This is a genomic window from Maricaulis sp. W15 (genome assembly GCF_001924955.1).
GTDB classification, from domain to species: domain Bacteria; phylum Pseudomonadota; class Alphaproteobacteria; order Caulobacterales; family Maricaulaceae; genus Maricaulis; species Maricaulis maris.
This window is the reverse complement of the sequence record NZ_LQXG01000016.1, coordinates 224,002-279,511: the sequence shown is the minus strand read 5'-3', so window position 1 is coordinate 279,511 and position 55,510 is coordinate 224,002. Positions and strand designations below refer to the sequence as shown.

58 protein-coding genes (2 of these 58 running past the window's edge) are annotated in these 55,510 nt (G+C 62.2%); 28 read left to right on the top strand and 30 right to left on the bottom strand.

The window, feature by feature from the left end; translation table 11 throughout:
• From AWH62_RS09405 to dapB, 4 genes are all read left to right on the top strand, one after another.
• A protein-coding gene (locus AWH62_RS09405) for an FkbM family methyltransferase (RefSeq protein ID WP_083635106.1) crosses the window boundary here: on the top strand, positions 1-725 show its 3' portion. It extends 145 nt beyond the left edge of the window; the window shows 725 of its 870 coding nt (coding positions 146-870); its start codon lies beyond the left edge, outside the window; it ends in the stop codon at positions 723-725.
• A complete protein-coding gene (gene dnaJ / locus AWH62_RS09400; protein ID WP_075190215.1) occupies positions 722-1,909 on the top strand; it encodes a molecular chaperone DnaJ in 1,188 nt (395 codons plus the stop codon). Before AWH62_RS09405 ends, dnaJ begins: the two co-directional genes overlap by 4 nt.
• Before the next feature lie 93 nt (positions 1,910-2,002).
• Positions 2,003-3,079, top strand: a complete 1,077-nt coding sequence (locus tag AWH62_RS09395) for a hypothetical protein (RefSeq protein ID WP_075190214.1) — start codon at positions 2,003-2,005, stop codon at positions 3,077-3,079.
• Positions 3,076-3,900 (top strand): 4-hydroxy-tetrahydrodipicolinate reductase, encoded by an 825-nt coding sequence (dapB, locus tag AWH62_RS09390; RefSeq protein WP_075190213.1) that lies wholly within the window; start codon positions 3,076-3,078, stop codon positions 3,898-3,900. Before AWH62_RS09395 ends, dapB begins: the two co-directional genes overlap by 4 nt.
• Here dapB and AWH62_RS09385 read toward each other — a convergent pair.
• Entirely contained in the window at positions 3,897-4,724 is an 828-nt protein-coding gene (locus AWH62_RS09385) for a LytTR family DNA-binding domain-containing protein (protein WP_075190212.1), read from the bottom strand. The two genes, dapB and AWH62_RS09385, sit on opposite strands and share 4 nt — an antisense overlap.
• Positions 4,725-4,835: 111 nt before the next feature.
• On the opposite strand from AWH62_RS09385, the gene AWH62_RS09380 reads away from it, so the two are divergent.
• Complete coding sequence (locus AWH62_RS09380; RefSeq protein ID WP_075190211.1) at positions 4,836-5,372, top strand: DUF4440 domain-containing protein; 537 nt, start codon at positions 4,836-4,838, stop codon at positions 5,370-5,372.
• A 179-nt stretch (positions 5,373-5,551) separates the two neighbouring features.
• On the top strand, positions 5,552-6,226 hold the full coding sequence (locus AWH62_RS09375) for a YafY family protein (protein WP_075190210.1): 675 nt from the start codon (positions 5,552-5,554) through the stop codon (positions 6,224-6,226).
• Positions 6,227-6,229: 3 nt separating this feature from the next.
• On the opposite strand, the gene AWH62_RS09370 is transcribed toward AWH62_RS09375, so the two are convergent.
• The 3 genes from AWH62_RS09370 to AWH62_RS09360 are packed head-to-tail and all read right to left on the bottom strand — an operon-like array spanning position 6,230 to position 8,126.
• Positions 6,230-6,688, bottom strand: a complete 459-nt coding sequence (locus AWH62_RS09370) for a VOC family protein (protein WP_075190209.1) — start codon at positions 6,686-6,688, stop codon at positions 6,230-6,232.
• Positions 6,689-6,701: 13 nt separating this feature from the next.
• On the bottom strand, positions 6,702-7,268 hold the full coding sequence (locus AWH62_RS09365; protein ID WP_075190208.1) for a hypothetical protein: 567 nt from the start codon (positions 7,266-7,268) through the stop codon (positions 6,702-6,704).
• 9 nt (positions 7,269-7,277) lie between these two features.
• Positions 7,278-8,126: a methylated-DNA--[protein]-cysteine S-methyltransferase gene (locus tag AWH62_RS09360; RefSeq protein WP_075190207.1), complete on the bottom strand. Its 849-nt coding sequence runs from the start codon at positions 8,124-8,126 to the stop codon at positions 7,278-7,280.
• A gap of 108 nt (positions 8,127-8,234) precedes the next feature.
• On the opposite strand from AWH62_RS09360, the gene nth reads away from it, so the two are divergent.
• A complete protein-coding gene (gene nth / locus AWH62_RS09355) occupies positions 8,235-8,942 on the top strand; it encodes an endonuclease III (RefSeq protein WP_075190206.1) in 708 nt (235 codons plus the stop codon).
• A 457-nt stretch (positions 8,943-9,399) separates the two neighbouring features.
• Here the strand turns inward: nth and AWH62_RS09350 are convergent, their stop codons facing one another.
• A complete protein-coding gene (locus tag AWH62_RS09350) occupies positions 9,400-10,287 on the bottom strand; it encodes a RimK family alpha-L-glutamate ligase (protein WP_075190205.1) in 888 nt (295 codons plus the stop codon).
• 101 nt (positions 10,288-10,388) lie between these two features.
• On the opposite strand from AWH62_RS09350, the gene AWH62_RS09345 reads away from it, so the two are divergent.
• The 4 genes from AWH62_RS09345 (at position 10,389) to AWH62_RS09330 (ending at position 15,057) form a co-directional block, all read left to right on the top strand.
• Positions 10,389-11,396 carry an adenosine kinase gene (locus AWH62_RS09345; RefSeq protein WP_075190304.1) on the top strand — a complete coding sequence of 336 codons (1,008 nt, stop codon included), beginning with the start codon at positions 10,389-10,391 and terminating at the stop codon, positions 11,394-11,396.
• 217 nt (positions 11,397-11,613) lie between these two features.
• Entirely contained in the window at positions 11,614-13,659 is a 2,046-nt protein-coding gene (locus tag AWH62_RS09340; RefSeq protein WP_233128287.1) for a bifunctional diguanylate cyclase/phosphodiesterase, read from the top strand.
• Positions 13,660-13,744: 85 nt separating this feature from the next.
• On the top strand, positions 13,745-14,314 hold the full coding sequence (gene hslV / locus AWH62_RS09335; protein WP_075190203.1) for an ATP-dependent protease subunit HslV: 570 nt from the start codon (positions 13,745-13,747) through the stop codon (positions 14,312-14,314).
• A 146-nt stretch (positions 14,315-14,460) separates the two neighbouring features.
• Complete coding sequence (locus AWH62_RS09330; RefSeq protein WP_143742998.1) at positions 14,461-15,057, top strand: hypothetical protein; 597 nt, start codon at positions 14,461-14,463, stop codon at positions 15,055-15,057.
• A gap of 210 nt (positions 15,058-15,267) precedes the next feature.
• On the opposite strand, the gene AWH62_RS09325 is transcribed toward AWH62_RS09330, so the two are convergent.
• Complete coding sequence (locus AWH62_RS09325) at positions 15,268-16,512, bottom strand: aspartyl protease family protein (protein ID WP_075190201.1); 1,245 nt, start codon at positions 16,510-16,512, stop codon at positions 15,268-15,270.
• 121 nt (positions 16,513-16,633) lie between these two features.
• Positions 16,634-17,053, bottom strand: coding sequence for a VOC family protein (locus AWH62_RS09320; RefSeq protein WP_075190200.1), 420 nt, complete (start codon positions 17,051-17,053; stop codon positions 16,634-16,636).
• An 80-nt stretch (positions 17,054-17,133) separates the two neighbouring features.
• Between AWH62_RS09320 and hslU the strand changes: the two genes are divergently transcribed.
• Positions 17,134-18,441 (top strand): ATP-dependent protease ATPase subunit HslU, encoded by a 1,308-nt coding sequence (hslU, locus tag AWH62_RS09315; protein WP_075190199.1) that lies wholly within the window; start codon positions 17,134-17,136, stop codon positions 18,439-18,441.
• A gap of 9 nt (positions 18,442-18,450) precedes the next feature.
• Here the strand turns inward: hslU and AWH62_RS09310 are convergent, their stop codons facing one another.
• Genes AWH62_RS09310 through AWH62_RS09300 form a run of 3 tightly spaced genes read right to left on the bottom strand, consistent with a single transcriptional unit; the run spans position 18,451 to position 20,893 of the window.
• A complete protein-coding gene (locus AWH62_RS09310; RefSeq protein WP_075190198.1) occupies positions 18,451-19,035 on the bottom strand; it encodes a Smr/MutS family protein in 585 nt (194 codons plus the stop codon).
• A gap of 3 nt (positions 19,036-19,038) precedes the next feature.
• Entirely contained in the window at positions 19,039-20,289 is a 1,251-nt protein-coding gene (locus tag AWH62_RS09305) for a murein transglycosylase A (RefSeq protein WP_075190197.1), read from the bottom strand.
• Positions 20,273-20,893: a Tim44/TimA family putative adaptor protein gene (locus AWH62_RS09300; protein ID WP_075190196.1), complete on the bottom strand. Its 621-nt coding sequence runs from the start codon at positions 20,891-20,893 to the stop codon at positions 20,273-20,275. The genes AWH62_RS09305 and AWH62_RS09300 overlap by 17 nt, the downstream gene beginning before the upstream one ends.
• A 213-nt stretch (positions 20,894-21,106) precedes the next feature.
• On the opposite strand from AWH62_RS09300, the gene secB reads away from it, so the two are divergent.
• Positions 21,107-21,625, top strand: a complete 519-nt coding sequence (secB, locus tag AWH62_RS09295) for a protein-export chaperone SecB (protein WP_075190195.1) — start codon at positions 21,107-21,109, stop codon at positions 21,623-21,625.
• A 6-nt stretch (positions 21,626-21,631) separates the two neighbouring features.
• On the opposite strand, the gene dnaQ is transcribed toward secB, so the two are convergent.
• From dnaQ to AWH62_RS09270, 5 genes are read right to left on the bottom strand one after another with little or no spacing between them, the layout of a single operon-like run.
• A complete protein-coding gene (gene dnaQ, locus AWH62_RS09290) occupies positions 21,632-22,324 on the bottom strand; it encodes a DNA polymerase III subunit epsilon (RefSeq protein ID WP_075190194.1) in 693 nt (230 codons plus the stop codon).
• Positions 22,325-22,340: 16 nt separating this feature from the next.
• Complete coding sequence (gene coaE, locus AWH62_RS09285; protein WP_075190303.1) at positions 22,341-22,943, bottom strand: dephospho-CoA kinase; 603 nt, start codon at positions 22,941-22,943, stop codon at positions 22,341-22,343.
• Positions 22,943-23,785, bottom strand: coding sequence for a shikimate dehydrogenase (locus tag AWH62_RS09280; protein ID WP_075190193.1), 843 nt, complete (start codon positions 23,783-23,785; stop codon positions 22,943-22,945). The genes coaE and AWH62_RS09280 overlap by 1 nt, the downstream gene beginning before the upstream one ends.
• Positions 23,782-24,372, bottom strand: a complete 591-nt coding sequence (locus AWH62_RS09275; protein ID WP_075190192.1) for a nucleoside triphosphate pyrophosphatase — start codon at positions 24,370-24,372, stop codon at positions 23,782-23,784. The genes AWH62_RS09280 and AWH62_RS09275 overlap by 4 nt, the downstream gene beginning before the upstream one ends.
• Positions 24,369-25,208, bottom strand: a complete 840-nt coding sequence (locus tag AWH62_RS09270; RefSeq protein WP_075190191.1) for a pyruvate, water dikinase regulatory protein — start codon at positions 25,206-25,208, stop codon at positions 24,369-24,371. Before AWH62_RS09270 ends, AWH62_RS09275 begins: the two co-directional genes overlap by 4 nt.
• A gap of 445 nt (positions 25,209-25,653) precedes the next feature.
• On the opposite strand from AWH62_RS09270, the gene hemE reads away from it, so the two are divergent.
• The 4 genes from hemE to rho all read left to right on the top strand — a co-directional run bounded on the left by hemE (position 25,654) and on the right by rho (position 29,759).
• Entirely contained in the window at positions 25,654-26,691 is a 1,038-nt protein-coding gene (hemE, locus tag AWH62_RS09260) for a uroporphyrinogen decarboxylase (RefSeq protein ID WP_075190189.1), read from the top strand.
• A gap of 16 nt (positions 26,692-26,707) precedes the next feature.
• Positions 26,708-27,748, top strand: coding sequence for a ferrochelatase (hemH, locus tag AWH62_RS09255; RefSeq protein WP_075190302.1), 1,041 nt, complete (start codon positions 26,708-26,710; stop codon positions 27,746-27,748).
• Between the two features lie 21 nt (positions 27,749-27,769).
• Complete coding sequence (locus tag AWH62_RS09250; RefSeq protein WP_075190188.1) at positions 27,770-28,225, top strand: CopD family protein; 456 nt, start codon at positions 27,770-27,772, stop codon at positions 28,223-28,225.
• A 223-nt stretch (positions 28,226-28,448) separates the two neighbouring features.
• On the top strand, positions 28,449-29,759 hold the full coding sequence (gene rho, locus AWH62_RS09245; protein WP_075190187.1) for a transcription termination factor Rho: 1,311 nt from the start codon (positions 28,449-28,451) through the stop codon (positions 29,757-29,759).
• A gap of 13 nt (positions 29,760-29,772) precedes the next feature.
• Here rho and AWH62_RS09240 read toward each other — a convergent pair whose 3' ends face one another.
• Positions 29,773-30,747, bottom strand: a complete 975-nt coding sequence (locus AWH62_RS09240; protein ID WP_075190186.1) for a quinone oxidoreductase — start codon at positions 30,745-30,747, stop codon at positions 29,773-29,775.
• Positions 30,748-30,810: 63 nt separating this feature from the next.
• Positions 30,811-31,692 (bottom strand): glycerophosphodiester phosphodiesterase family protein, encoded by an 882-nt coding sequence (locus AWH62_RS09235; RefSeq protein WP_158025602.1) that lies wholly within the window; start codon positions 31,690-31,692, stop codon positions 30,811-30,813.
• A 173-nt stretch (positions 31,693-31,865) separates the two neighbouring features.
• Here AWH62_RS09235 and AWH62_RS09230 point away from each other — a divergent pair, with 173 nt between their 5' ends.
• Positions 31,866-32,510, top strand: a complete 645-nt coding sequence (locus tag AWH62_RS09230; protein ID WP_075190184.1) for a glutathione S-transferase family protein — start codon at positions 31,866-31,868, stop codon at positions 32,508-32,510.
• A 16-nt stretch (positions 32,511-32,526) separates the two neighbouring features.
• On the opposite strand, the gene AWH62_RS09225 is transcribed toward AWH62_RS09230, so the two are convergent.
• Entirely contained in the window at positions 32,527-33,351 is an 825-nt protein-coding gene (locus AWH62_RS09225; protein WP_075190183.1) for a LytTR family DNA-binding domain-containing protein, read from the bottom strand.
• A gap of 101 nt (positions 33,352-33,452) precedes the next feature.
• Entirely contained in the window at positions 33,453-34,151 is a 699-nt protein-coding gene (locus AWH62_RS09220) for a dienelactone hydrolase family protein (RefSeq protein WP_075190182.1), read from the bottom strand.
• A 47-nt stretch (positions 34,152-34,198) separates the two neighbouring features.
• Here AWH62_RS09220 and AWH62_RS09215 point away from each other — a divergent pair, with 47 nt between their 5' ends.
• From AWH62_RS09215 to AWH62_RS09190, 6 genes are all read left to right on the top strand, one after another.
• Entirely contained in the window at positions 34,199-34,447 is a 249-nt protein-coding gene (locus AWH62_RS09215; protein WP_075190181.1) for a DUF6489 family protein, read from the top strand.
• Positions 34,448-34,451: 4 nt separating this feature from the next.
• Positions 34,452-35,768, top strand: a complete 1,317-nt coding sequence (gene mnmE / locus AWH62_RS09210) for a tRNA uridine-5-carboxymethylaminomethyl(34) synthesis GTPase MnmE (RefSeq protein ID WP_075190180.1) — start codon at positions 34,452-34,454, stop codon at positions 35,766-35,768.
• Positions 35,769-35,890: 122 nt separating this feature from the next.
• Positions 35,891-37,750 carry a tRNA uridine-5-carboxymethylaminomethyl(34) synthesis enzyme MnmG gene (mnmG, locus tag AWH62_RS09205; RefSeq protein ID WP_075190179.1) on the top strand — a complete coding sequence of 620 codons (1,860 nt, stop codon included), beginning with the start codon at positions 35,891-35,893 and terminating at the stop codon, positions 37,748-37,750.
• The gene (gene rsmG, locus AWH62_RS09200) at positions 37,751-38,374 is read left to right on the top strand and encodes a 16S rRNA (guanine(527)-N(7))-methyltransferase RsmG (protein ID WP_075190178.1); all 624 of its coding nucleotides are present in this window, start codon (positions 37,751-37,753) and stop codon (positions 38,372-38,374) included.
• Positions 38,352-39,209, top strand: a complete 858-nt coding sequence (locus tag AWH62_RS09195; protein WP_075190177.1) for a ParA family protein — start codon at positions 38,352-38,354, stop codon at positions 39,207-39,209. Before rsmG ends, AWH62_RS09195 begins: the two co-directional genes overlap by 23 nt.
• Entirely contained in the window at positions 39,206-40,135 is a 930-nt protein-coding gene (locus AWH62_RS09190) for a ParB/RepB/Spo0J family partition protein (protein ID WP_075190176.1), read from the top strand. Before AWH62_RS09195 ends, AWH62_RS09190 begins: the two co-directional genes overlap by 4 nt.
• On the opposite strand, the gene holA is transcribed toward AWH62_RS09190, so the two are convergent.
• Genes holA through AWH62_RS09170 form a run of 4 tightly spaced genes read right to left on the bottom strand, consistent with a single transcriptional unit; the run spans position 40,132 to position 44,834 of the window.
• A complete protein-coding gene (gene holA, locus AWH62_RS09185; protein WP_075190175.1) occupies positions 40,132-41,184 on the bottom strand; it encodes a DNA polymerase III subunit delta in 1,053 nt (350 codons plus the stop codon). The two genes, AWH62_RS09190 and holA, sit on opposite strands and share 4 nt — an antisense overlap.
• The gene (gene lptE, locus AWH62_RS09180; protein ID WP_075190174.1) at positions 41,181-41,684 is read right to left on the bottom strand and encodes an LPS assembly lipoprotein LptE; all 504 of its coding nucleotides are present in this window, start codon (positions 41,682-41,684) and stop codon (positions 41,181-41,183) included. The genes holA and lptE overlap by 4 nt, the downstream gene beginning before the upstream one ends.
• Before the next feature lie 5 nt (positions 41,685-41,689).
• Positions 41,690-44,287, bottom strand: a complete 2,598-nt coding sequence (gene leuS / locus AWH62_RS09175; protein ID WP_075190173.1) for a leucine--tRNA ligase — start codon at positions 44,285-44,287, stop codon at positions 41,690-41,692.
• Positions 44,288-44,342: 55 nt separating this feature from the next.
• Positions 44,343-44,834: a DUF3576 domain-containing protein gene (locus AWH62_RS09170; protein WP_075190172.1), complete on the bottom strand. Its 492-nt coding sequence runs from the start codon at positions 44,832-44,834 to the stop codon at positions 44,343-44,345.
• Positions 44,835-45,097: 263 nt separating this feature from the next.
• Here AWH62_RS09170 and AWH62_RS09165 point away from each other — a divergent pair, with 263 nt between their 5' ends.
• Positions 45,098-46,375 carry a hypothetical protein gene (locus tag AWH62_RS09165; protein ID WP_143742997.1) on the top strand — a complete coding sequence of 426 codons (1,278 nt, stop codon included), beginning with the start codon at positions 45,098-45,100 and terminating at the stop codon, positions 46,373-46,375.
• Between the two features lie 173 nt (positions 46,376-46,548).
• Complete coding sequence (locus AWH62_RS09160; protein WP_158025601.1) at positions 46,549-46,911, top strand: NtrZ family periplasmic regulatory protein; 363 nt, start codon at positions 46,549-46,551, stop codon at positions 46,909-46,911.
• On the opposite strand, the gene AWH62_RS09155 is transcribed toward AWH62_RS09160, so the two are convergent.
• Positions 46,883-47,518, bottom strand: a complete 636-nt coding sequence (locus AWH62_RS09155) for a thiamine phosphate synthase (RefSeq protein ID WP_083635102.1) — start codon at positions 47,516-47,518, stop codon at positions 46,883-46,885. The two genes, AWH62_RS09160 and AWH62_RS09155, sit on opposite strands and share 29 nt — an antisense overlap.
• Between AWH62_RS09155 and AWH62_RS09150 the strand changes: the two genes are divergently transcribed.
• Positions 47,517-48,194 (top strand): YggS family pyridoxal phosphate-dependent enzyme, encoded by a 678-nt coding sequence (locus AWH62_RS09150; protein ID WP_143742995.1) that lies wholly within the window; start codon positions 47,517-47,519, stop codon positions 48,192-48,194. The genes AWH62_RS09155 and AWH62_RS09150 overlap by 2 nt on opposite strands.
• Here AWH62_RS09150 and AWH62_RS09145 read toward each other — a convergent pair.
• Positions 48,191-48,691, bottom strand: a complete 501-nt coding sequence (locus tag AWH62_RS09145) for a L,D-transpeptidase (RefSeq protein ID WP_075190169.1) — start codon at positions 48,689-48,691, stop codon at positions 48,191-48,193. The genes AWH62_RS09150 and AWH62_RS09145 overlap by 4 nt on opposite strands.
• Before the next feature lie 253 nt (positions 48,692-48,944).
• Here AWH62_RS09145 and AWH62_RS09140 point away from each other — a divergent pair, with 253 nt between their 5' ends.
• A complete protein-coding gene (locus AWH62_RS09140; RefSeq protein WP_075190168.1) occupies positions 48,945-49,631 on the top strand; it encodes a response regulator transcription factor in 687 nt (228 codons plus the stop codon).
• 9 nt (positions 49,632-49,640) lie between these two features.
• Here AWH62_RS09140 and xth read toward each other — a convergent pair whose 3' ends face one another.
• The 5 genes from xth to AWH62_RS09115 form a co-directional block, all read right to left on the bottom strand.
• Positions 49,641-50,453: an exodeoxyribonuclease III gene (gene xth / locus AWH62_RS09135; RefSeq protein WP_075190167.1), complete on the bottom strand. Its 813-nt coding sequence runs from the start codon at positions 50,451-50,453 to the stop codon at positions 49,641-49,643.
• 28 nt (positions 50,454-50,481) lie between these two features.
• Entirely contained in the window at positions 50,482-51,090 is a 609-nt protein-coding gene (locus tag AWH62_RS09130) for a hypothetical protein (protein WP_075190166.1), read from the bottom strand.
• Positions 51,091-51,412: 322 nt separating this feature from the next.
• A complete protein-coding gene (locus tag AWH62_RS09125) occupies positions 51,413-52,078 on the bottom strand; it encodes an outer membrane lipoprotein carrier protein LolA (protein ID WP_075190165.1) in 666 nt (221 codons plus the stop codon).
• 85 nt (positions 52,079-52,163) lie between these two features.
• Positions 52,164-53,036 carry an SMP-30/gluconolactonase/LRE family protein gene (locus AWH62_RS09120; protein ID WP_075190164.1) on the bottom strand — a complete coding sequence of 291 codons (873 nt, stop codon included), beginning with the start codon at positions 53,034-53,036 and terminating at the stop codon, positions 52,164-52,166.
• Positions 53,037-53,144: 108 nt separating this feature from the next.
• Positions 53,145-55,510, bottom strand: the 3' portion of a protein-coding gene (locus tag AWH62_RS09115) for a DNA translocase FtsK (protein WP_075190163.1). It continues 64 nt past the right edge of the window; 2,366 of the gene's 2,430 nt are visible here — the last part of the coding sequence; its start codon lies beyond the right edge, outside the window — the gene reads right to left on this strand; its stop codon occupies positions 53,145-53,147.

Genomic DNA, 55,510 nt, shown 5'->3' with positions numbered 1-55,510 from the left:
CCGGCGGTCGCGACATTGCCGATATCGAAGTCTTTCCTGGCCAGTTCGCCCGCGTTCACCTGCGGGATAATCGCTGCGAGAAGCGTGTCTTTGCCGGTTCAAAAAGCTGGGACAGTGCCGAGCGCCGCGCCATTCGTGACGCCATGGCGACCAAGCCGGCGGGTGAGACCTTCGTCTTTGTCGATGCCGGCGCCAATGCCGGTCTCTACACCCTGTCAGTGCTCGCCGATGCCGCCGCCCAATCGCGTCCCGTCAAGGTCATCGCGGTCGAGCCGGATGTTGAGAACCGCCGCCGGCTGGAATTCAATCTCGATGTGTCCAAGGCGTCGGCCGTGACCGTCCTGCCCTATGCGCTTGGCGCCGAAGAGGGTGAGGGCGCAATGGTGCAGTCGGCGACCAATCGTGGCGAAGTCCATGTCGCCAGCGGCAGCGAGACCGGCGACACGATCCGGCTGCGCCCGCTCAAGGCGGCCCTGGCCGAGGCCGGAACCGGCCGCGTCGACGTCATGAAAATGGACATTGAGGGCTTTGAGGCCCCGGTCCTTAACGGCTTCTTCGCGGAATCACCGCGTTCCTTGTGGCCGACCATGATCCTTCTCGAGACCCGGCATGAAGCTGCCATTACCGATGGCGCCGCCGGTCTCTGTCTTGAACACGGCTACGAGCTAGCCAAGCAAATGCGGCAGAACGCAGTTCTCGTTCTGCCGACAGGTGACCCGTCATGAGCAAGCGTGATTTCTACGAAGTCCTGGGTGTCGAGAAGGGCGCCGACGAGAAGGCGCTGAAGAGCGCCTATCGCAAACAAGCGATGAAATTCCACCCGGACCGCAATCCTGGCGATGCCGCGGCTGAAGCCCAGTTCAAGGAAGTCGGCGAGGCTTATTCCGTCCTGTCAGACCCTGACAAACGCGCTGCCTATGACCGCATGGGCCATGCCGCGTTTGAGCAAGGCGGCATGGGCAATGGCCAGGGACCATTTGGCGGCGGCGGCGGTGCGGCCGATTTCGCCGATATTTTCGAACAGGTCTTTGGCGAAGCCTTCAACATGGGCGGTGGCATGGGTGGCCGCCGTGGCGGTCGCGGCCATTCCGGTCCGGCCCGCGGCGCCGATCTGCGCTTCGACATGGAAATCAGCCTGGAAGACGCCTTTCACGGCAAGGACGAGACCATCAAGGTCCCCACTGCCATGCATTGCGAGCGCTGTGATGGTCAGGGCAATGAACCCGGCACCCAGCTGGAAACCTGTGGCACCTGCCACGGTGCCGGCCGTATCCGCCGCTCGCAGGGCTTTTTCACGATGGAGCAGACCTGTCCGCAATGCGGCGGTCGCGGCCAATACGTCAAAACACCCTGCCAGGATTGTGATGGCGTCGGCCGGGTCCGCAAGACCCGCACGCTCAATGTCACCGTCCCGTCCGGTGTCGAGGATGGCACCCGCATCCGCTTGGCCGGTGAAGGCGAGGCCGGTGCCCGCGGCGGGCCGCGCGGCGATCTCTACATCTTCATCTCCGTCCGCGAGCACGAGATTTTCGAGCGCGACGGACCGAATCTCTACTGCCGGACGCCGGCGTCGATGGTGCAGGCAGCGCTCGGCTGTTCGATCCAGGTGCCGACCATTGAAGGCGGCAAGGCCGAGATGAAAATCGCTGAGGGCGCCCAGACCGGCAAGCGCATGCGCATGCGCGGCAAGGGCATGCCGCGCCTGCGCGGCGGCCCGCGCGGCGACATGATTGTCGAGCTTTTTGTCGAGACGCCACGCAATCTGTGCGACCGCCAGAAAGAACTCCTGAAAGAATTTTGCGACCTGTCAGGCGAGGGCTGCAATCCGGACAGCGCCGGTTTCTTCAACAAGGTCAAACAATTCTGGGACGAAGTCACGACCGATGACGGCCGCCCCAACGCCGGCTGACAGGCTCCAACAGACGACGTGACATGGCCTGCCAGTGCAGACTAGGCTTGCCCGGTCTTGCCGCCGTTCACGGGGTGGCGCACGGGGGGCAAAGTGACAGAGCCAGATCTCAAACCCGACGACGAAGCCCGGTTCGACACGGCCGAATACGTGCTCTACCAGCGCTCACCCTTCGGCATGATCGGCACCAGCGCTCTGATCTTCGTTCTGGTCTACGGGTTCTACGTCCTGATCGCCCAGCTCACCCAACGCCCGGCCTTTCTTGCATTCGATGACGCCGGCAACTGGATTACCCATCCGGTCAGCTGGGTCGCTTTTGTCCTGTCGCTGATCCAGACCGCCGCCATTGCCTTCGCCGGCAGCGCCAAGGGGCGCTGGGAAACCGAAACCGACGATCTTGTGCTTGCGGTCAATCCTGCGGGCAGGCAAGCGGCGCTCAATCTTTCGAAAGGCACACCGGTCAGCTGGCGGGCCGGCTATCATCGCCTGTTTTGGGCCGGTTTCGTGTTCGGTATCATCTTCAATGTGGTGATGATCCTGATCGAAGGCATCTCGCCCTTGGAGTATGCAAACTCGGTCGGGCTGTGGTTCCTCATCGTCTCACCCATCCTGTTCGGCACCGGTTTTCGGGCCGGCATGGACGTGTCGCGGCGCAGCCGTGAGATCAAGCAATTGATCGCCGATCACCTGCTGGTCGACCTCTTCCATCTCGACCGTCTGAACACGATCGGAAAGATCGGCCTCCGGGCCGCACGCTCCTGGATGATCATGGCCGCCATCCTGTTGCTGTTCATGCTCAACCCTGAACAACTCTGGATCACGGTTCCGACCATTGTCGCCACCGCCGCCGGCGGTGTTTTCATCCTGACCAGCGCGCTCAATCCGGTACACCGCAAAATCGTCGCCGCCAAACAAGCCGAGCTGGCGCGCATTCATGACGAGATGGCACAGGTCCGGGACCGGGCACTGGCCGGCGAAGATGCCGCCTCGTCGGCGCTGGCCGGCCTGACCGACTATGAAATCTGGGTGACAAACCGCCCCGAATGGCCCCTGTCGACCGGACTGGCCACACGCTTTTCGCTCTATATCCTGTTGCCGATCATACCGATTGTCGGCTCCTACCTGTTCGAGAAGCTGGCAGACCAACTCGTAACGGGAGGGCCGGCTTGACCTCACCCATTCGTACCACTGTGCTCGGCCCGACCGGGCGCTTGGGCAGCGCAATCTGTCGGGCCCTGCTGGATAGTCCGGACTTCACACTCGCCGGCGCCGTCGTGCGCTCTGAATCGCCCGCGGTCGGTGAGGATATCGGCGCCTGGCTGGGCGGGGAGCCGGTCGGTTGCCGCGCCGAAACCGCGCTCGAACACGCCGTTCACGAGGCCCAGATCGTCATTGATGCCAGCCTGCCGAGCATGACGATTGCCGCCGCCGAGCGGTTGGCCAGCTTGGGCGGTCCGGCCCTGATTACCGGTGTTACCGGCTTCAATCGCGACCAGAACCGGCGACTGGATGCCTGCACCGATCGCATCGCCCTCCTCACCGCCGGCAATTTTTCGCTGGGCGTTGCCGTCACCGAAACGCTGGTTCGCGAAGCGGCTCGCCTGCCCGCAGAGGCTTGGGATATCGAGGTCCACGAGACCCATCACAAGCGCAAGGCCGACGCGCCGTCCGGCACCGCCCTGATGCTGGCCCGCGCCGCTGCGGCAACCCGCGGCGAAACCCTGGAAAACATCGCCACCTGGAGCCGCGAAGGCACGACCGGACCCCGCAAGCCCGGCTCGATCGGCTTTGCCGTGTCGCGCGGCGGGTCGGTGGTGGGCGAACATTCCGTACGCTTCCTGGCAGAGCTGGAGGAGATCACGATCTCGCACCGGGCGCTCGACCGCTCCATCTTCGCCCGCGGCGCCCTGGAAGCCGCACGCTGGATGGTCAATGGCAATGCCGGCCGGCCGGCCGGTCATTATTCCATGCAGAATGTTGTCGCCGGCTAGCTTTTGGCGGTCGGGGCGTCGGCCGGGATACGCGCCAGCCAGCCGCGCGCCTTGACGGCTTCGGCCCGGGGTCGCGCCACCGGCACCCGTTCGCCCGTCTGCAAAGTGATACGAAGATCACGTCCGACCCGTTTCACGGTGGCAACCGCATCATCGGCGATCCACCAGGACCGGTGCACCTGCAAACCGTCCTTGCCCTCGAGCCGCAGCAGCGCATCGGACAATCGACCGCGCACAAATAGACGCGCCTGCCCGGTCCTGATTTCCAGATAATGATCCTCCGCCCGCACATACAGGAGTGGCTCGTTCGGCCAGGCCGCATTGAGACCGGGAATATCCGGGTCCATCAGAAGGCCCGGCCCGCCATCGACCGGTCCGGCCAACAGGGCACGACCCGCGACGGCGAATTTCAGCACCAGGACCAGCGCCGCAACCGGCATCGCCGCCGGTGCCAGGAAGACAAAGAATTCGACGAGCGGATCCGGTGCCTTCGGCAGGATCGGCGTAAACTTCAGCGCGTGAAGTTCCAGCGTCAGCGCCAAGGTGCACAGCACGACAGCAAGGCCAGAGCAAACCAGCTTCCAGGCCCGGGTACGCGGGACAAGACGCGACAGCCCGTACTCGATCAGCCACGGCTGGAGGAGCATCAGACTGGCGACGATCAGCCACAGGAAAAAGCGGTGGCCAACGCCCAATTCATCAGTGTCATAGGCACCTGCCGCCGAGAACAGCGCCGCCAGCACGACAATGCCCAGGGCAAGGCAAGCGGCCTGCATGATCGCCGGCAGCGGCAGGTTCGGACGATTGACGTCGGGTCCGGACACTTCACGACTCCCCGATTGGACAGGCCCCATACGAAGGCTAACAGCGGGTCAGGCCCGCCACCAACGGCGTGGTGGCACACCTGACCTAATCAATCACAACGGAGTTCGTCCATGGTCCATCTGCTGAAACCCTTGCCCGCCCTCACAGCGCTTCTGCTCATTACCGCAATGGCCGGGGGCGCACCGGCCCAGGAGCGCCGGGACATACCGGCCCTGACCGTTCATGGCGAACCGGCGCAGGCCGGTGATGCCGCCGGTATTGCCGATTTCATTGATGACTACCGCGCCGCCTGGGGCATGCAGGACACCGAGACCCTGATGGCGCTGCATACCGCCGATACCGAGTGGATCAATGCCTATGCCCGCATTTTCCAGGGCCGGGAACCGCTCGGCGAATTTCTGGAAACCCGTCTTTTCCCGGGCTTCGATGCCTCGGTGTCGCAGGGCGAGGCCGACAATATGACCGTGATTTCAACCCGCCATATCGGCAATGATGGGGCGGTCGTTCACCTCTACACCGACAGTGATCGCGGCGCCGCCGCCAATCCCGGCGAGCCGCTGCGGCGGGTCCATTTCCATCTCGTCCTGGAACGCGCCGGCGCGGGCTGGCAGATTGCCCACACCGTGATCATGGATGCGCGCACCTGACCCTCGCACAACACTCGGTCATGAACCCAAAAAGCCGGCCCGGTCGCTGCATTGCGACCGGGTTTCCGCTCTCGCCATACTCCTGACAAATCCGGGATGTTGCACGTGAAACCTCCCATCTTGCCGCATCACACAAACCCTGACATCATCCCGCCAGATCAAATCTTCAGGAGGTGTCAGTGCGCCGCGCCGAACGTCTCATCCGCATTGTCCAAGCCCTGCGGGAAGCCGCGCCAGGTGCTGTGACGGCCCATGAGATGGGCCATCGTTTCGAAGTGTCCGAACGCACCATCTATCGCGACATCGCCCATCTGATCGGATCGGGCGCACCCATCGATGGCGAGGCCGGTGTCGGCTATGTGCTGCGACCGGGTTTCGACCTGCCGCCGCTCAACTTCTCCTTCGAACAGCTCGACGCCCTGGCCCTTGGCGCCCGCCTGGTCAAGGCAACCGGCGACAAGGATCTCGCCTCGGCTGCCAATGAAGCCTTGGCCAAGATCGAGCACGCCCTGCCGGACACGCACCGCCAGCGCCTGCGGAATGTGCCGCTATTCGCGGCCTTTCTTGACGAGACCGTGCGCCCGGAAGCCTTTGGCCCGGTGCGCAATGCGATCGCCAACCGGCGCAAGCTGCGGGTGCGCTACCAGTCGCTGGCCGATGACACCACGGAGCGCGTCATCCGGCCGCTGGCGCTGACCTGTTTCGGCCGCGTCTGGCTGCTCTCGGCTTGGTGCGAGCTGCGCAATGATTTCCGTCATTTCCGCACCGATCGCGTCGAACGCCTGACCGTGCTCGCCGAGAGTTTCGAGGACGAGCCCGGCAAGCGCTATGAGGACATGCGGCGGGCGGCTTAGGGCCTACCAGCTCCCGGTATTCTCCATCGACGCCCAAGGCTCTTGCGGTGGCAGATTGTCGCCGCGCTGGAGGAGTTCGATAGAGATACCATCGGGTGAGCGCACAAAGGCCATGTGGCCGTCCCGCGGCGGGCGGTTGATGGTGACACCCATATCCATCAGGCGCTGGCAGCACTCATAGACATTGTCCATCCGGTAGGCGAGATGGCCGAAATTGCGGCCGCCCTGATAGGTCTCCGGGTCCCAGTTATGGGTCAGCTCGACGCACGGCAGGCCTTCGGGGATTTTGCCACCCGTATAACCGGCCGCAGCGACATCTTCCGGCGCCGCCAGGAAAATCAGGGTGAAGCGGCCCTTTTCACTGTCCATCCGGCTGATTTCGGTCAGTCCGAGGCCGTCGCAATAAAAGCGCAGGCTGGCTTCGAGATCCGCGACCCGGACCATCGTGTGTAAGTAACGCATGGATATCCCCGTATCAGTTATCGGCCGAACCGGCCGCATCGCTATTGGCGCCCGACAAGGCTTTCACCGCCCATTTGGGGCGCTTTCTCGGAATGACAACATCATCAAGCGGTTCACCGCGGGCCCGGGCGAGGGCCGGGTTGAAATTTTCCGGCGTACGGGCGTGGTGGATGCGGGCAACCACGGCGCCGGCAAAGGCCCAGCAGCCACACAATCCGAAGAACATGTAGAACATCCACGGATAATAGCCGACATCATACCAGGGCCCGCCGTCCAGCGTCATGACGATATAGGGCCACAGCGCGATCAGCCCGATCGCGGCGGGCGGCGTGATGGCGATGGCGAGCAGCAGGGCGGCGGCGATATAGAGCGCGCCGCGCGGTTCATGGGCGGAGACATAGATGCGCTCGAATGTAGCGGCATCGACCCCCTTGATCGTGCCGGCCTTGGTCTCGCGGCGCTCGGCATATTCGATGCGGGCATCCTCCATCAGCGAGCGCCGGGCGGCGAGCCAGCTGAGGAAAAAGGCGGCAGCAGCGATCAGGGCGACGGCCGCCGCATAGAGGAAGGGATTGCTCATCCCGGCAATTTAGCCCCTTGCGGCCTCATAGGCGAGCATGGCGCGCTTGCGTTCCACACCCCAGTGATAACCGGTCAATTTGCCATTGCTGGCGAGCACGCGGTGGCAGGGGATGAGCCAGGAGATCGGATTGGCCCCGACCGCCGCGCCGACCGCCCGTGACGCCTTGGGTGTGCCGACCCGTTCGGCGATTGATTTATAGCTGGTGACCTCACCGGTCGGGATGGTCAGAAGAGCCCGCCAGACCTGGCGCTGCCAGGGCGTGCCGTAAAGCGCGAGCGGGAGTTTGTCCGGCCCGGTCGGGGTGAAAATACGCTCCGCCCAGCTGCGGGCCACGGTGTCATCACGGCTGAAATCCGCCGCCGGATAGCGTGCTTGAAGATCGGCGAAACCGCTCTCGACATCCGGATCGGCAAAAGCCATCGCCGACAGGCCGCGCGGCGCGATCAGCAGGACCGCATCACCAAAGGGCGACGGCGCCACGCCCCATTGAAAATTCAAACCGGCCCCGCGGCGGCGGGCATCGCCGGGCGTTACCGCTTCATGGGCGATAAAAAGATCATGCAGACGGCCCGGTCCGGACAGACCGGCTTCAAAGGCGGCATCCAGCACGCAGGCCCCATCCTCCAGCGCGTCACGGGCCGCGTCATGCGCCAGGGCGCCAACAAATTTCTTCGGCGAAACACCGACCCAGCGCGTGAAAACACGCTGGAAATGATGCGGCGACAGGCCGGCCGCTTTTGCGGCCCGGTCAAGATCGGGATGGTCACGCCAGTTATCGCCCAGAAAGGCAAGCGCACCGGCGATGCGGTCATAATCCTTGGACGAGGCGTCGAGTGTGTAGATATCGGCTGTCATGGATATGAGTTTACGCGCTCCAAGGCGCCACTCCACCCGGTTCTTGCGGTGATATCCCGGCGCAAGAAGCGGGATGACACCGGTGCGCGCTTGGTTATAGGTGGGGCCATGACCCAAACCTCCCCCAAGCCGAAAAAGCGTGTCGCCCGGCAACCGCGCGGCCTCAATCGCGAGCAAGCCCACGACCTGATGGCGCGCCTGGCGCAGGATCGACCCGACCCGAAGACGGAGCTGGACTACACCAATCCCTATACACTGCTGGTCGCCGTCGCCCTGTCGGCCCAGGCGACCGATGTCGGCGTCAACAAGGCGACCCGGCTGCTGTTCCAGGAAGCTGATACGCCGGAAAAAATGGTGGCGCTGGGCGAGGACCATGTCCGCGACCGGATCAAGACGATCGGCCTGTTCCGCAACAAGGCCAAGAATGTCATCGCCCTGTCGCAGCTGCTGATCGACCGTCATGGCGGCGAAGTGCCTGCGGACCAGGCGGCCCTGGAAGCCCTGCCCGGGGTTGGTCGAAAGACCGCCAATGTGGTGATGAATGAGGCTTTCGGCGTGCCGACCATCGCTGTCGACACCCATATCTTCCGGGTGTCCAATCGCACCAGGCTGGCGCCGGGCAAGGATCCGCTGGCAGTCGAATTGCGGCTGGAAAAGATAATGCCCGACGAATTCCGCCAGGGCGCCCATCACTGGCTGATCCTGCATGGCCGTTATCTATGCAAGGCAAGAAAGCCAGAATGCTGGCGCTGCCCGGTCGAGGATATCTGCCAGTTCAAGGACAAGACGCCCGCACCGAAAGGCGCCACGACGTAACCGCCTGGCGTTTGAGTATAAGAGAGAGGGCGCAGGATACCGGTCGGAGCCGATAAAGCGCTGATTCAAATTCAAGTAGGCTGCCACCGGCATCCCGCCAAATCTTTTCAAAAAGAACTGGGAGATTTCCCGGCCTGCCTTCCAGCCCCCGAATAACGATCCGAGCGTCGAATGGCCTGGGAACCGGAAAGATTATGCGCTGGGGCGAAAAGGGGGAGGGGGGACAAGTTTTTGCCGATCCCCGCCCCAAGCACCGTCATCCCGGCGCAGACCGGGACCCAGTCTGCGACGCAAGTTGTTGCCAGGTCTGGCGAAAGCACGTCTGCGAGACTGGGTCCTGACTTCCGTCAGGATGACGTTTGTGTTTGGTAGTTGCGGGAAGAACCCGCCTCTCCCCGACCGGGGAGACGTTCCGGAGTGCATGCGCGCGCAGGCGGTAAGGTCGAGAAGCTTGCCGCTACGCCTCGAGCAGGGATTTCAGCGCCTCGGCGAAGATGGGTCCAATATCGGGACCCTGTTCGGGATAGAGATAGGGCTCGATCAGTTCGATTTCGATCAGGGCCAGCTGGCCATCGAGACCGCGCAGCATGTCGACACGGGCATAGAGCAGGTCACCCTCGATACAGTCGAGCACCGAGCGCGCCAGGGCCAGCTCCGCCTCGCTGGGCTGATGGATTTCCTCGTGGCCGCCATATTCCGACTGGACACGGTAATCGCCCTTGGCGGGGATTTTTCGGGCGCAATGGGAGAATGTGCGATTGAAGAAGAGAAAAGCATATTCGCCCTCCTCGCCGACAGCCGGCAGGAAGGGCTGGATCATGCACTCGGCCGGCGGCAGGGCGGCGGCAGCGGGCAGGGCCTCGCCACGGCGGATGCGGGCCTGGCGCCAGGCGCCGGCGCCCAGGACCGGCTTCACAACGATATCATCCGCCCCGAGCGTGTCGAAAGCGGCGTGGATGGTGTCGGCATCAGCGGTTTGCGCCCAGACCGTCGGGATCATCGGCGCGCCGCGCGCGGCCAGGTCCTTGAGATAGGTCTTGCGGCTGTTCCAGCGCACGGTCTCAAGCGGATTGAGAAGCCGGCTCTCGCGATCACAGCGCTCGAGCCGAGCCATGAAGGCGTCCGGCTTTTCCATATAGTCCCAGCAGGTGCCGATCATGACCGCGTCGAAGCCCGACGGATCGAAGTCCGGCGCATCCCAGATCACCGGTTCAAGACTCAGCCCGCGTTCGGCGCAGGCCGGCTGAAGCGCAGCGATTTCAAGCTCATACTCCCAATAGTCCTTGCGGACATCGGGATGGTCGCGAAGCATGCAACTGGCGGTGAGAAAGGCGATACGGGTCATGCTTCGCTGGCTAGCGCCGCGCCGCCGTGGCCGCAAGCCTTGTCCTTGCCCAGCGCTGCGTTTAACCCTGCGCCGGACAGCAGCCGAAATGGATGAAACCCATGTCCGCAACCCGTTATGACGTCCTCGCCGTTGGCAATGCCATTGTCGATGTTCTCGCACCCGCCACCGACGCCTTCCTGGCCGCCGAAGGCATCGCCAAGGACGCCATGACGCTGATCGACGAGGAACGGGCCCGCACGCTTTACGACCGCATGCAACCGGGCAAGGAAGCCTCCGGCGGCTCGGCTGCAAATACTGTCGCGGGCATCGCCTCTCTGGGTGGCAAAGCGGCCTATATCGGCAAGGTGGCCGATGACCAGTTGGGCGAAATCTTCAGCCATGACATCCGCACGATCGGCGTTCATTTCGACACGCCGCCACTGCAGGACGGGCCAGCCACGGCGCACTGCCTGATCAATGTGACCCCGGATGCCGGTCGTTCGATGTCGACCTTCCTCGGCGCTGCCGCCCTGGTCACCGAAGAGGATGTCGCCGCCGGCGCGGACGCGCTGCAGGCCTCGCAGATCATCTATCTGGAAGGCTATCTGTTCGACCGCGAAGAGGCCAAGCGGGGCTATGTCGCCGCGGCCGAAATGGCGGCCGCCCACAAACGCCGCACAGCGCTGACCCTGTCGGACCTGTTCTGTGTTGAACGCCACCGCGCCGCCTTCCGGCACCTGGTTGCCAATCATATCGATATCCTGCTGGCCAATGAGGCCGAGCTGAAGGCCCTCTACGAGACCGAGGATTTCGACGCAGCCATTGCCCAGGCCCGCAAGGATGTCGCCATTGTCGCTGTGACACGGTCGGAAAAGGGCGCCGTGATCGCCCGCGGGGACGAAATGATCACCGTCGCCGCCGAACCGGTCAGCCAGCTGGTTGATACCACCGGGGCGGGCGACCTGTTCGCCGCCGGTTTCCTGCTGGGTCTCGCCCAGGAGCGCAGCCTCGCCGAAGCGGGGAAAATGGGTGCGATTTGTGCTGCGGAAATCATCTCGCACTATGGTGCAAGGCCGGAAACAGCACTGAAAACACTCGCTGAATCCGCCGGGATCGCCTTTGAATAAAGGCGTCTCGGGCATTTGCCTAAAAACTTAATGAAACAACTCCGGCATTTTAACCACAATTCAAGTGCTTGCTGACATTCTGATCGCTGAGAACGGGTGAGTGGCGACATTCATCCCGTGTGTTTGGTGGCGATATCGCGACCTCTCGGGGAAGCGTTCAGGGGTTAACATGGCACCCATCCGCAAAGCAGTGGCGCGGGTAATGCGATCACTGGTCATGAAGTTCACACTTCTCACCGGTGCGCTTATCTTCGCAACCACACTGATGCTGATGACGTTGGAGAGCGTGTCCGCACAGCGCGAGACACGGCGCCTGCTCATCGATCGGTCTGTCGCGACCCTGCAGGCAACCGCCAGCCGGTTGGCAAATCCGATTTCCACCAATGATGCCGACTATGTCGATGTCTATGTCGAGGAATTGATTGCCTCCATCAGCGCCTCGCAACTCTATGTCCTCAACAATCGCCGCGAAGTCCTGGGCGAAGCCTATGATGATGACCGCGATCAGGGCCAGTTGCGCGCCGCCGATCTGGCCGTGATGTCACTGGGTGCCGGCGATCTGCGCTACGACCTGTCAAACGGCATGCTGGAAGTGGCCGCGCCGGTTTACACCCAGTCGCGGCGCCTCGTCGGTGTCGTCTACATGCAGCAGCCGCTGGTCGAGCTGGCCGCCTCGCGCAATGCCGCGATCCAGCGCCAGACCCTGATCGCCCTGTTTGCCCTCGGTATTTTCCTGCCGCTCGCCGCCCTGATCGTCGGCCGTGCCCTCAAACCGGTACAGACGCTGACCGATGCAGCCCGCCTCGCCTCGTCGAAAAATCTCGACATGCGCATCAAGGTGAAGACCGGCGACGAGCTGGAAGTGCTCGCCAATGCCTTCAACCGCATGTTTGCCCGCCTCGACGGCAATCTGAAGCGCATCCATCGCCTCGCCTATGTCGACCTTGTTACCGAGCTGCCGAACCGTGAGCGTTTCCGCAAGGAAACTGAACGCGTGGCCCGCAAATCGCTCGAAGAGGGCACATCCGGTGCGGTTCTTTTCCTCGATCTCGACCGTTTCAAGCGGGTCAATGATTCGCTCGGTATCGGCGAGGGCGACCGGTTGCTGGAAATGGTGGGTCGCCGCTTGTCGGAAGTGACGCGTGGCTGTGATCTGGCCTCGGGCAATCTCGACGAACCGTCCATGGTCGCGCGCCTCGGTGGCGACGAATTCACCGTGCTGGTGCCGGGTATTGAAGACAGTGCCGACGCCGCCCGCATCGCCAACAAGCTGGTCGATGCCATCCGCCGGCCGTTTGAGATTTCCGGCCACCAGGTCTTCCTGGGCGTCTCGATCGGTGTCGCCGTCTTCCCGCAGGACGGAGCCGACCCGGAAACCCTGATGCGTCATGCCGACCTTGCGATGGCGCATGCCAAGCGCGCTGGTGGCTCGGCTGCCCAATTCTTCGAACCGACGATGAACCAGTCCGCCTTCGAGCGTCTGGTGCTGGAAAACGAGCTGCGCGACGCCGTCGCCCAGGACCAGCTGGTCGTCTTCTACCAGCCGAAAGTCCTGATGAAGGACGGTGCCTGCGCCGGCGCCGAAGCCCTGGTGCGCTGGCAGCATCCGACCGCCGGCTTGCTCTCGCCGGGTGCCTTTATCGAGGCGGCTGAGGAATGCGGCCTGATCGGCGAGATCGGTGACTGGGTGTTGCGCGCGGCTTGCCGTGAAGCGGCGGCCTGGCGCGAAAAAGGCCTGGAAATCCCGGTCGCCGTCAATGTCTCCGCCATGCAATTCGATCGTGACGGTTTCTCGGACTCGGTGCTGGAAGCGCTCGCCGCCGCCAACCTCCCGCCGCACCTGCTGGAACTCGAGCTGACCGAATCCATCGCCATGGAAAATCCCGAGCGGGTGATCGAACAGGTCCAGCCGCTGCGTGATCGCGGCGTCAATTTCGCCATTGATGATTTCGGCACCGGCCACTCCTCGCTGTCCTATCTGACGCGCATGCCGTTCGACGTGTTCAAGATCGACCAGAGCTTTGTGCGCGACATGACGACGGACCATCACGCCCGCATCGTGGTCGAGACGATCTTGGCCATGGCCAAGTCGCTGAAGCTGGAAACCGTTGCCGAAGGCGTCGAGACCACCGAGCAGATGACCATGCTGCGAGCCCAGGGTGCGACGCTGGCGCAGGGCTTCCTGTTCGGTCGCCCGATGCCGGCCACCGACTTCGTGGCCTTCGCCTCGGACAGCTATTCAGACCGCGCCGTCGGCGAATAATCCGGCCCGCAACTCAGCTTGAACCCTTGATCCGCCTCTCCGGGTCGGCCACATCGTGTGCACGACTTCATCCGGAGACCGGTCCATGACGCACGCTTCCTCGCCCGACTATGCCGATGCCAGCGCCTGGCGCGGCACCACGATCATCGCCGTGCGCAAGGACGGCCGCCTGGTGGTCGCCGGCGACGGCCAGGTCTCGATCGGCCCGACCGTGATGAAGGGCAATGCCAAAAAGGTCCGGCGCCTGGCCGGCGGTGACGTGATTGCCGGCTTTGCCGGCGCCACCGCCGACGCCTTCGCCCTGTTTGAACGCCTGGAGGCCAAGCTCGAGCAATATCCCAAACAACTCGCCCGGGCCTGTGTCGAACTGGCCAAGGATTGGCGTACCGACCGCTATCTGCGACGCCTGGAAGCGATGCTGATCGTCGGCGACAAGACTGAGACCTTCCTGCTGACCGGTGCCGGTGATGTGCTGGAACCGGAAGATGGTGTCGTGGCCGTCGGCTCCGGCGGCAATTTCGCCCTCTCGGCCGCCCGCGCCATCTATGAATACGAAGCCGATCCGGAAGTCATCGCCCGCAAGGCCATGGCGATCGCGGCGCGGATCTGCGTCTACACCAATGAGACGCTGACGGTGGAAACACTGGGCGACTGACATCGCCACGCCCACCGCCTGACCATCGCGCCAGTCAGCCCGGACAAGGCGGGCCGCCTTGGCGACTGCCCCGATGCGAACAGATTGCATCCAAATCCCATTGCCGCTGCATCTGTGGTCAGAGACGCGCTGCAAAGGAGGCCGCGATGGGTAAAAATTCAATCTGGCATGCTTGTGTGTTCGCCGCCGGCCTTTGTTTTCCTGCGGGTACAGTGGCCCAGTCCGACCATGCCTTCCTGGCACCGCATGCCGGTGGCGGATTCGAGACACGGCATAACTTACCGCTGATCATTGAGGCCGATACCACCCTCAATGCCACCGCGATAACCAACCGCTCCGCTGTTTTCAACGACGTGCCGTTTGACATCTCGCTGGCCGCTTTCATTGCTGCGGATCAGGCCGTCATGGTCCATGCCGAGCGGGTTGCGGACGGGTCCGGTGCCGCCAATTACACCCGGTTCGAAGCGTCGAGCTGGCCGATGGACGGATTTCGGCACAAGCCGCTGCGCTGCTTCGACGTCGATGCGGAAATCATAGCCGAGGAACACGACCTCAACTGGCTTCGCGACCGGGGGTTTGATCCGCTCGGGCCAGTCTGGATCGAGCAATACTTTCTGTCCGACACCCGTTTCAACAATGAAGTCGTAATTTCGCTCCTGGTCCGCAGCACCAGCTGCGACACCGAACCCGTCGCGACCCTTGATGCCTTGCGGGCCACCACCACCGTCAGACCGCACGATTAACCCGCAAACCTGCGCTTCATCCCGAAACATCATGAATTCCAAGGCCTTGCCGGCAGGGTCTCGGATGAAGACCATGCCTTGTTCGCCGGGCTCTGTTCCTCAAACACGGACATTGGGCTCGATGATGAAGTCCAGGCTGGCGGCCACGTGCTGGAACCGTAAGACGGTGTGGTCGCGGTCGGACCTGGCGGCAAGGAAAAGGCCGGGCAGTTAATGCGGCGGCACGTGGATCACGACAGGCCCCGACGCGCGCGTGACTTCAATGTCTGCGGCGTCGCCTGCGTTGAAATCGGCGAATAGCCAGCGGACAGTATTGCAGACCGCTGCGCCGTCGGCCTGCATCGAGCGGTCATTGAGCCGGACCACATGGTCGCCAAGACGCAGGCCTGCCTGCGCCGCCGCCGACCCCTCGAACAATTGCACCACCTCGGCATGATCATCGACCCAGGCAATGGCGTATCCGGCATCGACCCGCGGTTCGGCCGGCTCGGGACGCGCTTCGAAGAAGATGTTCGCGCCGGCATAATCCAGCGTGATTACATGGCTGGACAGCCAGCCGGCACCCAGCAGGGTGGGCGGTACGGCACGGATGGTCGCGGGAGCGGTCGGCAGGGCTTGGCCGGACAGTTCAAATTCACGCAATGAAAAACGGGCCAGCGGTCCGGTCGGCCCGCGTCCACCGGCAGACTCGCCTTCCTGGCCTTCGCCGCGCTGCAGCGACCCCGGGACCATGCGCGCCCGGGCCGACGCGCTCTCGGCGACCCGGGCGAACAGGGTGATCGCATCGGCGCTGCCAGTGTCAAACAAGGCGCGATCACTGATTTCACCGAGCTGGTAGTCGATGATCGGCGCGTGCGGATACCCGAAATCATGCAGCCGCCCGCTCAGGTCCGGATCATGGTCGGCCAGGGCATCCGTCGTCGCGGCAATGGTCAGCGTCTCACTTTGTGCATCAATGCGCCAGACACTGCCGGGAAGAATTTCCGAACCGATCACACCGCCCCCGATCAGGCAGCCGCCCGTCGCTAGGCTGCTAAAGTCGAACACCAGGACCGGGACGTCACGAAACACCGTATGGCCAATCACCAGCTGGTCCAGTTGCACGATATCCATTGTCACAGGATTGCCATTGGCATCAAAACCGGTGTTCTGACCGAGCGGTTCAAGACCCAGCTGGTCAGCCAATTGCCGCGACAGGATGGTCGGCGAGCCGGTGTCGAAGATGAATTCCTGTTCGATCCCGTTCGCGGCGGCTGGGACGAAGAGCTTCCCGCCGCGGACTTCCATCGGGATGGCGTCGGGCGTGTCGGGGCGTTCAAGCCGGACCGGCTGTGAAAACAACGCCCGAAGCTCTGCAGACTGGGCAGTTGCGGCGCCGGAAACCAGACCGCTCACCACCGTCACAGCAGCGAACAGGGTAGCGGCGCAAATACGAATGAAAGGCGGAAGGGACATGCTTAATTTCACAGTTGTCTCCAATCATGGACAAACCGTGTCAACCCATTCCCCAATGGTCGCCGGATATTAGAGACTTGCGTCGCGCTTGACCAGATCAGGCGGTATCAATGCCGGCCGGTCAGGACGCGAATATCTGGCTTTCATCCCGGAAAGTCTTGAATTCCAGGGCGTTGCCGGCGGGGTCACGGACAAAGAAAGTACCCTGCTCGCCGCGTTGACCCTCGAACCGGACATAGGGTTCGATGATGAAGTCCCACCCGGCGGTCTTGAACCGTTCGGCCAGGCCCTCCCAATCGGACCAGTCCAGCAACAGGCCGAAATGGCGAACGGGGACGGCGTGATTGTCGACATCACCCGTTGCGGCCGGTGTGCACTCGGCGGGAGCCAGATGGGCGACGATCTGATGGTCGAACAGGTCGAAATCGACCCAGTTCGCCGAGGACCGCCCCTCGCGACACCCCAGAAGCTCGCCATAAAAACGACGGGCTGCAGCGAGGTCATCAACCGGGAAGGCAAAGTGGAAACGCGGGCGTGTCATCAGATTGTGCCTTTCAGGACTGGTTTTGGTCACCGCCCCTGATTACATCAAGGGACCGCGCAAGCAATGCAAAGACAATAATGACCGATTTTTCTCCCCGCGAAATAGTTTCCGAGCTCGACCGATTCATCGTTGGCCAGGCCGATGCGAAGAAGGCGGTCGCCATCGCCCTGCGCAATCGCTGGCGCCGCCGTCAGCTGGACGAGGACCTGGCCGAGGAGATCACGCCGAAAAACATCCTGATGATCGGGCCGACCGGCGTCGGCAAGACCGAGATCTCGCGCCGCCTGGCCAAGCTCGCCGGCGCGCCTTTCATCAAGGTCGAGGCGACCAAATTTACCGAAGTCGGTTATGTCGGTCGTGATGTCGACCAGATCGCCCGCGACCTGGTGGAAATCGCCATCAGCATTGTGCGCGAGAAAAAGCGTGAAGACGTCAAGGCGAAGGCCCATGCCGCTGCCGAGAACCGGGTGGTGGACGCGCTGGTTGGCCCCGGCGCCAGCGAAAGCACGCGCGAAAGCTTCCGCAAACGCCTGCTCGCCGGCGAGCTGGACGACAAGGATGTCGAGATCCAGCTGGCCGATAGCGGGGCCGGCATGCAGATGCTGGACATTCCCGGCATGCCCTCGGGCGGGGCCGGCGTCATCAATCTTGGTGATATCCTGGGCAAGGGCTTCGGCCAGAAGACCAAGACCGTGCGCCTGAAGGTGAAAGACGCCTACGAGCCGCTGATCAATGAGGAGGCGGACAAATTGCTTGATGACGGCCAGATCACCGCCGAAGCGATCAAGCTGGCGGAGAATGACGGCATTGTCTTCCTCGACGAAGTCGACAAGATCGCGGCCCGCTCGGATGCCCGCGGCGGCGATGTCTCGCGCGAAGGCGTTCAGCGCGACCTCTTGCCGCTGATCGAAGGTACGACCGTGGCGACCAAGCATGGCGCCATCAAGACCGACCATATCCTGTTCATCGCATCCGGCGCCTTCCATGTCGCCAAACCGTCGGACATGTTGCCGGAATTGCAGGGCCGCCTGCCGATCCGGGTCGAATTGTCAGCGCTCAGCGAAGCCGATCTCAAGCGTATCCTGGTCGAACCTGAAGCCAGCCTGATCAAGCAATATATCGCCCTTATGGGGACGGAAGGCGTGACGCTGGACTTCACCGACGACGCCATTGATGCGCTGGCCAAGCTGGCTGCCGACGTCAATGCCAGCGTCGAGAATATCGGTGCCCGTCGTCTGCAGACGGTGATGGAGAAGCTTGTGGAGGAGATTTCCTTCACCGCGTCGGACAAATCCGGTCAGGCGATCACCATCGATGCCGACTATGTCACCGAACATGTCGGTGAACTGGCCAAGAATGCCGACCTGTCGAAATTCATCCTGTAACCAGTGCCGTCAGTTACGGCTTCGAGTCCTCAGCGTGACATAGAAAGCCCCGCTGCCGCCGTGGCGGGCGTGCGATTTCGCGAACCCTGATACATACTGACTAAACTCCGGAAGGCCCAGCCATTCCGGTAGCTTACGACGCAGAACGCCGGGTTCTTCAACCTGTTCCCAGGGCGCCGTATCGCGGTCACGGGACTTGAACCCCTTGCCGGTGATGACCAACACCGTGCGATAACCGCTGGCGAAAGCCATTTGCAGGAAGTGGCGCAACGAACGCAGCGCCTGGTCCTGGGTCAGGCCGTGCAGGTCGATCCGGCCGTCAATCTCGACGCGGCCGCGCCGGACCCGTTTTTCACCGGATCGGTCATGAGGGGTCGGTGGGTCGTAGGTGGCGGGTTCGCGTCGGGCCGGAGGAAGACGCAGACCGGTATCATAGGCCCGCGCCGCCGTGTCCATCTTGCGATTGGCGTCGGACGGAGTCTCCTCGGGGGTTTCGAGTTTGCGGAGCCGGTCCTCGGCGATCGGGGTCACCGACTTGGCAACACGCGCCCAAAGAGCCCGCTCGTCCGGCCGCATGGTCCGTTTGCGGGCCATCAATCAGGCCGGTTCGGTATCGGCGAAGAGGCGCGCCACCACGGTGTGGGGCAGCAACACAACCCAACCGGCCTGGGCCCGCGTCGTGCCGGCGCGGCGCTCGGCCGTCTCTCCCCAGCCCCAGAAAAAATCGCCGCGCAACGGGCCGTTGATGGCACCGCCGGAATCCTGGGAAATGACAAGGCCGGTCCAGTTTTCCAATTCCGGCAAGTCGGCGCTCAGCCACACCGGGACACCATGCGCCATGACCCGCGTATCGACCGCGATCGAGGCCATCGGCGTCAAGGCGACACCGGAGGCACCGCGCGGGCCCAGTGACGGGTCGTCCAGTCTCTCGCTGGCGAAGAAGACATAGCGCGGATTGACGCCGAACAATTCGGCAGTCGCTTCCGGACCGCGGGCGCTGAGCCAGGCTTCAATGCCCTGTTTCGAGGCGGCATGCGCCTCAAGCTCGCCGCGCTGCACCAGTTCGCGTCCGATCGAACGGTAGGGCAGGCCGTTATGGGCGGCAAAGGCCGCGCGCTCCTCATGACCGTCGGCAAAGACCAAACGGCCCGAACCCTGGATCTGCAGAAAGAAAACATCGACCGGCCGACCCCAGGCAAACACCTCACCGGCATCGCTGGTCTCGATCTCGGCCCGGTCCTTGTAGAGAACGAGTTCGCCATCCTCGACTTCACCGACAATGCGGCGTCCGGCGAGGCTTTCGTCAAACCGGCCAAGATCGACTGTCACCAGATCATCGGGACGGCGCCGCAAGGGCTGGGTGAACGCGCCCTGCCGGCTGCGCCGCACATCAACATAGGGTTCATAATAGCCGGTCAGGAGCCCCTGTTCGCGGACGTCGCCGGTCTCGGCATCGCGGGCCAGAAGCCGAACAGGCGTGAAGACGGCTTCCAGGCTGGCTCGCGCCGACGCGGCACCCGGTTGGGTCATCGCGGCGGCGGCACACGCTCCACGCCAGTCTTCGACCCGACCGGCCCAGGGCGCTTGCGGATTGAGCCAATCCCCGTCGGCGCGGCGGCCCAAACGGTCACAACTGCGACGAAAAGCCTGCAAGGCCGGCTCGAGATCGCGCGCGGTCCAGCCGGCCAGCCCGTCCCAGAGAACGGGTTGGAAATCGAGTGTTTCCGGCCGCTCAACGACCAGGGTTTCCGGTTCCGGTTGGGGCTCGGGTTCCGGCGGGCCAGGCTGACAGGACGCCAGCAACAGCGCAGCACCGATCAAAACCAGGCAATCAAACCGCCGCGACACGGGTCAATACCCAGTTCGGATTGCCGGTGTCGGTGCGACGCTCGAACATCCAGTCCTCTGTCACTGTCGACAACCGGCTCAGATCACCTTGCACCACCACGCCCTCATGATCGCGGGTTTCAGTGGCGATCTCGGCCACGAAACGAACCTTGATGCGGGCAACATGATCGGCATGACCGGCTTCGGTAATGTCGGCCGCCTTGATGCGTTCGATTTCAGTTTTCACCGTTTCACCGCGATCGGCTCGTTGGTCGATAGCAGCGGTGTAGCGATCCAGCACGCTGGTTGCGAGCAGGGGTTCAAGCGCCTTGCTGTCACCGGCCGCAAAAGCCTGGACAATCATCGTGTAGGCATTGCGCGCGCCGTCGAGGAAGGCGTCCGGGTCAAACCGGGTGTCGACCGCCGCAATGGCTTCCAGGCCAGCCGCAGCCGGACCCTCGAAAGCCGGGCGCAAGCTGGTGGTCCTGGCCGCGTCCGACGGGTTCGCCGCTTTGCCTTGGGATGCGGGCGCCTCCATATGGCCCTCCCGCCGCCCGAGCACCGTATACAGGCGATAGGCAAAGAAGATTGCGGCGACCGCGCCAATAAGAGTCCAGATATCCATGCGGACAATTATACCTTTTCGAAGCTGAATGATCGTGACCCTCGGGGTCGCCGACCGGTTCTTGTCCAAGATATAGGCTCAATTTGGACTTTCGTCAGCCTCCGTGCTGTGGTCTTGCCAGCTTGCCGCAGCCCGGCCCGCATGCTAACGGGCGCGCTCTCACCAGACCCGGCCGATATGGCCAGCCGTTTACAGACCCATTCGGGGAGTTCCATGACCGACGCACCCACCACGCCCGCCGACAACGCTGCGGCCCAAGCGCCCCAGCTGCGCGTTCTCGCCCAATACGTGAAGGACCTGTCCTTCGAGAACCCCGGCGCGCCGGACACGCTGCGTCCCGGTCAACAGACCCCGGCAATTGATCTGGGCATTGACGTCCAGGCCCGTACCGCCGGCGACGACACTTATGAAGTCGTACTGACGATCAACGCCAAGGCGACACGCGAAGACACGGTCGTCTTCATCGCCGAGCTCTCCTATGCCGGTCTCTTCCAGATGGCCAATGTTGGCGATAGCGAGCGCGAACCTTTCCTGCTGATCGAATGCCCGCGCCTGATCTTCCCCTTCGCCCGCCGCGTCCTGGGTGATGTCACGCGCGACGGTAATTTCCCGCCGCTGATGCTGGATCCGGTCGATTTCGCCGGCCTCTACCGCGCCCAGCTGGCCAAGCGCGCTGCCGCCGTTCCGGGCCCGGACAGCAATGGCAATGGCGATCCGGCCGCTGCCAACTAACTGAACCTACTGAAGCGTCAGTTTTTTCCAGAGCGCGTTTTCGCCCATTTCGTCGATAAAGGCGGCATGGGCGACGCGCTCTGATTCTGTCTGGCGGGAAGCCAGTGCCGCAGCTCGCGCCGGTCGAGCCGGAAACATCACCTTGCCGTCACCGCCAGCCCCTTGTCCCGACAGGTCAAGCGCCCGCGTACGGCCGCCCATCAGTTCGAGATAGACTTCCGCCAACAGGAAGGAGTCGATCAGGGCGCCGTGCTTGTCACGGGTGTCGAGCGAGATGTCGAAGCGTTTGCAGAGCGCGTCCAGCGACACATAAGAGCCGGGAAATTTCGCCCGCGCGATCCGGGCCGTGTCCTTGAAGCGATTGTCCGGATAGATGTCCATGCCCAGGCGGGCCAGTTCCATATTGATGAAACCGCGATCGAAGGGCGCATTGTGGGCGACCAGGGTCGCATCGCCGACAAAGGCAACAAACTCCGGCCCGACTTCGTCAAACAAGGGTTTGTCGGCGAGAAATTCGGTCGTCAGGCCAGTGATGTCGACCACTTCCTTGGGAACGGAACGCTGAGGGTTCACATAGGCGTGGAAGGTCTTGCCGGTGGGGATGTAGTCGACGATCTCGACACAGCCAAGTTCGGTGATCCGGTCGCCATTATTGGGGTCGAGGCCCGTGGTCTCGGTATCGAAGACTATTTCACGCATCTCGTCCGCCCTCGTTCTACGTGTCGGCCGCCCGCCGTTTCAGTGCCGTAATGATGGTCGCGACCTGGCGCCGCGCATCCTCGATGCCACCGGATGTTTCCACGACGTGATCGGCACGTTCCAGCTTGACCGAATCAGCCAGCTGCCGGGCGATAATGGCGTCCAGCTTGGCCGCCGTCATGCCGGGTCGCTGCAAGACCCGGGCGCGGCGCACATCATCCGGGGCATGCACGACAATCACCACGTCGACATGCTTGTCGCCACCGGTTTCAAACAAGAGCGGCACGTCGAAAACCAGGATATTGTGTCCAGCCGCCGCCTGTTCCGCCACAAAGGCCTCGCGTGCCTCGTTGACGAGTGGATGGACAATACCCTCCAGAACCTCGAAGCCGGCAGGGTCGGCATTCAGAGCCTCGGCCAAGCGCCGACGATCAATCGCGCCATCGATGACCACGCCCGGAAAGGCTTGGCCGACCGCATCGACCGCCGCTCCACCTCGCGCGTAAAGGGCATGAACTGCGGCATCAGAGTCGAATACCGGTATGCCAGCCTCGCGCAGGATCTGCGCCGTGGCCGATTTTCCCATGCCAATCGACCCTGTCAGCCCGACCCGCAACATCATTTGGCCTCAAGCCGACGCACCAGGCGATCACGGAGATCGGGAATGTGGGGGGCGGGTCGGCCGTAAAAAGCCTGAAAGCTCGGTCGGGCCTGGCCGATCAGCATGTCCAGCCCGTCGATCGCGGTCAGACCCCGTTGGCGAGCACCGGCCAGAAATCCTGTGTTCAAAGGTGTGTAGACCGAATCAAACACAACACTACCCGGTGCCACCCGCTGCCAGTCGAGCACAAGGTCTTCGGTGCCGTTCAAACCCAAAGAGGTCGCATTGACGATCAGATTGCTGCCGGCCAACGCATCATCGCGGGCATCCCACGGAATAATGCCGGCATCAGGCGCAATCTCCCGCGCCAAGCCCTGGGCGCGCGTGGTATTGCGATTACAGATCGACACTTGCGCGACCCCGACTGTCAGGAGTGCATAGACCAAGGCTCGGGCCGCACCACCAGCGCCGAACACCAGCGCCCGGGTCTTTGTATAATCGAGATTGGCCGGTTCAAGAGCATAGAGAAACCCGGCAATGTCAGTATTGTCAGCATGGATGCCGGACGCGGTGAATGTCAGGAGATTGGCCGCCCCGACCGCTCGCGCCGTAGAGGATGTTGCTGCCGCAATTTCCAGGGCTGCTTCCTTGTGCGGCAGGGTCACATTGAGACCGCGACAACCGGTTTTGGCGAGACCGCGAACCGCAATGTCGAAATCTTCCGGCTTGATCGGAAATGGTGCGTAAAGCGCATCAATCCCAGCCGCCTCGATCCAGTACTGCATCACCACGGGTGACAGGGAGTGGGAGATCGGGTCACCGGTGACACCGGCAAGTCGGGCCGCGCCGCTAGGGGTCATGTGACGAGCGCTCCGTGTTGGCGCAGTGCCGCGGTCAGCGGCAAAAGAGGCAAGCCGAGAATGGCGTAATAGTCACCATCGACGCTTTCAAACAATTGCGCGCCCAAACCTTCATAGGCGTAGGCTCCGACACTGGCCGTCAACGCGCTCCCTGCTTGTTGAAGATAGCTCTCCAGGAATTCGTTCGAGAAATCGCGGACATGGATGGTCGATGTCTGTTGCAGCGACCACACCGTCTTGCCGTTTTTCAACATGGCGAGACCGGAATGCAATTGATGCGGGCGGCCCCGCATTTTTTCCAGACGGGCGCGCGCCAGACTTGCATCCGGCAATTTGTCGAGTAATTCGCCATCCAGCTCCATTGTCTGGTCGGCACCCAGGACCAGGGCGTCCGGATAAGCCCGTGATACCGGATCCGCCTTTGCACCAGCGAGACACAGCGCCATGTCACGCGGATCAAGATCCGTCCGCTCAGCCTTGATCACACTTTCATCAACATCCGCTTTGATAACTTCGAAGGGGATGTGGGCCTGTGTGAGTATCTGGGCGCGTATCTGGCTGCCGGAGGCCAGGATGAACCGGGTCATACGGTGAGATTCCGTTTTTCCATGAGAAGGTTGATGATTTTTGCCGCTGTTTCCTCGATCGAGCGGCGGGTGACATCAATGGTCGGCCATTTGTGTTTGGCGTAAAGACGCTTGGCGAACAGGATTTCCTCGCGCACCGCAAAATCATCGATGTAGTTCGTGTCGCGATCCTCATTGAGGCTGAGCAGGCGGTTTCGCCGGATCTGCACGATCCGCTCCGGCGATGCCGTCAAGCCGACAACCAGCGGATTGCGAAGATTGAAGATCGCCGGCGGCAAGGGCACATCCTTGACCAGCGGGATATTGGCCGCCCGAAACCCGCGGTGCGCCAGATAAACACTGGTCGGGGTTTTCGAGGTTCGGCTGACGCCGAGTAGCACGATGTCGGCGCCTTCAAAATCATCCCCCTGGCCATCATCATGCGCCATGGCGTAATTCAGCGCGTCGATCCGGCGATAATAATCAGCATCCAGTGACCGTTGGGCACCGGCACGACTGGCGACCGGCCGACCGAGATAGGCGCTCAGTGTTGCCAGCATCGGATCAAGAATGGCGATCGCCGGCACGCCCAGTTCAACACAGCGGGTTTCCAGTTCACGGCGCAGATCGGCATTGACGATCGTGTACATCACCACGCCCGGATAGGCGGCGACTTCATCCAGCACTCGATCAAGCTGTTTCGATGAGCGCACCAGCGCATAGAGATGTTCGAGCGGACTAGTTCCTTCAAACTGGGCAACCGAGGCCCGCATGACCTCCATCAGGGTCTCACCGGTCGAGTCCGAGACCATGTGGATGTGAAAGCAGGTATCAAAAGGAGAATTCGTGGGAGGCATGAGGCCGGGTACCGGGCTAGCGTTTACCAATTGTTAATAAGTTGGGCTGTTTTCCCCAACTCGGCAATCGGCTCCTGAGACATGTGAGTAGTACCCGGTCTTACCACGAACAACCCACAACACTGTCCACATGCCGCAGCTATGTGGAAATGCCTGTGGATGAACTTTCAGGCCATGCTTGCCAAAGAACCTGTTTTCCACTGTCATTCCACATAAATCATGCGCGATAACTGGCTGAGACAAAAGACTGATTTTCTTTTTGCCGCTCTCGCTTGGCTAGCCAATGTGGAAGAAAATTTTGAGGTCATACTAACCCGGGCAGCGGGCAAAACCCGGATCATCCACGTCATTCACGCCCCCACAAACCTCAACAATCCTTTTAATATTATTAGAGAGATGAAGGGGACAGATTGATCCGTCGATAAGACATGCCTAAGCAGAACGGATGAATGACACGATCAAAAAACCCATGCTTCAGGTGCTTGCCGGTGAAACCGTCGCACCACCGCCTGTCTGGCTGATGCGACAGGCTGGCCGTTATCTCGCCGAGTATCGTGAGGTTCGTTCCCGAGCGAAGAACTTCATCGATTTCTGTTTTTCTCCCGATCTGGCCGTCGAAGTGACATTGCAGCCAATCCGGCGTTTTGGCTTTGATGCGGCCATCCTGTTTGCCGACATCCTACTGGTGCCGATCGCACTGGGTCGAAAAGTCTGGTTCGTGACCGGTGAAGGTCCGCAGCTTGAACCCTTCGACCCCAGGCTGTTCGAGCAATTGCGTACCGATCAGACCGAGGCCGTGCTGGCGCCGGTGGGTGAAACGCTCAAGCGCGTGGTGCCGCAATTGCCGGACACCACAACAATGATCGGTTTTGCCGGATCTCCCTGGACGGTCGCAACCTACATGATCGAGGGTGGTGGATCGAAGGACCGGTTCCGGGCCCGGGTCTCGGCATGGGAACATCCCGAAGCATTCGATGCGATGATGGACCGGATCGCCGATGTCACGGCGGAATATCTGGTGATGCAGGCCCGGTGTGGTGCCGAAGTCCTCAAATTGTTCGACAGCTGGGCGGAGGGTTTGCCCCAGCCCCTGTTCGAAAGGGTGATCATCCGCCCGACCAAGCGGATCATCGAAGCGGTGCGCGCTGCTGGTGTTGATGTACCGATCATCGGTTTTCCGCGCGGCGCCGGTACGCTGTATCCGCGATATGCCCGGGAGACCGGTGTAACGGCGATCGCTGTTGACACCTCGGTTGACCCGGCCTGGATACAGTCGGTTCTGCCGGCCGGCATGGCGGTGCAGGGGCATCTGGACCCGGCCGCGCTGAGAGCTGGAGGGCGAGCGCTCGACAGTGAGATTGACCGGTTGCTGGATAGTTGGGCCGGGCGGCCCCATATCTTCAATCTGGGACATGGCATTACTCCGGATGTGCCGGTAAGCCATGTCGAGCAGTTATTGGCGCGGATCCGGTCCCGCGGCTGATTTCGGGGAGTTGGCAGTGAGCGACGGGCGCAAGAAACTCGCGATTATCCTGTTCAATCTGGGCGGTCCGGATGGACTGGATGCTGTGCGGCCGTTTTTGCGGAACTTGTTTCGTGATCCGGCAATCATCCAGGCTCCGGGTCTGATCCGCGAGGCGCTGGCCCTGTTCATTTCAACCGTTCGGGCCAAGGAAGCCAAAGCCAATTATGCCAAGATGGGCGGTGGATCACCGCTTTTGCCCGAGACGATCCGGCAGGCCAATGCCTTGGCCGATCACCTGTCACCGCAATGGCCGGATCATGACATCCGGATCTGGCCGGCGATGCGCTATTGGCACCCGTTCACCCATGATGTTGCGGCCGAAGTGAAGGCCTGGCAGCCGGATGACACAGTGCTTTTGCCGCTCTATCCGCAATTTTCAACGACGACGACGGGGTCGTCGCTGAAGGCGTGGCGCGATGCAGGTGGTCCGGAAACGCATGCGATTTGTTGTTATCCGACCGAATCCGCTTTTCTCGATGCCCATGCAGTACTGATCCGGAAAACCTGGGAGAAGGCTGGCAGGCCGGAGAATGTACGCTTGTTGTTCTCGGCTCATGGTTTGCCCAAAAAAATCATTGATGCCGGTGATCCCTATCAATGGCAGGTCGAACAGACCGTTGCAGCGGTTCGCCAGCAATTGCCGGAATTTCCGGATGTCGAGACCTGTTATCAAAGTCGGGTGGGGCCATTGGAGTGGATCGGGCCATCGACCGATGAGGCCATTCGCAAGGCGGCAGCTGATGGCAAATCCATCCTGTTATCGCCAATCGCCTTTGTGTCGGAACATATTGAAACGCTTGTTGAGCTGGACGAGGAATATGCAGAAATAGCTGAAGAATTGGGGATCTCGAGCTATGTCCGCGTGCCGGCGTTGGGCGGTGATCCGATTTTCATCGAGGCCTTGGCCAATCTTGTTGGTGAGGCTTTGCAGGGTGGGTCGGGCCTGCGACCGGAAGGTAGTGAGCGGATTTGTCCGGCTGACTGCAGCGGATGCCCGTGCCAATCTGTAGGCTGATATCAGATAACGGGTTTAGGCATGTTGCTGGCGGCATATGACTGGTTGCGGGCTTTCCACATCCTGGCGGTGATTGCCTGGATGGCGGGGCTTCTCTATTTGCCGCGGCTCTATGTCTATCATTGCGACGCGACGCCGGGCGGTGAGCTCGATGAAACGCTGAATCTGCAGGAACAACGCCTGCTCAAAATCATCATGAACCCGGCCATGATTGTCACCTGGCTGTTTGGCTTGGCGCTGGTCTGGGCGAATATGGAGCGGGCAGGTGGCTGGTCAATTTTTTTGGATTGGGCCTGGATCGCTAAATTCCTGCTGATTATTGCCATGACCGGCCTGCATCATGTTTTTGCCGCGCGGTTCAAACGCTTCCAGGCGGGGACCAATGATTGGCCGGGCAAGCGCTATCGCATGCTCAATGAATTGCCTTTCGTGGGCGCGATCGGGATTGTATTGGTGGCTGTTGTTGCCCTGAATTAGCCGGCTGTGTTGCGCTGGCGCTTGACGATGGGCAACCTGCATGGCAAGGGTTTCCAAGCTCCTTTCTCAGGATCCTTTCTTTCGTGACGTGAGACGCGTGGAACACAGCGCGCCCGTCTGCTCCTCAATTCTCGGGTTACCTCCGCAATGGCGGCGCCCGGCTTGCTTGATCGCGTAAGGCCTTGTTCGGCCACGCTCTTGTGCTTGAGCTGATAGTATCATCATGACCGACGAAAATACCGTACCCGTCCCCGCCCTGCTTGAAGGTCTGGAGCGCATGACGCTGCAGGGTCTCAAGGAGAAAAAGCCGACAGAATTGCTTGAATTTGCCGAGGCGCTCGAAATCGAGAACGCCTCCTCATTGCGCAAACAGGGCATGATGTTCGCCATTCTCAAGGCCTTGGCCGAGCGCGATGTCGAGATTCATGGCGGGGGTGTTCTGGAAGTCTTGCAGGATGGTTTCGGTTTCCTGCGCTCGCCGGAGTCCAATTATCTCGCCGGTCCCGATGATATCTATGTTTCGCCGACCCAGATCCGGAAATTCGGCCTGCGGACCGGTGATACGGTTGAGGGTGAAATCCGCAGCCCGCGTGACGGTGAACGCTATTTCGCACTGCTCAAGGTCTCGACGATCAATTTCCAGGACCCGGAATCAGCGCGTCACAAAGTCCATTTTGACAATCTTACTCCGCTCTATCCCGAAAGCCGCTTCAACATGGAGCTGGCCGATCCGACGGTGAAGGATCGTTCCGGTCGCGTCATCGACATTGTCTCGCCGCTCGGCAAGGGCCAGCGCGGACTGATCGTGGCACCGCCCCGGACCGGCAAGACCGTCCTGTTGCAGAACATTGCCCACGCCATCGAGAGCAATCACCCGGATTGTTATCTGATGGTGCTCTTGATTGATGAACGTCCGGAAGAAGTGACCGACATGCAGCGGACCGTGAAGGGTGAGGTGATTTCCTCGACCTTCGATGAACCGGCCACGCGCCACGTTCAGGTTGCTGAAATGGTTATTGAAAAGGCCAAACGTCTGGTCGAGCACGGCCGCGATGTGGTGATCTTGCTCGACTCGATTACGCGTCTCGGTCGGGCCTACAACACGGTTGTTCCGTCCTCGGGCAAGGTGTTGACCGGTGGTGTTGATGCCAATGCGTTGCAGCGCCCGAAACGTTTCTTCGGTGCCGCCCGGAATATCGAGCATGGCGGATCGCTGACCATTATCGCCACAGCGCTGATCGATACCGGTTCGCGGATGGATGAAGTCATCTTCGAAGAGTTCAAGGGTACGGGTAACTCGGAAGTCGTGCTTGATCGCAAGGTGGCTGACAAACGCGTCTTCCCGGCCATCGACATCCTCAAATCCGGTACCCGGAAAGAGGAACTCCTGGTGGATCGTGGCCAGCTTCAGAAAATGTATGTACTGCGCCGCATCCTCAACCCGATGGGTGCCCAGGATGCGATCGAGTTCCTGCTCGACAAGCTGCGTCAGACCAAGACCAATGACGAGTTCTTCGACTCGATGAACACGTAAGGCTGAGCAAATGTCAGGGGATCAGGATGCTGGCCCCTGTCGTTCGCCGGCCTTCAAGGTCTTCATGGGCTCGCACGGCTTCGTCCAAGCCATATCGCTGGTTGATGGTGATGCTCAGCGCACCGCGTGCAACGGCATCAAAAACGTCTGCTGTATTGGCGGCAAGGGCATCATCGCTGGCAACATAATGTCCCAGTGATGGCCGGGTGACATAGAGCGAGCCTTTCTGCGTCAATATTCCCAGATCAACGCCCGTGACCGGTCCTGACGCATTGCCGAAGGTTGCGAGCAAGCCGCGCGGTTGCAGGCAGTCCAGGGATATTTCGAAAGTCGCCTTGCCAACCCCGTCATAGACGACCGGAACACCTCTACCGCCCGTGATCTCGCGCACGCGGGCAACAATATCCTCGCGTGTTGAATTGATCATGTGGGTCGCCCCCATCGACAGGGCGAGGGCACATTTTTCGTCGGTGCTGGCGGTGCCGATCAGGGTGACACCGAGATCGCGCGCCCACTGGCACATCAACAGGCCCACCCCACCGGCGGCGGCATGATAGAGGATCGTGTCGCCGGGTTGGACCGGATAGGTCTCCTTGAGCAGATACCGCGCCGTCATGCCCTTGAGCATGATCGCGGCGGCGGACTCGAAATCGACGCCTGGCGGGAGTTTGGCAACGCGACTGGCTGCGACCAGGTTATGGGTGGCGTAGGCGCCAATCGGACCATTGCCGTAAGCAACCCTGTCACCGGGTGCAAAACCGTCGGTATCCGCTCCGACCGCTTCAACGATGCCGGCTGCCTCCAGTCCGATACCGCTGGGCAGCGGAACGGGATAGAGGCCGGACCGGTGATAAGTATCGATATAGTTCACGCCGATTGCCGCATGGCGGATGAGGAGCTGACCGGGGCCGGGTGTCGCCGGATTGGTGTTGACCAGCTTCATGACTGCAGGACCGCCAGTCTCGTGGATGCGGATTGATTGGCTCATTGTGTGATCCTGTATGAATGACGCGACTGTCTGCTGCCTATGTGGGGCGGGGCTGTCGTCTTGCTAGGGCGCACAGGTGGCAATCTGGTCTTTCAGCTGCGCGGAACCGCCCAGTGCGGCAACAGCAGCATCCACATTATCGATGGAAAGAAGTTCAATGCCGGCGGCTCGGGCTTCCAGATATGGCTCGGCGCTCCCGTCTTCCCGGCGGAACAGGCCAGCGGAGCTTTCCAGTCCCTGCCCTGCCAGGGCGGCGTCGGCACTGGCGTCGATCGCACCGGTTCCCAGCCAGATATAGCTTGTCTCGAGATTGACGCCGGCGGCAGCGAGAGCGGCGAGTTCATTCGGAACCGACAGCACAAGGCCCGGATCGAGGGCATGCAAGGCCGCTGCATCGTCAACGGTGTAGGCGATGATGGCGACCAGATCACGGGCGTCGTGATCATGGATGAATGACACAATCTCGGCGGCATGGACGGATTTCAGGTCGAGATTGAGAATGACACCATTGACGCGCGCGATATTGACGGCGTCGGCGAGGGTGGGAATGCGCTCTTCGGTCAGTTGCCCGTCATTGTCACGCAATTGAAAGCCGGAAAGCTCCGACCAGTCTTGGCCTTCCGCATCGCCCTGGCCGGTGGTGGTGCGATCGAGTGTGTCGTCATGCAGCAGGAAGAGCGTGCCATCGACCGAGCGGCGGACGTCGATTTCGGCATAAAGCACGCCGAGGTCGGCCAGACGTTGTAGACTGGACAGGGCGTTTTCCGGATACCCAGCCGCCGGCCCACCGCGGTGCGCGGCGAGCATGGCATGGCCGTTTTCGCGAAAACAGGTGAGGGCCAAGGCTGGCGCTGCTGGAGCCGCGATCGTTGCGGCCAGCTGGCTTTCGCAAGCTGTGACCACGGCCAGGCCAGCAAACAGGCTGGTGATCAGGGGTGCGCGCATACGGAGCTCCTTTGCGAGGCATTGGCGACTGGTGATCGCGGGATCTTCGATCCGGGCGCGGGACTGTATCGTCGGCATGCGTGGTTTGCGATGGCCAGCGCAGGTATATTTGGCTTCAATGTCGCCACAACGACAAGAACAAGATTTCAAGATCAGAAACGGGGAGAATTTCCATGGTCGATAAATCCGGACTCCGTCTTTTCCACGCCCCGCGGACCCGCTCGGTTCGCGTCCGCTGGTTGCTCGAGGAAATGGGCTTGCCCTACGAATTGGAGCAGGTAGCTTTCGCCCAACGGCCGGCGGGTGACGAGGCCTATGCCGAGATCCACCCCTTGCGAAAAGTGCCGGCCCTGGAAGACAAGGGCCGTGTCATGTTCGAGTCGGTCGCGATCCTGCAATACCTGATGGGGCGCTATGGTCCGACCGAGCTCGAGGTGACACCGGACGAGGCCGATTACGACCTTTATCTGCAATGGCTGCATTTCGGGGAGAGCGGCATGCTCATGCCGGTTACGCTTTTGCTGGCGCATACAGCGCTATTGCCGGAGAAGGCGCGAAATCCGGTGATTGCCCGTTCGGCCAAGTTCGATACGGTCAAGGTGTTGGCGATGCTGGCTGATCATGGTCTGGCGGGGCGTGATTATCTTGCCGCCAACCGCTTCACCGCTGCCGATATTTCCGTGGGTTATATGCTTTTCCTGCTGAAAATCATCAAACAGCTCGAGGACGCACCGGAAGCCGTGACGGCTTATTTTGCGCGCCTGACGGCCCGTCCGGGCTGGAGTGTGGCGAGCGCTGTTGATGCGGTACCGGCCTGACACCGGGATTTGGTTTTCAGGCGATGACGCGTTGGTCGAGCTGGTCACGGACCTCGTTGCGATAACGGTCGGAGACCGGCAATTGTGTTCCGTTGGTCAGTTCGACAATACGGAAGCTTTCGCCGCGTGAGCGCGCAATGCTGATACAGGCCGGATTGACCAGATGGGAGCGGTGGATGCGTACAAAGCCGGCATCGGTCAGGGCATGCTCAAGCTGGGCCATCGTGGTCCGGTGGAGGACATCCCGATCGGCGAGGTGTAGCGCGATGTAATTGCCCTGCGCGGTGGCGCCGAGGATATCCCGAACGGGCACATATTCGACCCGGCCGCTGGACTTGACCGCCAGCGAGCCGAACTCTGGTGAGCGATACGCTCGCGGATCGATCGTCGGGCGCATTTGCCGGCCGAGCAGGAAGGTCACAACGTAAAAAACGATATCCCAGAGAAAGGCCTGCAGGCCGAAATCAATCAGGGTCTGGACCGGGCTGCGACCGGTCCCGATTGAAAAGGCAATCGCGGCGTAGGCGGCGACGGCGGTCATTGAAATGACGCCAGCGGTCAAGGCGGATGTGAGCGTTTCCCTGGGTCGGGAGTTGGCGTGGCGCGCCCCGAGTTTGAATACGAGCGGGAACAGGATGAGCCATGGTGCCATGCCGCGCGTCCAGCCGAGCAGGACTGGCAGGTAGGGTGCACCGGGATTGTTGCGAACAATGTCGACCCAGCTGGCGGCGGAGAAGACCAACAGGCAGACGAGCCATGCCGCTGTGGTCATGGCGAGGAAGGGTGGGCGGATCGGGAAGCCGGCGAAGCGGACTTCCCTGAGGTCATCGACGAGGGCCAAGGCTATATTCCGGTTTTCGTTGGTGCGCGAGTGTCGGCACGGCCCAGCATTGTGACGCAAGATGGACGATCACGGTAATCACGCCCGCGTGACGATGAGGGTCAACGCAGGATTTCGCGGAGAAATTGCAGCGTCAGCCCGTTGGCCCGGCCAGCGCTTTTTTCGGAATAATGCCTGCCGCCGGGACGGGCGAAGGCGTGGTCTTCGTCGGGATAGTCTTCCAGGCGGATCATCGGATGATCGTCGAAGGCGGCGTGGATGTCGGCCTGGGCCTGCGGGGACACGAACTGATCCTTGCCGGCGATATGCAGAAGCAGCGGGCGATCGAGCGCGTCGGCCTCGCCGAGCCGGGCTTCTATCCCGACGCCATAATAACCGACCGTCGCGTCGCTGTCGGTGCGGCACGCGGTCAGATAGGCGAGCATGCCGCCGAGGCAATAACCCATGGCGCCTGCCTTGCCGGTGCACGCCTCATCTGCTCGCAGATGCGCCAGCGCCGCGGCGACATCGCGCATGCCGGTGTCGAGGTCGAATTCGCCATAGAGCTGGAAGGCGCGTTTCAGATCCGCATCAACATGATCGTCGAGTTCGATGCCGGGCTCGGCACGCCAGAACAGATCGGGGCAAAGCGCGACAAAGCCGGCTTCAGCGAGACCGTCGCAGATTTGCCGCATGCCCTCATTGACCCCGAAAACCTCCTGCAGGACAAGCACGCCGGGTCCCGTGCCGGAGGCGGGCACGGCACGGTAAGCGGAAAAGGCTCCATCAGCTGTGTTGATGGAGATATATTGACCTGTCATGGGGGGCTCCTGTTGAGTAGTGTTCGAGCAGTTCAAGCGAGGCCGGAATGAAGGTCAAGATCGACATTGATTGCACGCCCGAGGAGGCCCGGACTTTTCTGGGTCTTCCCGATGTTTCCCGGATCAATGAGGCGATGGTCGATGAGGTCGTGCGGCGGACCGAGGCCAATCTGGAATCGATGGAGCCGGAGGCTCTGATGCGTCAATGGTCCGCTGTAGGTGGGCAAATGACCAATCAATTCATGGACATGATGCGCCAGGCAGGCGGTGTTCCCGGCGGTGGCAAGGACCGATAGCCCGTTGAATACAACAGTTTACGCCCTTGCGACGCCGGCTGGACGCTCCGGAGTGGCGGTTATCCGTCTGTCCGGGGTCGGCGCTGGCGGCATGCTCGATGCGATCGCGGGCCTGCCACGTCCGGCGCCGCGGCAGGCGGTCTTGCGCGGGCTTCGCAATGCGTCCGGTGTCCTGATGGATCGCGGCCTGGTGATCTGGTTTCCGGGACCGGGCAGCTTCACCGGTGAGGACAGTGCCGAGTTTCACGTGCATGGCGGTCCTGCGGTGATCGAGGCGGTTCTGGAGGCGCTGGATGAGGCTGGTGGCATGCCGGCAGAGGCCGGGGAGTTCACCCGTCGAGCATTCGAGAATGAGAAGATCGATCTCACTGAGGCGGAAGGCCTGGCCGATCTCATCGAGGCCGAAACCGAGGGTCAGCGGGTCCAGGCGTTGTCGCAGATGTCTGGCGCGCTGCGCCAGTTGTATAATGGTTGGCGCGAGCGGTTGATCACGGCGATGGCCTCTATCGAGGGGGAGATTGATTTCCCGGATGAATCGGATGTCCCGGACGCCTTGTCTCACGCCGCGCACGCGCCCTTGTCCGAGCTGATCGCCTCGATGTTTGCCCATCTCGATGATGGCCGGCGCGGCGAGCGGGTGAGGACCGGCTTTTCCATCGCGTTGATCGGGGCGCCCAATGCCGGCAAATCGAGCCTACTGAACCGGTTGGCGCGGCGAGACGCGGCGATCGTGACCGATATTCCCGGGACGACCCGCGATATTGTTGAGGTTCAGCTGACGCTCGCGGGTTTCCCGGTGGTGATCTCTGATACAGCCGGGCTGCGCGAGGCGGTTGATGCGATCGAGGCTGAGGGCGTGCGGCGGGCATTGGATCGCGCTGAACATGCCGATCTGCGGATCGGTGTGGCCGATGCCCGTTCCGATGACGAGCTGAAGGACCTTCAAGGCCGTCTCGTGGACGGGGATCTACTCGTTCTCAACAAGCTCGACCTGGCGCCCCGGTCAGGACGCGACGGTGCCTATCGGCTCAGCGCGAAGTCGGGTGAGGGTGTCGGGAAGTTGGAGGCGCGGATTGAGGCGATTGTGCGAGAGCGGTTGTCGGCGCGGGAGATGCCGGCGCTGAGCCGGGCGCGTCATCGACGCTCGGTGGAGGCCGCGTTGGAGGCCCTGGTCCGGTGTCGCGACAACCTCGCCGATGCGCCGGAACTCGCCGGCGAGGATGCACGCCTTGCAGTTCGGGCGCTGGGGAGTCTGACGGGCCGGGTGGACGTTGAAGACATTCTCGACCGGGTCTTCTCGCAATTCTGTATCGGCAAATAGGCCAAGATTAAGCTTGTTGGGTGTTTCACGTGAAACATCGGCCCGCTCGCCTCGACTCTGTCGGGCGAAAGCCCTATGTAGTCCGGCCTCAATTCGAACTCAGATTGAACGGATGAACTCCCATGCAGAGCTGGGATGTCTTGATCATTGGTGGCGGGCACGCCGGCTGCGATGCGGCCGCGGCGTCCGCGCGGCTGGGCGCTCGCACCCTGTTGCTGACCCACAAGCGCGAAACGATTGGCGAGATGTCCTGCAATCCGGCCATTGGCGGATTGGGAAAGGGGCATCTGGTTCGGGAAATTGACGCGCTCGACGGTGTCATGGGTCGGGTCGCCGATGCGTCGGGAATCCAGTTTCGTTTGCTCAACCGGTCCAAGGGACCGGCGGTACGCGGGCCGAGGACCCAGTCTGATCGGGCGCTTTATCGCGCGGCGATGCAGGCTGAACTCAATGGCACTGCCAATCTCGATATTCATGCCGCTGCGGTAGAGGACCTGTTGTTTGACGGCGAGACCTGTGTCGGTGCTGTGGATGCGGACGGCCGCGAGTATCACGCCCGAGCTGTGGTCCTCACGACCGGAACATTCCTGCGTGGTCTGATCCATAAGGGCGCGCAACGCATTCCCGCCGGGCGTGTCGATGAGGCCCCGTCGATCGGATTGTCTGACACGCTCTACGGTCTCGACCTTCGCATGGGACGGCTGAAGACCGGGACGCCGGCGCGGCTTCGTAAATCGTCGATCGATTGGGACGCGCTCGAGCAGCAGGCGGCCGATGATGCGCCGGTGCCCTTCTCTTTCATGACGGACGAGATACGTGTTCCGCAGATCAGTTGCGCGATTACCCGGACGACCGAGGCAACGCACAAAATCATCGCAGACAATCTTGGCCAGTCGGCTGTTTATTCCGGCGCCATCGCTGGTCGGGGGCCCCGTTATTGTCCGTCTATTGAGGACAAGGTGGTGCGGTTTGCGGATCGATCCCAGCACCAGGTTTTCCTGGAGCCGGAAGGTCTGGATGATGACACGGTCTACCCCAACGGCATCTCCACCTCGCTTCCCGACGACGTACAGCAGCGCTTTCTTGAGACCATTCCGGGGCTCGAGCAGGTCGAGGTTAAACGCTACGGGTATGCGATCGAGTATGATTATGTTGATCCGCGTGAGCTCGATGCCACGCTTCAGATGCGCAAACGACCGGGGCTCTGGCTGGCCGGCCAGATCAACGGCACGACCGGCTACGAGGAAGCGGCCGCGCAAGGCGTGATGGCTGGTGCGAACGCGGCGCTTTCCGCGACGGGGCGCGAGCCGTTCGTGCTCAGCCGGTCCGATGCCTATATCGGTGTGATGATCGATGATCTGATCACGCGCGGCGTCAGCGAACCCTATCGCATGTTTACATCGCGTGCCGAATACCGGTTGACCTTGCGGGCGGACAATGCCGACCAGCGCCTGACCCCGAAAGCGGTAGAGCTGGGCCTGGCCGGGGTTTCACGTGAAACACGGTACACAGCGAAAATGGACGAGTTGTCGGTCGCGCGTGGTCGGATGTCGTCACTGTCCCTGACGCCGAACGAGGCGAAAGCCCACGGCCTGTCGGTCAACGCTGATGGCAAACGGCGAAGCGTGCCGGAATTGCTGGCCTATCCGGACGTCGATTGGAGCAAGCTTAGCGGGATCTGGCCGGAGCTCTTGGAGATCAGCGCGGGTGTCGCCGAGCAGATCGAAATTGATGCGCTTTATGCCGGCTATATCGAGCGTCAGCAGGCTGACATTCTGGCCTTCCGTCGTGATGAGTCCGTGCGCATTCCACGTGATCTGGATTATGGCCGGATAGGTGGGTTGTCGAACGAGGCGCGTGAAAAGCTCGAGCTCGCCCGACCGGACACGCTGGGTCAGGCGGCGCGGATTGAAGGGGTCACGCCGGGCGCTTTGACCGCCGTGCTGGCCCATGTGAAGCGGCGTGCGCAGGAGGCCAGCTAGATGGATCGGGTCGCGTTCGGACGCGAGACCGGTGTTTCACGTGAAACACTGGACGGGTTTGAGCTCTGGCGCCGCCTCCTCACGGAGACGAATGCGCATACCAACCTTGTCGGCCGTTCGACGCTTGACCAGTTCTGGCAGCGCCATGCGATGGACAGTTTCCAGCTTCTGGATCACATCTCGCCGGATGTGAAACGGGTCGCTGATCTGGGTGCGGGAGCCGGTTTTCCCGGCATTGCCCTGGCGCTTGGCTTTCGCGATCGTGGCCAGGCTGCGCGCGTCACGATGGTCGACTCCGTCGGAAAGAAGGTCGCCTTCCTGCGCAAGACGATTGAAGCGCTCGCCCTTGATGCCGAAGCCCGCTCGGTCCGCGTGGAAACGCTGGATCCGGCCGAGGGGTTCGACTTGGTGACGGCCCGGGCCTTCGCGCCGTTGAATAAATTATTGGGCTATGTCGCGCCCTTGCTGAAAAACAGGGCCCAGGGCCTTTTCTTCAAGGGACAAAACTATCGCGATGAATTGACCGAAGCCGGTAAACACTGGACATTCGATCACGAAGTCATACCCAGTCGGACCAGCGACGGGGTGATCCTGCGCATTCATGAGGTGGAACGTGCCAAATGACGTCCAGCGCGCCAAGGCGCCCCGTGTTATTGCTGTCGCGAACCAGAAGGGCGGGGTGGGTAAAACCACGACCGCCATCAATCTGGGCACCGCGCTGGCGGCCATAAAGCAAAAGGTCGCGATCATTGATCTCGACCCCCAGGGCAACGCGTCAACCGGCCTTGGTGTGCCGCCGGCCAAGCGCAGTCTGACATCTTATGATGTCCTTGTTGGTGGCGATTCCCTGAAGTCAGCCTTGGTTCCCACCGTGGTCCCCGGCCTCAGTATCGTGCCGTCCGACGAGCTTTTGTCAGGAGCCGAGCTTGAACTGGCCGATGATCAGCGCCGGTCCTATCGTCTCAAGCGCGCGATTGATCAAAGCATGCAAATGCTGGGGCCTGATGCTGCTGGTCTCGACTATATCCTGATCGATTGTCCGCCCTCGCTGAATGTTCTGACAGTAAACTCCCTGACCGCGGCGGACGCGATCCTGGTGCCGTTGCAGTGCGAGTTTTTTGCACTGGAGGGCCTGTCTCAGCTGCTCAAGACCATTGAGCGGGTTCGTGGTCATCTCAATTCGCGGCTGGATATCCAGGGCGTCGTCCTGACCATGTATGACAGCCGCAACAATCTCTCGGCGGAAGTGGCGGCCGATGTTCGCGAGCATTTCGGTGACAAGGTCTACAAGACGGTGATCCCGCGCAATGTGCGGGTTTCCGAGGCGCCGTCGGTCGGCAAGCCCGTCCTGCTCTATGATATCCAGTGCTCGGGATCGCAGGCCTATATCAGCCTGGCCAAGGAAATCGTTCAGCAAGAACGAAAGCGTCGTCGCGAAGAACAGGGTGAAGTGGCATGAGCGCCAGCGAAAAGAACAAACGCCTCGGCCGCGGCCTGTCGGCCCTGCTCGGTGAGACCGACACTGAAGGCTATAGTGTCCCGGAGACGACCAATGAACGGCCATCGACGTCGTCCCGCGACGGCGTCCGGATGATCCCGATCGAGCTGATTGCGCCCAACCCGGATCAGCCGCGCAAGACAATCACTGAGCCGGAGCTGAATGCACTGGCCGAGTCGATCGCCGACAAGGGCATTGTCCAGCCGATCCTGGTGCGTCCGGTCGATGGTGGTGAGCGTTTCCAGATCGTCGCTGGCGAACGCCGCTGGCGTGCGGCCCAGCGGGCGCGACTGCACGATGTGCCAGCCCTGGTCCGTGAACTGACCGATCGCGAGACGCTCGAAATCGGCATTGTCGAAAATGTTCAGCGTGCGGACCTCAACCCGGTTGAAGAGGCTCAGGCCTATCGCCAACTGATCGATCGCTTCGGCCATACCCAGGAAGATGTGGCGCAGGCCGTCTCGAAGAGCCGCAGTCATGTCGCCAACATGATGCGCCTCCTGTCACTCCCTGACATGGTGCTCAAGCTGTTGGCTGGCAGGGAAATTTCTGCGGGTCATGCGCGTGCGATTGCCAATGCACCCGATCCGGAAGCGCTCGCCGAAGAGATTGTTGCCAAGGGTCTGTCAGTCCGCGATGCCGAAAAGCTGGCTCGTGCCGCCAATAATCCGGCCGCACCGGAAACCAAGTCGTCGTCAACGACGGCCGGCGGCCGGAAGGACGCCGACACCCGGGCACTCGAGGCCGATATCACGGCCCGGCTCGGTCTTGCGGTGGATATCCGGCACAGCGCCAAGGGCGGTGAGTTGCGGGTCCAGTACACAACGCTGGAGCAACTGGATGATGTTTGCCGGCGGCTGAGTGCCGAGACCGGGCGAGGGCACTAACGACCCATTTGTGCCGCACCGCGTGCGAGTCGGATCAGGAGATCGCCAACCAGCGCCTCAGCAGGTGCGCCGGAGCGTTTGACCGCCCGTTCGGCGTCGAAGGCCAATTGTCGCGCGTGATCGAGACGACGCCCGCGCCACAGCGACAATTGTCGTTTGAACGCATCCGCCTGAGGCCCGAAGCGCGGCGCCCCGCTGCGTGCCATCGCCCCATCATTGCCGCCGGCCGCATGTACGGCGCCGAGCTGATCAAGTCGGCGTTGCAGTGCCCGCAGGATACCCACCGCCGAACCACCTGCCGTGATCGAGCGGTGATAGGCGCTATCGGCTTTCTCCAGTAACCCGAGCAGTGCCGGCGCGAGGACAGCGTCGAGTTGCGCTTCCCCCTGGTCGGCCGCGATGGCCTCGATATCCTCGCGCGTGACAACATCCTCGCCCTCGGCGCGTTGGGTTCGAAGGCCCTTGTAGAGAATCAGCTTCTCGATCTCACCACGCGCCAATGCCCGGTCGCCCTCGAGCCGCGGCATCCAAAGACTACGCGCATCCCGCGCAAGTGTCAGGTCTTCAACCTTGAGCATGTCTTCACAGAGTGATTCGAGTGAATGAGCGTTGTCGGCATAACATGCTATAGATATTGCCCTTTTGGCCGGTTCGAAGGTCTTTCTAAGCTTCCCTCGCGGCGTTAAATCGCCGGATTCGACCAGCAGCACCGCTTCCGCTGCGAGAGAGCCGTCTTCGAGGGCCTTGATCAGCTCCACAATCGGCCCGCTTCCGGTTTCACCGTTCAGGCGGACACGGACGAGTCGTTTGCCACCGGTCAGCGACATCGCTGCCATCGCATCGGCAAGACCGGCCGGATCGGATTTGAGGTCTTCTTCGGTGAGTTGCGTGAGCGCGAAGGGATCGTTCGGATCTTCCAGGACCGCCGCGACTAGCGTCTGGGCCCGTTCATGGGTCAGGCCGCGATCGGGACCATAAATCAGATAGGCGCGAATGGACGGGTCCGGCCTACTGACCCGAGCGTCGGCATCACGCGCACTCGCCTTCACTGCGCGTCGGCGTCCTGCAGCGCCCGAACGAGCTGATTGGCAATCCGCTCGGCCGCAAGCAGGGCGGCGCGCTCAGTGGCGTCGCGCTCGGCGGTAACCGAGGCATAGACTTCCCGGGGAAGATTGTAGGAGGCCTCGGTGCGCACCGAGCCGGTAATGACCGGCTCGACATCGCCGTCGCGGAACAGACCATAGTCGACAGTCAGGCCGATGGCATAACGCGAAACAGCGGCATCCGCACCGACGCCAAGGCCAACCCGGCTAGACTCGCTTTCGGTCCGCAATGTGTAGGGGCCGCGGGCGTGTCGAGCCCCCATCCGGTCAAGCAGGGCCTCCTGCAGATGAAAATCAACCAGTTCACGCCCGGTCTCGACATGAATGTCGGATAGTTGGCCACCAATGCCGGCCCCGCCATACATGGGCGTGAAGCCGCATCCGGACATGGCCAGACCCGCCATCGCGGCAAGACTGGCAAGGAAGACGCGGCGGCTGGAATCCATGAGATCTATCCTGCGACGATATTCACGATACGATCAGGTACCACGATAACCTTGCGCACGGTAAGCCCTTCCAGGGCTCGTTGCACGGTTTCGTCGGCCATCGCCTGCGCCTGCACCGCATCCTGAGAGGCGCCTTTGGGTGCTGCAATCTCGGTGCGGCGCTTGCCATTGACCTGGACCGGCATCACGACCGTGTCCTCGATCAGAAGACCGGTATCAACCGTGGGCCAGGCGGCGTCGATCACCAGACCGTCGCCACCCAGCTGTGACCAGCACTCCTCTGCCAGGTGCGGTACGAAGGGCGCAATGATGCGGACCAGGATGCCGAGCGCCTCTGCCTTCGCAGCGACCTCCGCCGCGTCACCCGGCTCGAACTTGCGCACCACATTGACCAGGTCATGCACCTGGGCGACGGCCGAGTTGAAGCGGAAGCCCTCGATCGAGTCGGTAACCGAGTGCAGGGCCTTGTGTGCGGCACGACGTATGTCGAGTGCAGCCCCTGACGCTTCGGACGCCACTGTCAACGGCCCCGGGGCATTGTCCGGTAGGGAGGTGATGGTGGTCCACAGGCGCTGGATGAAGCGCCAGACGCCCTCGACACCACTGTCGGTGTATTCGACATCGCGCTCCGGCGGCGAATCCGACAGCACGAACCAGCGAACAGCGTCGGCGCCATAGCTTTCGATGAAAGCGTCCAGGTCGACGACATTCTTCTTCGACTTCGACATTTTCTCGATGGAGCCGACCGTAACCGGCTTGCCGGTTGCTATCTCCACCATGCCGTCGCCGCCACGCTCGACGTCTTCCGGCGAGAGCCATTTGCCTTCAGCCGACTTGTAGGTCTCGTGCGTCACCATGCCTTGGGTGAACAGGCCGGCGAAAGGCTCGCCGGAGCTCATATTCATCAGGCCGGCATCGTTGAGCGCGCGGGTAAAGAAGCGCGCATAGAGCAGGTGCAGGATGGCATGTTCGATCCCGCCGACATACTGGTCGACCGGCATCCAGTGCTCGGCCTCGCTGGCCAGGAAGGGCGTGTCTTCCGACGAGGGCGATGTAAAGCGCAGGAAATACCAGGATGAGCACACAAAGGTGTCGAGCGTATCGGTCTCCCGGCGGGCCGATTTACCACAGGACGGGCAGTCGGTGTTCTTCCAGGTCGGATGGCGCTCGAGCGGGTTGCTCGGATGATCGAAGGTGACATCGTCCGGCAGTTTGACCGGCAGCTGCTCTTGCGGCACCGGCACGACACCGCAATCGCCGCAATGAACCACCGGGATCGGACATCCCCAATAACGTTGACGTGAAACCAGCCAGTCGCGCAGTCGATAGCTCGTGGCGCCCTTGCCGAGATGCCGCGATTCCAATTCCGAAATGGCCCGCTCGATTGCGTCGGTCGTGGACAAACCATCGAGGAAGCGTGAATTATAGATGGTGCCCGGGCCGGTATACGCCTCGTCGCCGATCGTGTGGCTTGCTGCATCAGTATTGGGCGGCAGGACGACGGGATTGACGGCGAGATCGTATTTGCGGGCAAATTCCAAATCGCGCTGATCGCCGGCCGGCGAACCGAAAATGGCGCCGGTGCCATAGCCCGAGAGCACGAAATTTGCCGACCAGACCGGCAATTCCCAATCCTTGTCAAAGGGATGGCGAACTGTGATGCCTAGGTCGACACCGCGCTTGGGCGCCTTCTCGATCTCCTCCGCCGTCGTGCCCATGCGGGCGCATTCATGCATGAAACGATCAATTTCCGGATCGTCGGCGGCCAGTGCCTTGACGATCGGATGGTCTGGCGCGAGCGCCAGGAAGCTAGCGCCGAACAAGGTGTCCGGCCGGGTGGTGAAAACGTCGATATTGGCGCCGAACTGGGCCGCCAGGCCGGTGTCAGTCAAGGGGAAGCTGACCTCAGCGCCGCGTGACCGCCCGATCCAGTTGGATTGCATTGTCCGGACCTTGTCCGGCCAGCGATCGAGCTCATCGAGTGCGTCGGTCAGTTCGTCGGCATAATCCGTGATCTTGAAGAACCATTGATCAAGTTCACGCTGCACCACCAGGGCGCCGGAGCGCCAGCCGCGGCCATCGATGACCTGTTCATTCGCCAGCACGGTCTGGTCAACCGGGTCCCAATTGACCTTCGCCGTCTTGCGATAGACCAGGCCGCGTTCCATCAGTTTCAGGAAAATGGCCTGCTGGTGCCGGTAATAGGCCGGATCACAGGTCGCGATTTCCCGGTCCCAGTCGAGCGCGAGGCCCAGCCGCTGCAATTGTCCGCGCATGGCGTCGATATTGTCATAGGTCCAGGCGCCTGGGTGCACACCGCGATCACGGGCGGCGTTTTCAGCCGGCAGGCCGAAGGCGTCCCAACCCATCGGATGCAGGACATCAAAGCCGCGCGCGCGCTTGTAGCGCGCGACCACGTCGCCCATCGTGTAGTTTCGGGAGTGGCCGACATGAATCCGCCCGGACGGGTAGGGAAACATTTCGAGCACATAGTATTTCGGCTTGTCATTGCCAGCGCGCGGGCCAATGGCCTTGAACGCATCACAGGCATCCCAGGCCGCTTGCCACTTGGGTTCGGCCTCGCGAGGATTATATCGTGTCATGTCTGGCCCGCGGCCGCGCCGCGCCCCCGGTAATCAATCAGGCTGTGCAGCCGGATCAGTTTTCCAGCTGCGAGATCCGCAGTTGGCGTGCGCGGGTCAGGATCGCGTTCTCGATGTCATAGGCGGTCTGGGCGCCGGTTTCGGCATCGATCCACTCGCCGCTGTCGCTGCGTACCTGACGGAAAACGCTGACAGCCAGTGCATCCGCACGCAGCCGGGTATCGAGAATATAAACCGTGAGCTTGAAGCGCTCGCTCGCCATTTGCGGATTGGCGTACCAATCGGTGACGATCACGCCTCCGAACGGATCAACCTCGGCCAGTGGCATGAAGCTGATCGTGTCGAGACTGGCGCGCCACAAGAAACCGTTCACGCCAATGCCTTCCGGCTCGACAACACGGTTGTTGGCGAGCGGGTTTGACAGCGAGGGCAGACGCAGCCCGGACGACTCAGATGAGTCCGCCGCATCGGCGTTGCGCGAGGCGCAGGCCGGAAGGGCAAGAATTGCGGCAGAAAGGATCAATCCAAGAATCCGACGGTCCGACATGTGCCGTGACTCCTTCGAAACAAACGGCGAAAACGCACGAGAAACTGCAGGACGCGGGTGCGCCTCAGGTTTTGAATGGTTTGTATAACACGCGAAATCGCGCACGCCAGCGATGAAAGGCACCCTGTGAGCGTGACAAACCTGCAACATGTTTGCGTCAACACGCAACCGACCCTTTTCCGGCGCTTGACCAGACGCCCGGCCTCACCTCCTGTAAGGCGCGACGTCCGGGGGGACGGGGCCGATCGGCGGGACCGCGAGAGATGATACGGACTGTCAGCGCGATACTTGTCGCGGCTTTGTCCGGAACACTTGCGGGCCCGCCGGCATCCGGCCAAGGCGCGGGTTCAACCGCCGCCAATTTTTCCGACAATCTCTTCGCCGAGGATGTGCACAGCCTCGACTGGCGCGCCGATCTTGGTCTTGTCCTGCTCGCTGGCGATACGCCGCGCGACGGTGCGGAATGGCTTGCCGATATCCAGTTCGGCCTTGATTTTGAGAGCTTTACCGATGGTGGCCGACGCTGGGGGCTGGTCCTGACCGGGCATGCCGAGCGTGACCTGTATATCGATGTTCAAGGCGGCCGGGTTGGCGCCTGCCCGGCGGCCATTGGTGACTGTGCGACGGTCGGCCCGGCGGGTGCGCCCTTGACGCCGGTCGCACCTGACAGTGGCCTTTACAGTGCCGGCCCGGCATCGGGAAACCGGGTGCGCGCGGTGTTGTCTGAGGCCTATGCGTTTGCGGATACGGGCTGGGGTGAAATCCGTTTTGGCTATGGGGATGGCGCGGCCCGGCTTGATCCGGTTGGCGGTCCCGCTGCCGCCCGGCTGATCCGCGCCGATGGTGGTCATCTTCTGGCCGCCTCACGTCAGGCGATCCGCACCGAGACACCGTTCTCCGGCCAGGATCCGAAACTGGTCTTCCGTTCGATCGCCCTCGGCCAGGAAACCACGCTCGGTACGCTAAGGGCCGCAGTGTCGTTCACGCCCGAGGCCAGCCAGTGCGGCATTGATTATTGCCCTCGCCGCACGCTTCCCGGTGGCCAGGTCGGCGCCATCAACACCGGGATCGCCGAGCTGGCGGTCAATTGGGATATTCGTCGTGGCGAGCATCAGTGGGCGATCAGCGCAAGTGCCAGTCATGCTGGCGGTGCTGATGGGGCGCCCGGTTTCGACCCCGTGTCCGGGCTGGATGCCGGCTTGTCCTGGCGCTGGCGGGACTGGCGTGCCGGCGGGCGCTGGCGTCGCAGCAATAACGGTGTGTCCGGCGACGGTGACTATGAAGCGCTTTCGGCGTCTGTCGGCTGGGAACAGGGCGACTGGCTGACCACGCTGGAATATGCGGCGTACAGTGACGACTTCGTGCACAGCGATGGAAGCGCCTGGCAAGCCGCAACCTCGCGCCTCGTTGGCGATCATGGCCTGGTTGCCCTCGGCGTTCAGGCCGCGCGGCGCACCGAGCCCGACGTCGAGATCGGCGGGCGTGTTCAGCGCGAGATTGACGGCACCACCGCATTCATCGAGCTGGGTTGGCGGTACTGACAAATCCGCCACAGGACTCGGACTTCTTTCACCCTCGCCGCAGATTCTGTTTGGGCTGGCAAGCTGTGCTGCGTTACAACAGAGTGGCGTGAGGGAGTAGTACGATGGTCTGGCGGGTCAATCCGTTTGAAATCATTGGAAAAAAATCGACTGTGGCAGGTGCTGCCGCGGCCTTGATCCTTTGCACCCCCGCCGCAATGGCCCAGGACGCGACGGCTGAGACCGAAGTGTCAGCGCCCTGGTACGAAGCTTTCACGCTGTCGATGGCGGAAGCGCCGACGCCGGAGCTGGAAGAGGGCACGACCTATGATTTTGAGCTGGGCGAACGCTGGGGCGTGACCGTCGGCATTCAGGATCGCAGCGACACCCGCGTGAACAATGATCTCAGCGCCGGTGCCTTCGTGACCTTTGGTGATCGTATCCGTCTTGGTGGCCAGGTTCGCTTTGCGTCCCCGGATGACAGCTTCTTCGTACGCAATAACGATGATGAAGAGCGTCAGCCGGAAATCAAGTTTGAGTCGGCGCTGCGTTTCTGATCGCGCCGACCACGGCAACACCAGAAATACCCAATCCTTCCAATCGGCCTATGGTTCGGGCGTTGATTCCGCCGAGCGCATGGACGGCCAGCTCGGTCTGTCTTGCCCAAGCGGCCAGCGCCAGCGCCCCCATCGGGCGGCCCGCGCTCGGACTGGCACTGGGAAAGACAGTCGAGACAAGTGCCGCGTCGATGCCCGCTCTTGCGGCGCGTTTGAGCGCCATCGGCGAATGCGCCGACGCCGTGAACAGCCGGATATCGCCATGCGCCCGCGCCCGAGCCGCCAGCGGTAGATCGCGCTCGGGCCAGTGAATGCCATCGGCGCCACACCGCCGCGCCAATCCTTCATCATGCGAAACCAGAAAAACCACGCCGCGCCGCCGCGCAGTTCTTGCGGCGAGCTCAGCAAGGCGCGCGCGGTTGGCGGCGCCGAAATGGCGGTAGATGAGGCCACTGCCCGGTGGCAAGGCATTCGCGAGAGCAACCGGATCCGGCTGACGCAGCGGGTCGGTCAGGGCCAGAAATGGCGGTAAGGCAGCCCGTTTCAGGCCGCCTAGCTTGGCGGCTGCGCTTGCCAATCCGGCCACTGCATCGTAGGGCGACGTCATGACTGCTATCCCTGATATTGCCGCCCGTCGCGACGGCCTTCTCGCTGAAATCCGGACATTGGCAGGCGATTTCGGACGCCTTCCAGACGCCATCAAACTGGTCGCCGTGTCAAAACGCCAGCCCGAAGAACGGCTTGAGGCCGCTTTGGCCGCCGGTCAGCGTGTCTTCGGTGAAAATCGGGTCCAGGAAGCACAGGCCCATTGGGCGGCGCGGCGGGCCGACTTTCCGAACCTTGAACTGCGCCTGATCGGTCCGCTTCAGACCAACAAGGCGGCTGAGGCCGTGGCCCTGTTTGATGTCATCGAAACGCTTGATCGGGAGAAGCTGGCGGCCAGCCTTCGCAAGGAGATGGACCGGCAGGGCCGCACACCGCGGCTTCATGTTCAGGTCAACACCGGTGACGAAGCGCAGAAGGCCGGTATTGCCGTGTCCGAGGTTGGCGCCTTTGTCGGCCGCATGCGCGAACATTACGGGTTCTCGATCACCGGTCTGATGTGTATCCCGCCGGTCGAGCAGCCGGCCGGGCTGCATTTTGCATTGTTGGCAAAGCTGGCCGCTGAGACTGAAATCGCCGATCTGTCCATGGGCATGAGTGCCGACTATCCGGTCGCCATCGGCCTGGGCGCAACCTCGATCCGTGTCGGCACGGGCTTTTTCGGCCCCCGGCTGGACTAGGTTATCCGCAGACTGTCACCGGCACGGGCGGCAGCCAGCAAGGCGCGGACATCGACCGGGTCCAGTGCCACACACCCTTCTGTCGGCTCGTAATCGCCGCGTTTGCAGTGCAGGAAAATCGCTGATCCGGCGCCGCTCACCGGCGGATCGTCATTATGGCCGAGGACCAGGATGATGTCGTACAGCCCGTCTTCGCGCCACAAAGTCTCGTGGGACGCGGGATAGGGAAGGCGGACCGGCCGGTTATAAGCCGGGTCTTCCGGTGCATCACACCAGCCATCATCGCGCCGCAAGGGCCGGCACGGCAATGCGGTTTGCGGCGGGTCTGTCCGGTCGGCGCGATAGAGAACGCGGCGCAATGGGTAGCATCCGAGCGGCGTCGCACCGTCGCCCTCACGCTTGTCTGACGCCTTCGTGACTCCGCTTCGACCGAGCGCTGCGCGTACGGTGCCGGTGTCCAGCACGAGGCTGCCATTCTGGCTGACTTGCCATTCCATCCAAAAAACGTAGCGGGAAATGCGGTGGTCGGCGAGGGACGTCGTGCACACCAAGTGTGCCATCGTCCACTTCGCCTCCCCCACCACGGAGCTTTGTCCACGCAAGCGGACCTGTCATTAACCAAGCAATATCGGGACCAGACACCAGCCACGGCAATGCAGGACAATTTCGACCCGACCAGCAAAATCTGCCGGGCAAAATCTGCCACTCGGCAGGAATTGCCTTGTGAAACGAAATGGGCATGATCAACGCATGAACGCGCAAAAAACCATTCTGATCGTCGATGACGATGAAGACCTTCGCGAAGCTCTTGTCGAGCAGTTCGCCTTGCACGAGGAGTTTCGGACCCTGTCAGCGGAAACCGCCGGCGGCGGCATGACGATTGCCCGCAATGAACGCGCCGACCTTATCCTGCTTGATGTCGAGCTGCCGGACATGGACGGCCGCGAGACCTGCCGGCTGATGCGCAAGAACGGGATCACGGCGCCGATCGTGATGCTGACCGGTCAGGATACCGACGCCGATCAGATTTTGGGCCTGGAGTCGGGCGCCAATGACTATGTCACCAAGCCGTTCAAATTCTCGGTTCTTCTGGCCCGGGTGCGGGCGCATTTGCGCAGTCACGAGCAAAGCGAGGACGCGGTTTTCCAGGTCGGACCTTATGAATTCCGACCGGCCATGAAACTCTTGCTGACCTCGGACGAGAAGAAGATCCGCCTCACCGAGAAAGAGACCAATATTCTCAAATACCTCTATCGTGCCGGCGGCAAGCCGGTACCGCGCGACGAGCTGCTGCACGAGGTCTGGGGCTATAATCCGGCGGTCACCACACACACGCTCGAGACCCATATCTACCGGCTGCGCCAGAAGATCGAGCCGGATCCGGCTCACGCACGGCTTTTGGTCACCGAAAGCGGTGGCTATCGCTTGCAGAATTGAGGCGTGAGATCAATCGCCGAGCGTAAGCATCACCGGCGCGTGGTCGCTCGGCTTCTCGCGGCTGCGTTCGTCTTCCCAGACGCGGAAAGCCTCTCGCCCGCCCGCGAGGGCGCGGTCGCGCGCCGCTGGTGAGGCCCAGATGTGGTCCAGCCGCCGACCGCGATTGGCAGCACGCCAGTCCTTCGCCCGATAGCTCCACCAGGTGTAGACCTTCTCGTCCATGGGGATGAGTTCGCGGGCGATGTCGGAAAACTGACCGGCCTGGCGTATGCGTTCCAGTGCTTCGGTTTCGACGGGCGTGTGGGAGACCACTTTGAGCAATTGCTTGTGTGACCAGACATCGTGCTCATAGGGCGCGATGTTGAAATCACCGACGAGGATCATCGGCGTGTTCTCGGACGCCCGCGCCGCGAAATAGTGTTCGATCCGGTCGAGGAATTCCAGCTTGTGGGCGAAACGCGGATTGATGGCCGGGTCGGGCTCGTCGCCGCCGGCGGGAATGTAGAAATTGTGTAACTCCAGACCTTCGACGCCGACGCGTTGATGGCGTGCCTCGCTGCGCGGGCAAAGATCGGCATCGCCAAGATCTTCAAGCGGATATTTCGACGCGATCGCCACGCCGTGCATGCCCTTCTGGCCGCGCACATGGAAGTGTTTGAACCCCATTTCGCGGAAGGCCTCTTCCGGGAATTGTTCGGCCAGGCATTTGATTTCCTGAAGGCAAAGCACATCCGGGTCGGCCTCGCGAACCCAGTCGGCGACAAGCGGGACGGCGCGCAGGCGCACGGAATTGATGTTCCAGCTGGCAATAGTGAGCGGCATGACGGGCTTTCGGCTGAAGGATTGGCTGTCAGAGAATATTATAGGTCGAGCCGGCCAGACCGACCGGCCAGCGGCCGCGCGCAAACAAACGCCAGCGGGCGAGGAAAGGGTGTGGCGGATCGTCGGCTTCGGCCTCGGCGAGAATCACAAGGGCGGCGCCATTGGCGGCTTGGGCGAGGGCGCCGGCGGCTGCGTTGACCAGGGCCATGTCCTCGACATCATCCATTGCCGCCGCGTCCTCGACAATGTCGCGGGCGCTATCGCCGGTTTTCTGGGCGACCATGGAGAGGGCCGCATGCACGGCTTCTTCGTCGAGACGCTCCAGAACCCGCGAGACCAGGCCCGTCCGCAGCATCTCCTCGGCCTCCCAGCTCGCCGGGTCACGATCAAGGGTTTCTGCGGCGCCGGCGGCCTCATCCCAATCGGCCAGTGATGCCGGTTCGGCGTCGGGAAAGCCCAAGCCGTCGAGATAGGCGCGCGCCAGGAAGAGCTCTCGCTCATCCAGCGGTTCGCCGAGCCGGACGAACCAGGAATTGGAGTTCAGGCTCTCGGCGAAGGCCTTGGCCTTGTAGAGAAGCGGAATTTCTTCGAGCAAGCGCGGAATGTCCGCGTCATCGGGATCATCTTGGAACTGCATGACGCGTATTTAACCCTCAATCCGTCGGTGCAACAGGGGTGTAGGTGCGCGACAGCGATCTTTGGCGGACAGGAGGCGGAGCCGGAATGAATTGCGCCCGGTCTCGAGGGGGAGGAGACCGGGCGCAAAGCCATGCGCTTGTCTGTTCGAGCGCAGCGCCGGGAGGGGATCAATCCGGCGCGACTGAGATGAGGATCCGCAAGCGGGGGGACGACGCCGATCCATTGCCTCTCAGTCAGCGTAACAATAACGCCACAGCGATCAGACTTTTACAAATAAAAAATGAGAAAGAAATTGCGTGTGTCCAAAAAGCCTCAACCTTCTAGCGGCCACGCCTCGAATCGCGCCGGTCATCCGGCTCCGGAATCACGAACAGGCGCGGGTTCAGGCGGATGCCTGGCTGAATATCGGTCAGGCTCACGCGCGTGACCTCGTTCAGGGCATCGGTGACAAACCATTCCCGCAATTCGTAATTCGGCTCGGCGAAGACAAACATCACCTGGCCTTCCATCTCACCGCTTGAATCCCGCACAGTGAGATAGAGAAAACCGTACTCGCGCTCGATCGACACCACATCGGCATCGGTTGAAATGTCGATTTCCGGCTTCAGCAGCCACCAGAGCGGGGTTGAACGGAGCGGGATCCGGTCGACGGTTTCCAAGGCTTGGTCCTCGACGGCGACGGTGGTTCCGTCGGCGATGATCCGCAGCGGGTTCGGGTCGTCATAGTCCAGCCGCAGCCGGCCCGGCCGTGACAGTGCCAGGTCTCCCTCCGCGAATGACCCGTCCGGGGCAATTTGGATGAAGCGCGACTGCATGGTCTCGATCGAGTTGAGATAGGTATTGATCCCGGCCAGCACCTGGTCGCGATCGACGGTGGCGGTATCCGTCAATTCGCTCTCGACCGGTAGAACGGCAGCGGAGTCTGTCGGTGCCGACGACGGGTCTGTCGTCTGCAGCAAGGTGAGGGAGGCAAGCAAGATGATCATGTCGCCAAGCTGGCCCGGGATTGCGGCGTGAGCAAGGCCTGGATGTTCATGCCCCGCTCACGCCGCCGCCGAATTCGCTCAGTCGTCAATTCGTCTCGTCGGGATAGGTCAGCGCGTAGGCGGACAGCTGCGAGCTGGCCCAGTGCGGCGCGAAGATGAAGCGACCGTCAGCGGTGCCGCCGATGGAGTTGAGCATGATCTCTTCGCCCGCAAACTCGTCCAGCACGGTGATCCCGCCCGCTTCGGACCAGTGCAGCAGCCGGCCCCGCAAGTCGCTGAGCACCAGACCACCGCGGCCATCCGTGACCACCCCGTCCAGCGAGCCTTCGCCGCTCACAAGGAGCGTGTGTTCGAGCGTGTCCGGCTGAATGCGGATGAGATTGCCGACGCCGCTTGAGCAGACGACATAGATCCAGCCATCGACGAACTCGACGCCATTGGCGCCGGTAAAGGGGTCACCGGAAAAAAGCTGCCGCCAGCGGCCGTCAACCAGCTCATAAAGCGCGCCGCCGCGGGTATCGGTCACCCAGATGCGGCCGTCGGGATCAATTGCGATGTCGTTGAGAAAAATACCGTCCCGCTCCAGCGTCCAGCGATCGAGCTCCGCGCCGGTTTCCTGGTCAAGCCTGATGACATGCTGTCCGGCGTCGACCATGTAGAGGTGGCCGTCCTGCGAGATGATGCCGAGCGGGTCATCAAATCCGTCCGCCCAGCGCGCTTGCCATTCGCCGCTCACAAGATTGAGACGGGATATGTAACCAAGTCCCGGCGGGTCAGTCTCCTCGCCTTCACCGGACTGGTTGCCGATATATGCCAAGTCACTGCCGAGCGGAACGTGAACGGCCTCCGGGCGGTCAACGGCGTGGCTACGCCAGAGCGCTGTGGCCTCCGGCGCGGATTGAGCCAACGCCGATTGACCCGCAAGGGCGAGACCGGCGGCCAGCCAGAGTGATTTCATGATGAGTCCCGGCACTGTGATCGCCCCCCGGCGCCGCATTCATGCAAGCTGTGGCGCGGCAGGCCAGTCACGATGGAGTGAGCGGGTTCGTGGCCTTCATGGCGTGGCCTATCCGCCATCCCCCTCGGGCAGATAGATCTCGCGGCGGCCGGCATGATCGGCAGGCCCGATCATGCCTTCTTCCTCCAGCCGCTCGATCAGGGTGGCGGCGCGATTATAGCCAATCTGGAGGCGACGCTGGATATAGGAGGTCGAGGCCTTGCGGTCGCGGGCGACTAGGGCAACGGCCTGATCGAACAGCACATCACCACTGCCCTCGCCGTCATCCATGCCGGGAAGACCGCCTTCATCGTCATCGCCGCCGGCGGTGACAGCTTCCAGGTATTCCGGCGCGCCCTGTCGTTTCAGGAAGGCCGCGACGTCCTCGACTTCCTTGTCCGACACAAAGGGGCCGTGCAGGCGCCGCACGCGGCCGCCCGAGGCCATGTAGAGCAGGTCGCCCATGCCCAGAAGCTGTTCAGCACCCTGCTCGCCGAGAATGGTCCGGCTGTCGATCTTCGAGGTCACGGAATAGGAAATGCGGGTCGGGAAATTGGCCTTGATCGTGCCAGTGATGACATCAACCGACGGGCGCTGGGTGGCGGTCACGAGGTGGATGCCGGCGGCGCGGGCCATTTGCGCCAGACGCTGCACCGCGCCCTCGATCTCCTTGCCGGCGACCATCATCAGATCGGCCATCTCGTCAATCACGACGACGATGTAGGGCATTTTCTCGGCGGCGATTTCCTCGGTCTCGAAGACCGGTTCGCCGCTTTCCTTGTCATAGCCGGTTTGCACCGTGCGCGAGAGTGGCTCGCCGGTCTCCAGGGATTCTGCGACCTTCTCGTTGAAGCCGGCGACATTGCGCACGCCGACTTTCGACATGCGCAGATAGCGACTTTCCATTTCCCGAACCGCCCATTTCAGTGCGACCACAGCCTTCTTGGGGTCGGTCACGACCGGGCTGAGCAAGTGGGGAATGCCGTCATAGACCGAAAGTTCGAGCATTTTCGGGTCGATCATGATCATGCGGCAGTCTTCCGGCGGCAGCCGGTAGAGCAGGGACAGGATCATGGCGTTGATGCCGACCGACTTGCCCGAGCCGGTGGTGCCCGCGATCAGCAGGTGGGGCATGCGGGCGAGGTCGGCCACAAAGGGCTCCCCGCCAATGGTCTCGCCAAGCGCGAAGGGCAGTTCGGCCTTGGCGTCCTCGAAGGCCTTCGAGTTGAACAGGGCCCGCAGGAACACGGTCTCGCGCTTGGGATTGGGCAGTTCGATCCCGATGGCATTGCGGCCCGGCACCACGGCGACGCGAGCCGCCATCGTGCTCATGGAGCGGGCAATATCGTCGGCGAGATTGATGACGCGCGAAGACTTCACACCCGGCGCGGGTTCGAACTCATAGAGGGTGACGACCGGACCGGGGCGCACCTGGACGATCTCACCCTTGACCCCGAAATCAGACAGAACCCCCTGCAGCAGCTCAGCATTCTGGCGCAGCGCCATTTCATCAATGGCGTCGTTGCGGACCGCCGGCTTGGACAGAAGGTCGAGGCGGGGGAGTTTGAACCCGGCACTGCGGACGAAAGGCAGGGCGCCCTGGGCCTCGCGGACATCGCGATCAGAGGCCTTGGACTTGCGCGAGGGTGCAACCTTGACCGATGGATTGTAGTTCGGCGCGTCGTTACTGCCTCCAGCGGCAGGCGCCATGGCCGGGTCATTGTCGGCGGCGCGCATGGCCCGTTTCAGGACGGGTTCATTGCGGGTGATGGTGGGGTCATCGTCGGCGTCATCCTGGTGATCATCGTCGGCATGGCCCCAATCGCCGATTCGACCACGCAACTGATCGATCCAGACCCGCACGGTCGCCCAGGCCAGGCCGCCGGCATCGACCGCCGCGCTGAGGTCGCGGGCGCGCAGGCCGAAGGTGAAGAATATGCCGGCGATCGACAGCAGCAGCGCGAAACCGGCGGCAATCGCCGTCGGGGCGGGCAGGTCGAGGCGGCCCGGCAGTGAGGCGAGCGCGCCCAGCGCCGCGTCGCCGATCACGCCGCCAAGACCCGGTGCCAGCGGCCAGGCTTGCGGGACCGGCAGCGATGCAACCGCGGCAGCAAATCCGGTGGTGCCGAGCGCGGCGAAGATCCAGCGGAAAAAGGCAACCGACCGTCCGCGCGCCTCCGGGCTGCGCCAGACCAGGATCCCGCCCCAGATGACCAGGGCGATGGCCGGTCCGCCGGCGGCCCAACCGAGTGCTTGCAGGAGGGCGTCGCTGATTGCGGCGCCGGGGCGGCCCATCAAATTCCCGATCTCGCCGTCCGAGGCCACGTTCCAGCTCGGATCGAGCACATTGTGGGTCAACAGCGACAGCATGAGAAAGACGCCGGCAATCAGCATCACGCTGCCGAAGACAAGATCGGCCAGGCGCAGTCGCCAGC

What these genes read in the sequence shown, in the direction of transcription:
- AWH62_RS09310 (WP_075190198.1), bottom strand. Translation starts at nt 19,035, where the DNA reads ATGGCCCGCAAACGGACCATGCGGCCGGACGAGCGGGCTCTTTGGGCG.
- xth (WP_075190167.1), bottom strand. Translation starts at nt 50,453, where the DNA reads ATGCCGCTCACTATTGCCAGCTGGAACATCAATTCCGTGCGCCTGCGC.
- dnaJ (WP_075190215.1), top strand. Translation starts at nt 722, where the DNA reads ATGAGCAAGCGTGATTTCTACGAAGTCCTGGGTGTCGAGAAGGGCGCC.
- hslU (WP_075190199.1), top strand. Translation starts at nt 17,134, where the DNA reads ATGACCGATTTTTCTCCCCGCGAAATAGTTTCCGAGCTCGACCGATTC.
- nth (WP_075190206.1), top strand. Translation starts at nt 8,235, where the DNA reads ATGACCCAAACCTCCCCCAAGCCGAAAAAGCGTGTCGCCCGGCAACCG.
- coaE (WP_075190303.1), bottom strand. Translation starts at nt 22,943, where the DNA reads ATGTTGCGGGTCGGGCTGACAGGGTCGATTGGCATGGGAAAATCGGCC.
- AWH62_RS09240 (WP_075190186.1), bottom strand. Translation starts at nt 30,747, where the DNA reads ATGAGCCAATCAATCCGCATCCACGAGACTGGCGGTCCTGCAGTCATG.
- AWH62_RS09325 (WP_075190201.1), bottom strand. Translation starts at nt 16,512, where the DNA reads ATGTCCCTTCCGCCTTTCATTCGTATTTGCGCCGCTACCCTGTTCGCT.
- AWH62_RS09130 (WP_075190166.1), bottom strand. Translation starts at nt 51,090, where the DNA reads ATGCAGTTCCAAGATGATCCCGATGACGCGGACATTCCGCGCTTGCTC.
- AWH62_RS09365 (WP_075190208.1), bottom strand. Translation starts at nt 7,268, where the DNA reads ATGAGCAATCCCTTCCTCTATGCGGCGGCCGTCGCCCTGATCGCTGCT.
- AWH62_RS09145 (WP_075190169.1), bottom strand. Translation starts at nt 48,691, where the DNA reads ATGGAATGGCAAGTCAGCCAGAATGGCAGCCTCGTGCTGGACACCGGC.
- mnmG (WP_075190179.1), top strand. Translation starts at nt 35,891, where the DNA reads ATGCAGAGCTGGGATGTCTTGATCATTGGTGGCGGGCACGCCGGCTGC.
- AWH62_RS09170 (WP_075190172.1), bottom strand. Translation starts at nt 44,834, where the DNA reads ATGTCGGACCGTCGGATTCTTGGATTGATCCTTTCTGCCGCAATTCTT.
- AWH62_RS09195 (WP_075190177.1), top strand. Translation starts at nt 38,352, where the DNA reads ATGAGGTGGAACGTGCCAAATGACGTCCAGCGCGCCAAGGCGCCCCGT.
- AWH62_RS09350 (WP_075190205.1), bottom strand. Translation starts at nt 10,287, where the DNA reads ATGACCCGTATCGCCTTTCTCACCGCCAGTTGCATGCTTCGCGACCAT.
- AWH62_RS09120 (WP_075190164.1), bottom strand. Translation starts at nt 53,036, where the DNA reads ATGAAATCACTCTGGCTGGCCGCCGGTCTCGCCCTTGCGGGTCAATCG.
- AWH62_RS09150 (WP_143742995.1), top strand. Translation starts at nt 47,517, where the DNA reads ATGACTGCTATCCCTGATATTGCCGCCCGTCGCGACGGCCTTCTCGCT.
- AWH62_RS09380 (WP_075190211.1), top strand. Translation starts at nt 4,836, where the DNA reads ATGGTCCATCTGCTGAAACCCTTGCCCGCCCTCACAGCGCTTCTGCTC.
- AWH62_RS09275 (WP_075190192.1), bottom strand. Translation starts at nt 24,372, where the DNA reads ATGACCCGGTTCATCCTGGCCTCCGGCAGCCAGATACGCGCCCAGATA.
- AWH62_RS09330 (WP_143742998.1), top strand. Translation starts at nt 14,461, where the DNA reads ATGGGTAAAAATTCAATCTGGCATGCTTGTGTGTTCGCCGCCGGCCTT.
- AWH62_RS09280 (WP_075190193.1), bottom strand. Translation starts at nt 23,785, where the DNA reads ATGACCCCTAGCGGCGCGGCCCGACTTGCCGGTGTCACCGGTGACCCG.
- dnaQ (WP_075190194.1), bottom strand. Translation starts at nt 22,324, where the DNA reads ATGCGTGAAATAGTCTTCGATACCGAGACCACGGGCCTCGACCCCAAT.
- AWH62_RS09230 (WP_075190184.1), top strand. Translation starts at nt 31,866, where the DNA reads ATGGTCGATAAATCCGGACTCCGTCTTTTCCACGCCCCGCGGACCCGC.
- AWH62_RS09320 (WP_075190200.1), bottom strand. Translation starts at nt 17,053, where the DNA reads ATGACACGCCCGCGTTTCCACTTTGCCTTCCCGGTTGATGACCTCGCT.
- rho (WP_075190187.1), top strand. Translation starts at nt 28,449, where the DNA reads ATGACCGACGAAAATACCGTACCCGTCCCCGCCCTGCTTGAAGGTCTG.
- AWH62_RS09190 (WP_075190176.1), top strand. Translation starts at nt 39,206, where the DNA reads ATGAGCGCCAGCGAAAAGAACAAACGCCTCGGCCGCGGCCTGTCGGCC.
- AWH62_RS09165 (WP_143742997.1), top strand. Translation starts at nt 45,098, where the DNA reads ATGATACGGACTGTCAGCGCGATACTTGTCGCGGCTTTGTCCGGAACA.
- AWH62_RS09235 (WP_158025602.1), bottom strand. Translation starts at nt 31,692, where the DNA reads ATGCGCGCACCCCTGATCACCAGCCTGTTTGCTGGCCTGGCCGTGGTC.
- leuS (WP_075190173.1), bottom strand. Translation starts at nt 44,287, where the DNA reads ATGACACGATATAATCCTCGCGAGGCCGAACCCAAGTGGCAAGCGGCC.
- AWH62_RS09300 (WP_075190196.1), bottom strand. Translation starts at nt 20,893, where the DNA reads ATGGATATCTGGACTCTTATTGGCGCGGTCGCCGCAATCTTCTTTGCC.
- AWH62_RS09360 (WP_075190207.1), bottom strand. Translation starts at nt 8,126, where the DNA reads ATGACAGCCGATATCTACACACTCGACGCCTCGTCCAAGGATTATGAC.
- AWH62_RS09220 (WP_075190182.1), bottom strand. Translation starts at nt 34,151, where the DNA reads ATGACAGGTCAATATATCTCCATCAACACAGCTGATGGAGCCTTTTCC.
- hslV (WP_075190203.1), top strand. Translation starts at nt 13,745, where the DNA reads ATGACGCACGCTTCCTCGCCCGACTATGCCGATGCCAGCGCCTGGCGC.
- AWH62_RS09370 (WP_075190209.1), bottom strand. Translation starts at nt 6,688, where the DNA reads ATGCGTTACTTACACACGATGGTCCGGGTCGCGGATCTCGAAGCCAGC.
- rsmG (WP_075190178.1), top strand. Translation starts at nt 37,751, where the DNA reads ATGGATCGGGTCGCGTTCGGACGCGAGACCGGTGTTTCACGTGAAACA.
- AWH62_RS09340 (WP_233128287.1), top strand. Translation starts at nt 11,614, where the DNA reads ATGAAGTTCACACTTCTCACCGGTGCGCTTATCTTCGCAACCACACTG.
- AWH62_RS09215 (WP_075190181.1), top strand. Translation starts at nt 34,199, where the DNA reads ATGAAGGTCAAGATCGACATTGATTGCACGCCCGAGGAGGCCCGGACT.
- AWH62_RS09125 (WP_075190165.1), bottom strand. Translation starts at nt 52,078, where the DNA reads ATGATCATCTTGCTTGCCTCCCTCACCTTGCTGCAGACGACAGACCCG.
- hemE (WP_075190189.1), top strand. Translation starts at nt 25,654, where the DNA reads ATGAATGACACGATCAAAAAACCCATGCTTCAGGTGCTTGCCGGTGAA.
- AWH62_RS09155 (WP_083635102.1), bottom strand. Translation starts at nt 47,518, where the DNA reads ATGACGTCGCCCTACGATGCAGTGGCCGGATTGGCAAGCGCAGCCGCC.
- AWH62_RS09345 (WP_075190304.1), top strand. Translation starts at nt 10,389, where the DNA reads ATGTCCGCAACCCGTTATGACGTCCTCGCCGTTGGCAATGCCATTGTC.
- AWH62_RS09140 (WP_075190168.1), top strand. Translation starts at nt 48,945, where the DNA reads ATGAACGCGCAAAAAACCATTCTGATCGTCGATGACGATGAAGACCTT.
- AWH62_RS09250 (WP_075190188.1), top strand. Translation starts at nt 27,770, where the DNA reads ATGTTGCTGGCGGCATATGACTGGTTGCGGGCTTTCCACATCCTGGCG.
- lptE (WP_075190174.1), bottom strand. Translation starts at nt 41,684, where the DNA reads ATGGATTCCAGCCGCCGCGTCTTCCTTGCCAGTCTTGCCGCGATGGCG.
- secB (WP_075190195.1), top strand. Translation starts at nt 21,107, where the DNA reads ATGACCGACGCACCCACCACGCCCGCCGACAACGCTGCGGCCCAAGCG.
- AWH62_RS09270 (WP_075190191.1), bottom strand. Translation starts at nt 25,208, where the DNA reads ATGCCTCCCACGAATTCTCCTTTTGATACCTGCTTTCACATCCACATG.